Annotated in this window: 56 protein-coding genes and 1 pseudogene (1 of these 57 running past the window's edge); 31 read left to right on the top strand and 26 right to left on the bottom strand. The window is 49.9% G+C overall.

The annotated features are described in order from the left end of the window. Together yqiA and parE are read left to right on the top strand one after the other, a co-directional pair. A protein-coding gene (gene yqiA, locus FEK66_RS15020; protein WP_000105733.1) for an esterase YqiA crosses the window boundary here: on the top strand, positions 1-197 show its 3' portion. It extends 385 nt beyond the left edge of the window; the window shows 197 of its 582 coding nt (coding positions 386-582); its start codon lies beyond the left edge, outside the window; it ends in the stop codon at positions 195-197. Positions 198-225: 28 nt separating this feature from the next. Continuing rightward, positions 226-2118, top strand: a complete 1893-nt coding sequence (parE, locus tag FEK66_RS15015) for a DNA topoisomerase IV subunit B (RefSeq protein WP_135495083.1) — start codon at positions 226-228, stop codon at positions 2116-2118. Between the two features lie 63 nt (positions 2119-2181). On the opposite strand, the gene FEK66_RS15010 is transcribed toward parE, so the two are convergent. Continuing rightward, on the bottom strand, positions 2182-4323 hold the full coding sequence (locus tag FEK66_RS15010; RefSeq protein WP_135495082.1) for a TonB-dependent siderophore receptor: 2142 nt from the start codon (positions 4321-4323) through the stop codon (positions 2182-2184). A gap of 373 nt (positions 4324-4696) precedes the next feature. On the opposite strand from FEK66_RS15010, the gene FEK66_RS15005 reads away from it, so the two are divergent. From FEK66_RS15005 to FEK66_RS14985, 5 genes are read left to right on the top strand one after another with little or no spacing between them, the layout of a single operon-like run. Further along, complete coding sequence (locus FEK66_RS15005) at positions 4697-5506, top strand: ABC transporter ATP-binding protein (protein ID WP_135495081.1); 810 nt, start codon at positions 4697-4699, stop codon at positions 5504-5506. Continuing rightward, a complete protein-coding gene (locus tag FEK66_RS15000; protein ID WP_135495080.1) occupies positions 5503-6486 on the top strand; it encodes an iron ABC transporter permease in 984 nt (327 codons plus the stop codon). The genes FEK66_RS15005 and FEK66_RS15000 overlap by 4 nt, the downstream gene beginning before the upstream one ends. Positions 6487-6494: 8 nt before the next feature. Then, positions 6495-7532, top strand: a complete 1038-nt coding sequence (locus FEK66_RS14995; protein WP_001490512.1) for an iron ABC transporter permease — start codon at positions 6495-6497, stop codon at positions 7530-7532. Positions 7533-7542: 10 nt separating this feature from the next. Beyond that, the gene (locus tag FEK66_RS14990; RefSeq protein ID WP_130261294.1) at positions 7543-8490 is read left to right on the top strand and encodes an iron-siderophore ABC transporter substrate-binding protein; all 948 of its coding nucleotides are present in this window, start codon (positions 7543-7545) and stop codon (positions 8488-8490) included. After that, positions 8487-9374: a MurR/RpiR family transcriptional regulator gene (locus FEK66_RS14985; RefSeq protein ID WP_000614953.1), complete on the top strand. Its 888-nt coding sequence runs from the start codon at positions 8487-8489 to the stop codon at positions 9372-9374. Before FEK66_RS14990 ends, FEK66_RS14985 begins: the two co-directional genes overlap by 4 nt. Positions 9375-9418: 44 nt before the next feature. Here FEK66_RS14985 and FEK66_RS14980 read toward each other — a convergent pair whose 3' ends face one another. Both FEK66_RS14980 and mdaB read right to left on the bottom strand, forming a co-directional pair. After that, positions 9419-9733 carry a putative quinol monooxygenase gene (locus FEK66_RS14980; RefSeq protein WP_135495079.1) on the bottom strand — a complete coding sequence of 105 codons (315 nt, stop codon included), beginning with the start codon at positions 9731-9733 and terminating at the stop codon, positions 9419-9421. Between the two features lie 30 nt (positions 9734-9763). Further along, on the bottom strand, positions 9764-10345 hold the full coding sequence (mdaB, locus tag FEK66_RS14975; protein ID WP_000065430.1) for an NADPH:quinone oxidoreductase MdaB: 582 nt from the start codon (positions 10343-10345) through the stop codon (positions 9764-9766). Positions 10346-10709: 364 nt separating this feature from the next. Between mdaB and FEK66_RS14970 the strand changes: the two genes are divergently transcribed. Continuing rightward, positions 10710-11042 (top strand): DUF2645 family protein, encoded by a 333-nt coding sequence (locus FEK66_RS14970; protein WP_130261292.1) that lies wholly within the window; start codon positions 10710-10712, stop codon positions 11040-11042. A 45-nt stretch (positions 11043-11087) separates the two neighbouring features. On the opposite strand, the gene qseC is transcribed toward FEK66_RS14970, so the two are convergent. Beyond that, positions 11088-12437, bottom strand: coding sequence for a quorum sensing histidine kinase QseC (gene qseC, locus FEK66_RS14965; protein WP_135495078.1), 1350 nt, complete (start codon positions 12435-12437; stop codon positions 11088-11090). Further along, positions 12434-13093 carry a quorum sensing response regulator transcription factor QseB gene (gene qseB / locus FEK66_RS14960; protein WP_130261290.1) on the bottom strand — a complete coding sequence of 220 codons (660 nt, stop codon included), beginning with the start codon at positions 13091-13093 and terminating at the stop codon, positions 12434-12436. The genes qseC and qseB overlap by 4 nt, the downstream gene beginning before the upstream one ends. A gap of 151 nt (positions 13094-13244) precedes the next feature. Between qseB and ygiW the strand changes: the two genes are divergently transcribed. The 6 genes and pseudogenes from ygiW (at position 13245) to ftsP (ending at position 20017) form a co-directional block, all read left to right on the top strand. Next, entirely contained in the window at positions 13245-13637 is a 393-nt protein-coding gene (gene ygiW / locus FEK66_RS14955; protein WP_096251400.1) for an OB fold stress tolerance protein YgiW, read from the top strand. 51 nt (positions 13638-13688) lie between these two features. Next, complete coding sequence (locus tag FEK66_RS14950; RefSeq protein ID WP_131162522.1) at positions 13689-14171, top strand: GyrI-like domain-containing protein; 483 nt, start codon at positions 13689-13691, stop codon at positions 14169-14171. 27 nt (positions 14172-14198) lie between these two features. Further along, positions 14199-15173 (top strand): annotated as a pseudogene (locus FEK66_RS14945) (ABC transporter substrate-binding protein); the annotation flags it as partial. A gap of 137 nt (positions 15174-15310) precedes the next feature. Then, positions 15311-17560, top strand: coding sequence for a DNA topoisomerase IV subunit A (gene parC / locus FEK66_RS14940; RefSeq protein WP_130261289.1), 2250 nt, complete (start codon positions 15311-15313; stop codon positions 17558-17560). A gap of 234 nt (positions 17561-17794) precedes the next feature. After that, positions 17795-18532, top strand: a complete 738-nt coding sequence (gene plsC, locus FEK66_RS14935; RefSeq protein ID WP_000965725.1) for a 1-acylglycerol-3-phosphate O-acyltransferase — start codon at positions 17795-17797, stop codon at positions 18530-18532. Positions 18533-18604: 72 nt separating this feature from the next. Then, the gene (ftsP, locus tag FEK66_RS14930; RefSeq protein ID WP_130210333.1) at positions 18605-20017 is read left to right on the top strand and encodes a cell division protein FtsP; all 1413 of its coding nucleotides are present in this window, start codon (positions 18605-18607) and stop codon (positions 20015-20017) included. A 91-nt stretch (positions 20018-20108) separates the two neighbouring features. Here ftsP and FEK66_RS14925 read toward each other — a convergent pair whose 3' ends face one another. The 7 genes from FEK66_RS14925 to FEK66_RS14895 form a co-directional block, all read right to left on the bottom strand. Next, positions 20109-21413: a TRAP transporter large permease subunit gene (locus FEK66_RS14925; protein WP_130210331.1), complete on the bottom strand. Its 1305-nt coding sequence runs from the start codon at positions 21411-21413 to the stop codon at positions 20109-20111. A 10-nt stretch (positions 21414-21423) separates the two neighbouring features. After that, positions 21424-21906, bottom strand: a complete 483-nt coding sequence (locus tag FEK66_RS14920; protein ID WP_130210329.1) for a TRAP transporter small permease — start codon at positions 21904-21906, stop codon at positions 21424-21426. Between the two features lie 41 nt (positions 21907-21947). Then, entirely contained in the window at positions 21948-22931 is a 984-nt protein-coding gene (locus FEK66_RS14915; RefSeq protein WP_130210327.1) for a TRAP transporter substrate-binding protein, read from the bottom strand. Positions 22932-23003: 72 nt separating this feature from the next. Continuing rightward, positions 23004-24014, bottom strand: coding sequence for an Ldh family oxidoreductase (locus FEK66_RS14910; RefSeq protein WP_130210325.1), 1011 nt, complete (start codon positions 24012-24014; stop codon positions 23004-23006). Between the two features lie 10 nt (positions 24015-24024). Further along, positions 24025-25041 (bottom strand): zinc-binding alcohol dehydrogenase family protein, encoded by a 1017-nt coding sequence (locus tag FEK66_RS14905; protein ID WP_130210323.1) that lies wholly within the window; start codon positions 25039-25041, stop codon positions 24025-24027. Next, complete coding sequence (locus FEK66_RS14900; protein WP_135495077.1) at positions 25038-26510, bottom strand: mannitol dehydrogenase family protein; 1473 nt, start codon at positions 26508-26510, stop codon at positions 25038-25040. The genes FEK66_RS14905 and FEK66_RS14900 overlap by 4 nt, the downstream gene beginning before the upstream one ends. Before the next feature lie 376 nt (positions 26511-26886). Continuing rightward, complete coding sequence (locus tag FEK66_RS14895; RefSeq protein ID WP_130210319.1) at positions 26887-27636, bottom strand: FadR/GntR family transcriptional regulator; 750 nt, start codon at positions 27634-27636, stop codon at positions 26887-26889. Positions 27637-27885: 249 nt separating this feature from the next. On the opposite strand from FEK66_RS14895, the gene FEK66_RS14890 reads away from it, so the two are divergent. Next, a complete protein-coding gene (locus tag FEK66_RS14890) occupies positions 27886-30105 on the top strand; it encodes a YgiQ family radical SAM protein (RefSeq protein WP_000095187.1) in 2220 nt (739 codons plus the stop codon). Between the two features lie 70 nt (positions 30106-30175). Here FEK66_RS14890 and FEK66_RS14885 read toward each other — a convergent pair whose 3' ends face one another. The 8 genes from FEK66_RS14885 to yqhD form a co-directional block, all read right to left on the bottom strand. Then, positions 30176-30523: a hypothetical protein gene (locus FEK66_RS14885; RefSeq protein WP_130210317.1), complete on the bottom strand. Its 348-nt coding sequence runs from the start codon at positions 30521-30523 to the stop codon at positions 30176-30178. Between the two features lie 87 nt (positions 30524-30610). Continuing rightward, positions 30611-31243: a hypothetical protein gene (locus FEK66_RS14880; RefSeq protein ID WP_240780555.1), complete on the bottom strand. Its 633-nt coding sequence runs from the start codon at positions 31241-31243 to the stop codon at positions 30611-30613. Positions 31244-31482: 239 nt separating this feature from the next. Then, positions 31483-32400, bottom strand: coding sequence for a hypothetical protein (locus tag FEK66_RS14875; protein ID WP_135495076.1), 918 nt, complete (start codon positions 32398-32400; stop codon positions 31483-31485). Positions 32401-32479: 79 nt separating this feature from the next. Further along, positions 32480-32737, bottom strand: a complete 258-nt coding sequence (gene yqhH / locus FEK66_RS14870) for a lipoprotein YqhH (RefSeq protein WP_130210313.1) — start codon at positions 32735-32737, stop codon at positions 32480-32482. Positions 32738-32798: 61 nt separating this feature from the next. Continuing rightward, positions 32799-33047 carry an LPP leucine zipper domain-containing protein gene (locus FEK66_RS14865; RefSeq protein WP_130210311.1) on the bottom strand — a complete coding sequence of 83 codons (249 nt, stop codon included), beginning with the start codon at positions 33045-33047 and terminating at the stop codon, positions 32799-32801. Positions 33048-33082: 35 nt separating this feature from the next. Beyond that, on the bottom strand, positions 33083-34009 hold the full coding sequence (locus tag FEK66_RS14860; protein WP_135407875.1) for a YbjP/YqhG family protein: 927 nt from the start codon (positions 34007-34009) through the stop codon (positions 33083-33085). 199 nt (positions 34010-34208) lie between these two features. Then, complete coding sequence (gene dkgA, locus FEK66_RS14855; protein WP_130218154.1) at positions 34209-35036, bottom strand: 2,5-didehydrogluconate reductase DkgA; 828 nt, start codon at positions 35034-35036, stop codon at positions 34209-34211. A gap of 103 nt (positions 35037-35139) precedes the next feature. After that, entirely contained in the window at positions 35140-36303 is a 1164-nt protein-coding gene (gene yqhD, locus FEK66_RS14850) for an alcohol dehydrogenase (RefSeq protein WP_135495075.1), read from the bottom strand. Between the two features lie 193 nt (positions 36304-36496). On the opposite strand from yqhD, the gene yqhC reads away from it, so the two are divergent. After that, the gene (yqhC, locus tag FEK66_RS14845; RefSeq protein WP_138158408.1) at positions 36497-37396 is read left to right on the top strand and encodes a DNA-binding transcriptional regulator YqhC; all 900 of its coding nucleotides are present in this window, start codon (positions 36497-36499) and stop codon (positions 37394-37396) included. 39 nt (positions 37397-37435) lie between these two features. Here the strand turns inward: yqhC and yghB are convergent, their stop codons facing one another. Continuing rightward, on the bottom strand, positions 37436-38095 hold the full coding sequence (yghB, locus tag FEK66_RS14840) for a DedA family general envelope maintenance protein YghB (protein ID WP_064529651.1): 660 nt from the start codon (positions 38093-38095) through the stop codon (positions 37436-37438). Between the two features lie 138 nt (positions 38096-38233). Beyond that, positions 38234-39421: a cystathionine beta-lyase gene (gene metC, locus FEK66_RS14835; protein WP_135495074.1), complete on the bottom strand. Its 1188-nt coding sequence runs from the start codon at positions 39419-39421 to the stop codon at positions 38234-38236. 251 nt (positions 39422-39672) lie between these two features. Between metC and exbB the strand changes: the two genes are divergently transcribed. After that, positions 39673-40407, top strand: coding sequence for a tol-pal system-associated acyl-CoA thioesterase (gene exbB, locus FEK66_RS14830; RefSeq protein WP_130208037.1), 735 nt, complete (start codon positions 39673-39675; stop codon positions 40405-40407). A gap of 6 nt (positions 40408-40413) precedes the next feature. Next, positions 40414-40839, top strand: a complete 426-nt coding sequence (gene exbD, locus FEK66_RS14825) for a TonB system transport protein ExbD (protein WP_130208035.1) — start codon at positions 40414-40416, stop codon at positions 40837-40839. A 278-nt stretch (positions 40840-41117) separates the two neighbouring features. Here the strand turns inward: exbD and yghA are convergent, their stop codons facing one another. After that, positions 41118-42002, bottom strand: coding sequence for an NADP(+)-dependent aldehyde reductase (gene yghA / locus FEK66_RS14820; protein WP_130208033.1), 885 nt, complete (start codon positions 42000-42002; stop codon positions 41118-41120). Positions 42003-42192: 190 nt separating this feature from the next. Here yghA and FEK66_RS14815 point away from each other — a divergent pair, with 190 nt between their 5' ends. Then, positions 42193-42687 (top strand): TIGR00645 family protein, encoded by a 495-nt coding sequence (locus FEK66_RS14815; RefSeq protein WP_000439331.1) that lies wholly within the window; start codon positions 42193-42195, stop codon positions 42685-42687. A gap of 39 nt (positions 42688-42726) precedes the next feature. Here the strand turns inward: FEK66_RS14815 and gpr are convergent, their stop codons facing one another. Then, on the bottom strand, positions 42727-43767 hold the full coding sequence (gene gpr / locus FEK66_RS14810) for an L-glyceraldehyde 3-phosphate reductase (RefSeq protein WP_135495073.1): 1041 nt from the start codon (positions 43765-43767) through the stop codon (positions 42727-42729). Between the two features lie 156 nt (positions 43768-43923). Here gpr and yghX point away from each other — a divergent pair, with 156 nt between their 5' ends. The 10 genes from yghX (at position 43924) to hybG (ending at position 51951) form a co-directional block, all read left to right on the top strand. After that, positions 43924-44811: a YghX family hydrolase gene (gene yghX, locus FEK66_RS14805; protein ID WP_135495072.1), complete on the top strand. Its 888-nt coding sequence runs from the start codon at positions 43924-43926 to the stop codon at positions 44809-44811. 118 nt (positions 44812-44929) lie between these two features. After that, the gene (gene yghW, locus FEK66_RS14800) at positions 44930-45217 is read left to right on the top strand and encodes a DUF2623 family protein YghW (protein ID WP_001059136.1); all 288 of its coding nucleotides are present in this window, start codon (positions 44930-44932) and stop codon (positions 45215-45217) included. Positions 45218-45405: 188 nt separating this feature from the next. Further along, the gene (hybO, locus tag FEK66_RS14795) at positions 45406-46524 is read left to right on the top strand and encodes a hydrogenase 2 small subunit (protein ID WP_130208025.1); all 1119 of its coding nucleotides are present in this window, start codon (positions 45406-45408) and stop codon (positions 46522-46524) included. Between the two features lie 2 nt (positions 46525-46526). Beyond that, a complete protein-coding gene (gene hybA, locus FEK66_RS14790) occupies positions 46527-47513 on the top strand; it encodes a hydrogenase 2 operon protein HybA (RefSeq protein ID WP_001081870.1) in 987 nt (328 codons plus the stop codon). Next, positions 47503-48681 (top strand): Ni/Fe-hydrogenase cytochrome b subunit, encoded by a 1179-nt coding sequence (gene hybB / locus FEK66_RS14785; protein WP_135495071.1) that lies wholly within the window; start codon positions 47503-47505, stop codon positions 48679-48681. The genes hybA and hybB overlap by 11 nt, the downstream gene beginning before the upstream one ends. Then, complete coding sequence (hybC, locus tag FEK66_RS14780) at positions 48678-50381, top strand: hydrogenase 2 large subunit (protein ID WP_000083065.1); 1704 nt, start codon at positions 48678-48680, stop codon at positions 50379-50381. Before hybB ends, hybC begins: the two co-directional genes overlap by 4 nt. Continuing rightward, positions 50381-50875: a HyaD/HybD family hydrogenase maturation endopeptidase gene (locus FEK66_RS14775; RefSeq protein WP_001221940.1), complete on the top strand. Its 495-nt coding sequence runs from the start codon at positions 50381-50383 to the stop codon at positions 50873-50875. Before hybC ends, FEK66_RS14775 begins: the two co-directional genes overlap by 1 nt. After that, complete coding sequence (gene hybE, locus FEK66_RS14770) at positions 50868-51356, top strand: hydrogenase-2 assembly chaperone (protein ID WP_000134014.1); 489 nt, start codon at positions 50868-50870, stop codon at positions 51354-51356. Before FEK66_RS14775 ends, hybE begins: the two co-directional genes overlap by 8 nt. Next, the gene (hypA, locus tag FEK66_RS14765; protein WP_000544953.1) at positions 51349-51690 is read left to right on the top strand and encodes a hydrogenase maturation nickel metallochaperone HypA; all 342 of its coding nucleotides are present in this window, start codon (positions 51349-51351) and stop codon (positions 51688-51690) included. The genes hybE and hypA overlap by 8 nt, the downstream gene beginning before the upstream one ends. Before the next feature lie 12 nt (positions 51691-51702). After that, a complete protein-coding gene (gene hybG / locus FEK66_RS14760) occupies positions 51703-51951 on the top strand; it encodes a hydrogenase maturation factor HybG (protein ID WP_000334896.1) in 249 nt (82 codons plus the stop codon). A 131-nt stretch (positions 51952-52082) separates the two neighbouring features. Here the strand turns inward: hybG and yghU are convergent, their stop codons facing one another. Beyond that, positions 52083-52949 carry a glutathione-dependent disulfide-bond oxidoreductase gene (gene yghU, locus FEK66_RS14755; protein ID WP_131162508.1) on the bottom strand — a complete coding sequence of 289 codons (867 nt, stop codon included), beginning with the start codon at positions 52947-52949 and terminating at the stop codon, positions 52083-52085. Positions 52950-53153: 204 nt separating this feature from the next. Here yghU and gss point away from each other — a divergent pair, with 204 nt between their 5' ends. Then, a complete protein-coding gene (gss, locus tag FEK66_RS14750; protein WP_130208023.1) occupies positions 53154-55013 on the top strand; it encodes a bifunctional glutathionylspermidine amidase/synthase in 1860 nt (619 codons plus the stop codon). A 302-nt stretch (positions 55014-55315) separates the two neighbouring features. Then, a complete protein-coding gene (gene pitB, locus FEK66_RS14745) occupies positions 55316-56815 on the top strand; it encodes an inorganic phosphate transporter PitB (RefSeq protein WP_130223981.1) in 1500 nt (499 codons plus the stop codon). Between the two features lie 47 nt (positions 56816-56862). Here pitB and FEK66_RS14740 read toward each other — a convergent pair whose 3' ends face one another. Next, on the bottom strand, positions 56863-57555 hold the full coding sequence (locus tag FEK66_RS14740; protein ID WP_130208019.1) for a dTMP kinase: 693 nt from the start codon (positions 57553-57555) through the stop codon (positions 56863-56865). Positions 57556-57671: the final 116 nt, after the last annotated feature.

Genomic DNA, 57671 nt, shown 5'->3' with positions numbered 1-57671 from the left:
AGATTGACCCGCTGGAAGCGCCGGATTTGATCTGGCTGCTGCAACAGACGGGAGATGAAGTGCTGGATTACCGCCAGGCGGTGGCGTACTACGCTTCCTGCCGCCAGACTGTTATAGAAGGCGGCAACCACGCATTCACGGGCTTCGAAGATTATTTCAACCCGATCGTCGATTTTCTTGGTCTGCACCATCTCTGACGATCAACTCGAATTACTAACTTAAACCATGACGCAAACTTATAACGCTGATGCCATTGAGGTACTCACCGGGCTTGAGCCGGTTCGCCGCCGTCCGGGGATGTATACCGATACCACTCGCCCTAACCATTTGGGGCAAGAAGTCATTGATAACAGTGTGGATGAAGCACTGGCCGGTCACGCAAAACGCGTGGACGTTATTTTACATGCTGACCAGTCGCTGGAAGTGATTGACGATGGCCGTGGAATGCCGGTGGATATTCACCCGGAAGAAGGTGTTCCGGCGGTAGAACTGATTCTTTGCCGTTTGCACGCGGGCGGTAAATTTTCTAACAAAAACTACCAGTTCTCTGGCGGTCTGCACGGCGTGGGGATTTCGGTGGTTAACGCCCTGTCGAAGCGCGTAGAAGTTAACGTGCGCCGCGATGGTCAGATTTATAACATCGCCTTTGAAAATGGCGAAAAGGTGCAGGATTTGCAGGTTGTTGGTACTTGCGGTAAACGCAACACAGGCACCAGCGTGCACTTCTGGCCGGATGAGACTTTCTTTGACAGCCCGCGCTTCTCTGTTTCCCGTCTTACACATGTGCTGAAAGCCAAAGCGGTACTGTGCCCTGGCGTTGAGATCACTTTTAAAGATGAGATCAACAATACCGAACAACGCTGGTGCTACCAGGACGGTCTGAATGATTACCTGGCGGAAGCGGTAAACGGCCTGCCGACGCTGCCGGAAAAACCGTTTATCGGTAATTTTTCTGGCGATACCGAAGCGGTGGACTGGGCGCTCTTGTGGCTGCCGGAAGGTGGCGAACTGCTGACCGAAAGCTACGTCAACCTGATCCCAACGATGCAGGGCGGTACGCACGTTAACGGTCTGCGTCAGGGGCTGCTGGACGCGATGCGTGAGTTTTGCGAATACCGCAACATTCTGCCGCGCGGCGTGAAGCTGTCGGCGGAAGATATCTGGGATCGCTGTGCTTATGTGCTGTCGGTGAAAATGCAGGATCCGCAGTTTGCCGGGCAGACCAAAGAGCGTCTCTCTTCGCGTCAGTGTGCGGCATTCGTTTCGGGCGTGGTGAAAGATGCCTTCACCTTGTGGCTGAACCAGAACGTTCAGGCGGCTGAACTGCTGGCGGAGATGGCGATTTCCAGCGCCCAGCGCCGTATGCGTGCGGCCAAAAAAGTGGTGCGTAAAAAGCTGACCAGCGGCCCGGCACTGCCTGGCAAACTGGCAGACTGTACCGCGCAGGATCTTAACCGTACCGAACTGTTCCTTGTGGAAGGTGACTCTGCAGGCGGATCTGCCAAGCAGGCGCGCGATCGTGAATATCAGGCGATCATGCCGCTGAAAGGTAAGATCCTTAACACCTGGGAAGTTTCTTCCGACGAAGTGCTGGCCTCACAGGAAGTACACGATATTTCGGTAGCGATCGGTATCGATCCTGACAGCGACGATCTTAGCCAACTGCGTTATGGCAAGATCTGTATCCTGGCGGATGCTGATTCCGATGGTCTGCACATTGCCACGTTGCTCTGCGCCTTGTTTGTAAAACACTTCCGTACGCTGGTGAAACATGGTCACGTATATGTAGCGCTACCACCGCTCTACCGCATTGACCTTGGCAAAGAGGTCTATTACGCCTTGACGGAAGAAGAGAAAGAGGGCGTGCTCGAACAATTAAAACGCAAGAAAGGCAAGCCAAATGTCCAGCGTTTTAAAGGTCTGGGTGAAATGAACCCGCTGCAACTACGTGAAACCACGCTCGACCCGAACACTCGCCGTCTGGTGCAGTTGACCATCGACGATGAAGACGATCAGCTTACCGACGCGATGATGGACATGCTGCTGGCGAAGAAACGCTCGGAAGACCGCCGTAACTGGTTGCAAGAGAAAGGCGACATGGCGGAGATTGAGGTCTGATGATCTTCCCGTCAGGAGAATAAAACATAGCCCGGTATACACGCGTATACCGGGCTTTTTTTATCAAAATTCCATTTTCACTGTGAATTGTACTTCACGCGGATCGCCAATCTGATTACCCAGATTATTTGTGGCGATGGAAGAGGTGTAATACGTTTTATCAAACAGGTTTTTGACGTTTAATTGCAGAGTGACTGGATACTGCAATTTCATTTTGTATGCGGCGAAGGCATCGGCAACAAAATAGCCTGGCAGATAATAGTCAGCCCCATTGGTTGCCGAACGACGGCTTACGCCATGTCCGCCACCGCCAAACGTCAGTGTGTTATTGCCAGGCATGTTATGAATGTCATAGGTCAGGAATAGCGAACCGGTATGACGAGGAACATTCGGCAATGGTTTTCCTGCATAATCAGGATCTTCCAGAACCTTAGCATCGGTATAGCCGTAGCTGGCAATGATATTAATGTTTTCTGTTAATGCTCCTGCAAGGTCGACTTCTACCCCTCTTGAACGAACGCGGCCCGCCGTTTTGGCGATGGTTTCATCACCAATACTTTCGGTATACAACACATTACGTTTATGGATATCAAACAGCGCAATATCTGCGGTTATACCATCGAACAGCTCGAATTTTGCCCCGACTTCGTAAGCATTAGATGATTCCGGTGGAAGATCGCCAATGTAGCTGGCAATTGACGATTGCGGCATAAATGTTTGCGAATAATTGGCAAATAAAGATACCGATGGCGTCAGTTTGTAGACCAACCCCAGTTTGGGCGTCCATTGTTCATCGCGGCTGTCAGTATTGACATTAAAAGGACGGCCTTTACCCGCATATTGCGTGTAATACTGATAGCGGATCCCGGCGACGGCAATCCAGTTATCTGTCAGATAGAGCGCATCCTGTACATAAGCTGAGTAGCTCTCCTGTTTGATCGTCTGATCGCTGTCCGACGCCGAAACCGTTGTGCATTTGCTGGTATTGCCATAAACAGGGTTGTAGATATTGAAATCTTTAGCGTTTTTACAGCGAATCATATCTGTGCGCAGAAGATCATAATATTCATATGACACCCCACCCAGAATCTCATTATAGAATCCAGCAATATCAACATTCCCTTGCAGATCCGCACGAGTAGAATGCATACGCTGGGTAGATCCCTGAGTTGCATCAACACGCCGTGTCAGCGTTCCTGTCGTTGCATCATACGCGGTAACACGAGCCTGATTATCGCTGTATTTATCCTGGCTGTAGCTGTAATCAAAGCGCGCTGTCCACTGGCTATTGAGATGATATTCTGCGTTGAGTTGCGCCAGATCGGACTGACCATCTGTAATATTAAACGGTTCGTCGAAACGTATTTTTCGATCAACGTTGACGGGCTGTTTCGTCGTAAGGTCGAAAATCGTTCCACGATCGAACGGCGTTTTATAATCCCGATGTGAATAGAGCATGGTTACTGTTGCATTATCACCAAACCAGGTGAGTGATGGGGCAATAAATGTGCTGCGCTCTTTACCGAAATTCCGCCAGTAATCTTCATCCTGCACTTCCCCCGTCAGGCGATATGCCAGCTGAGTACCTTCAATGGGGCCTGTGATATCCAGTTGCCCAGTGCCTCCGCCAAAACTGGAGGAAGTGGCTGAGACAGTACCATGGAATGTTTTTTCCGGGCGCTTTGTCACGACGTTAATCAGTCCGCCAGGATCGAGAATGCCATACAGCGTGGAGGCCGGACCTTTTAGCACTTCCACACGTTCAGTTGCAGCGTTGAAGCTACGAGGAAGTACGGTTCGCAGACCATTGGTCATGATGGAGCCATCCCGGTTAGCACCAAACCCACGACGTACAAAGGCGTCCTGAGTTCCGCCTAATGTATTGGTCTGTACCACGTTACTGACGTTATAAAGCGCCTCATCCAGCGTCGTCGCATTCTGATTTTCCAGAACCTGATCGCTAACCGTATTGACCACCTGCGGGATATCCAGCATCGGCATATCGGTTAATGTCGCCGTGGAGGTGCTCAGGGGTTGATAACCATCGGTCGCCTCAGTTGCGGTATTTGCATCCGCTGTAACAGTGATTGTTTCGCCATCTTTGGTCGTTACAGTGTCGGTTGCATGAATCATCGGTGCTGCAAAGAGCAGTGAAAAGAGCGCCCGACCTTTGATTCCTGAGAATGAAGGTGTGAACTTAGCCATTTAGTCTGTTATCCCAAAAACTCACGGATTGTCGCGAGTGAAAATTGTTTCTTGTTGCTCACTAAGCACTATCCGTTTGTTATTTCGCCATCGGATATGTAATTGAGAATCATTCAATCATGCGGTGATGTAGTAGTAAATGAGAAATAACAAAAAATTGCTACATGTATTTTTATGAGAGGTTAATGCAATTAAATTGATATTAACCTGTTAATATTTAATGATTTTATTTTTATTTTTAAAAATATTTCACCTGTTATTTACCTTGTTTTTGTATGGCTTTTAACTTCTTGACTACTACATTTTGTGGCGTCAAACTCTCAAAGGAGAATGAGTTTTATTTTTGTTTGTCTTTGATTAAGTTGGCGTACACGTGGCACATAACGCAAAAGGGCAGGGGCTGATCCTCGACAATGTTTCTGCCGGGTATCACAAGAAAATCATTGTTGATGGTGTTTCTTTCTCCGTTCCCACAGAAAAAATGACCGTTCTGGTTGGGGCAAACGGCTGTGGAAAGTCGACGTTGCTCAGCACCATTGCACGTATCTTGCAACCCATGGGCGGCGCGATATTGCTGGATGGTAAAGCGATTCACGAGCAACCAACGAAAACGTTATCCCGCAGACTTGGGATCTTGCCGCAGTCGCCATTATTGCCGGAGGGCTTAACCGTTTATGAACTGGTGTCGCGTGGGCGTTTTCCCTGGCAAAATTTCATACGTCAATGGAGCGACGCCGATGAGCAGGCGGTAGAAGAGGCTCTGAAATTAACCGGTACGCAGGAGTTTGCACATTTACCGGTTGAAAAACTCTCTGGTGGGCAGCGCCAGCGTTGCTGGATTGCGATGGTGTTGGCGCAAAAGACGCCTTATATCCTGCTGGATGAACCCACAACCTGGCTTGATTTACGTTATCAGGTTGAAATTCTTGAGTTATTACATGATTTAACGCGTCATCACGGGCGTACAGTCGTCGTGGTGTTGCATGATCTGAATTTTGCCGTGAATTATGGCGATACGCTGATATTTTTACGCCAGGGGAAAGTGGTGCGTGTGTTAAATGAGGGGGAACATTGCACGCCTGAGCTGGTAAAAGCGGTTTTTGACGTTGATGTTCACGCATCAATAAATGCTCTGACGGGGAAACCGTTCTTCATGCCGTTTCGTGGTGTAGAAAAAGTATGATGCGCACGGGGCTGGTTACTGTTTTTTTCCTCGCCTTACTGTTGGTGGGATGCGTGGTATATCCAGGGATTGGTGCCCGATTTATTGCACCACAAACGGTGTTGCAGTCATTTCTTCATTTTGAACCGCAAAACTTCGATCACAACGTGATTGTAAGACTCCGTTTGCCGCGTTTGGCGGCAGCATTGCTCACCGGTGCTTCTCTTGGTGTTGCTGGTGCTTTGTTGCAGGCTGTCATTCGTAACCCATTGGGAGAGCCACATATTTTAGGCTTAAATGCCGGAGCCGCCCTCGCTGTCGTTGCCGCCAGCGCGCTTGGACTGGCCTTTCCGGTTGGACGCCCACTGCTGGCATCTGCGGGAGGCGCGTTATTGTTTCTGTTGATATTGCTGCTTTCCTCCGCAGGGCGTTCAGGGTTAACGCCAATGAAAGTCACCTTATGCGGCGTGGCGCTATCGGCGTTCGTGTCCTCAATAACGGCGGCAATCCTGATTCTTGACGAACAAACCTTGCTGGCGATGCGGACATGGCTAGCTGGTGATTTAGCAGGGCAGGATTGGGCGACGCTGGGTACGTCCGCCTGGTTTTCTCTGGGGGGATTTGTGTTAGCCCTTTACCTTGCGCCCTCTCTTAACATGTTGGCTCTGGGCGATCGCATGGCGCAGGGGCTGGGCGTCTCGGTACTCCGCACGCGAACATTCACCCTGCTTGCGATCGCGTTGCTCTGTGGCGCAGCCGTATCGATTGCTGGCCCCATTGGTTTTGTCGGCCTGTTGGTACCGCAGATTGTCCGGCGTCTGGTATCAGCGGATCTGCGCGTTCTGCTCCCTCTTTCAGCCTGTGTCGGTGCCTTACTGCTATTACTGGCAGATATTATTGCCCGGACGCTTTTCACGCCCCATGAGTTAGCGACCGGTGTCATGACTGCGTTAGTTGGTGCGCCCGTTTTTGTCATTATGGCGACGAGGATGTTCAAATGAGTCGGATAATGAACGTCGGGCTACGCCCACTACGTGTTGGTAAGTTTTCGACGCTGGTACGCCCTAAAAATCTGGTGTTGCTTGGTGGGCTGTTTCTGTTTGCGGTTGGAATACTGATATTCGGTCTGATGCATGGCTCTTTCTCTGTCCCGGCATCGGAAGTAGGGCGAGCGTTGTTTGCTCCAGAAAACGTAAGCACAGACGCACGTTATATTGTGCAGGATATTCGCTTGCCGAGAGTCATCATGGCATTGCTATGCGGAGCCATGTTAGGTATGGCGGGGGCAGCGATGCAATCCATTGCGCGTAACGGCCTTGCCGATCCCGGTTTAATCGGCGTCAAAGAAGGATGTAGCGTGGCGGTGCTGTGGCTGATCTTCCAGTTTCCCATGCTGGGAATGTTCTGGCGTCCAGTGGCTGGTCTTGCTGGTGGCTTGTTGGTGGCTTTAATCGTGATTTTTTGTGCGCGCGATATTTCCCGCCCGCGATTTGTTCTGATTGGCATTGGTGTTTCCTGGTTTTTCGCCGCCGGTATCGGTGTATTTATGACCACTGCAGATGTTCGAGATGTACAAACTGCATTGATGTGGTTATCGGGAAGCCTGCATGCAGCTAACTGGATGTTAGTCGGTATTTCAGCCTGTTGGATGTTGCCAGCCGCTCTTTTATTGCTGTTCACCGCCAGGACGGCGGATATCGCTCTGCTTGGTCATCAGGTTGCAACTGGGTTAGGGGTGAATAGTTCTCGTCTGGCGTTGTTACGTGTAGCCGCACCAATAATCCTGACAGCCGTCTGCGTTTCGTGTGTTGGTAACATCGGTTTTGTCGGATTGATAGCACCCCATATATCACGTTTTATTCTACGTGGCGGGCAGACGACATTACTGCTGGGGAGCGCCGTATCGGGGGCGTTGTTAGTCATCCTGGCGGATAGCATTGGTCGTTTGGCTTTTTTGCCTTTGCAACTGCCTGCCGGAATCATTATTTCATTGATTGGTGGACCATTCTTTTTGCTACTGCTCTGGCAGCGCAGGAACAGTTTTTAACGGGAGTTATATGCGTTTATTTTTTTCTCTGCTGATACTGTTGTCATTTTTTGCCCGCGCGACAGAACCTGTTCAGGTGTTTACCGATGATTTAGGGCGCAAAGTCACAGTGCCCGCACATCCAAAGAGAATTGTCTCTTTACACGATCTTGATATCACTATTCCTCTGATTGAGCTTGGTGTACCTCCTGTCGCCAGCCACGGGCGAACACGGCCTGACGGTAGCCATTTCATTCGATCAGGCGCGTTATTGACAGGTGTCGACTTTGATAATTCATCGATCGCTTTTATTGGCACCGCTGATATTGATATTGAAGCGATTGTGGCGGCAAAGCCTGATCTGATCATCACAGAACCGACCCGTAATACGCCCATTGAACAACTGGAAAAAATTGCGCCCACGGTGAGCATTGATCATCTCAAAGGGGGCGCGCCAGAAATCTACCGCAAGCTGGCAGAACTTACAGGAACACAGGCGCAGCTGGCGATACTTGAACGCCGCTATCAGGCACAAATCAATGCGCTGAAGGCGACGCTGGACAGCCAAAAAATAACGGTATCGGTGATTCAGGCAAATCAGGGAAAAATTAATGTGATGCATAGCTATCATTCGCTGGGGCGGGTATTACGCGATGCTGGTTTTCGCTTTCCGCCGCTGATTGAGAGCATTCCTGAAGGTGGGCGAATGGATGTGAGCGCGGAGCGTTTGCCTGAACTGGATGCCGATTTTGTTTTTGCAACCTGGCGCGGTGACACCGGTGGTAAACCTCAGGATGAGCTGGCAGCAATGGAAAAAGTCATGCCGGGGTGGTGTCAGTTTCTGACGGCCTGTCGTTCAGGACGCTATGTGTTGATTTCTCGTGAAGAGGCGATTTCTAACTCCTTTGCATCTCTGGGGCTGATGGCTGCGCAGATACAATCACAAATTGCGGGACGACCTCTACCGGAGGCCAAATGATTCAGAAAGACAAAACGCGGGTTGATATTTATGGTGAGCGTTTTCGCACTCGCGCGAGTCAGTTAACGCCTGGGTTAAGAGCTGTCGCCAGCTACATTAATGAGCATCGTGAAGTGGTACTCGAGCAAACGGCGATGGAAATTGCTGCCACGTTGAACACTTCCGATGCCACAGTTATCAGGGCTATCCAGGCCCTGGGGTTTGCCGGGCTGCGTGATCTGAAACGCACTCTGGAACAGTGGCTTGGTCCAGCCCTTAGTTCCAGCGAAAAGATGTCTACGACGGTGAGTAACTTGACGAGCGATGTTAACACCGCAATCGACTTTGTTCTTGAAGGGCATTTGTATACCTGTAATGTCCTGTCAGAGCCTGAAAACCGCCACGCGCTTGCGCAAGCGGTAGCGTTGTTGGTGCAGGCACGGCAAGTCGCAATTTTTGGCATTGGCGCTTCGGGAATTCTGGCGGACTATACCGCACGACTATTCAACCGCATAGGCTTGCCTGCCACGGCGCTAAACCGTACGGGTATTGGCCTTGCCGAGCAATTGATCGCGCTTCAGCGAGGTGATGTTCTGATCATGATGGCGCAAAAATCTGCGCACCGGGAAGGGCTGACAACGCTGCGTGAAGCGAGACGGCTGGGGATCCCTGTTATTTTGCTGACAAACGCGCTGGATTCACGTTTTAGCAAAGACGCCAGTATCGTGATTCATGTTCCGCGCGGGGATGAAAAGGGGAAAACGCCACTACATGGTACGGTATTGTTGTGTCTGGAAATGATTGTCTGGTCGGTGGCTTCCGCGATGCCGCAGCGTGCGGTTAAAACCATTAAGCGAATTAACGATTTCCATCGGGGTTTGAAAACGGGAAGAAAGAATGGCTAATCTGACCTGAGGCCGGTAGCAACACCGGCCTCTTTTCAGGAAGGTTAAATCCCTAGTTGCAGGATGCGGATATTCATCTCCAGCACATCGCCTTTTACGGCCTCGCTGTACGCTTTCATGTGCGGGGTCTGCAAGTGCGCTTCAAGATGCGCGATGCTTTCCCACTGCTCAATCATCACGATAGAGTCCGGCGCCATAGACTGGAAACTCACGCCAGCAGCGCAATCCACCATCGGCGCATAGCCGTGGCAACCTTCTTCCTTCAGTACGGTTGGAACGATTTTAGCAAACTGATCCAATACCGCCTGACGGTGATGTTGACCAGGACGAGTACGGATTTCTGCGATTACTGTAATCATGGTTAACTCCTTCTAAAGCCAGAGCCCTAGTTAACCAAAAATCTCTACAAGATGCTTGCGATATTCTTCAGTATAGCGGGGAACATCAGGCATTTTTATCACATCATTAGCGATAAATGTCGGCAGCGGTTCCATACCCAGGAATTGGTTTGCTTTATGGAACGGCAGATACACGCCGTCAACGCCAACGCCGTGGAAGAATTGGTCTTTTTCGGTGAAGGCTTCCATTGGTGCGTTCCAGGTCAGGGAAAGCATATATTTTTTGCCCTGTACCAGGCCGCCAGAACCGTATTTTTTCGACGGATCTTTGCGGGTACGACCATCGCTGGCATACAGCGTGCCGTGACCTTCGGTGAACACATCATCGATATATTTCTTCACCGTCCACGGTGCGCCCATCCACCAGCCTGGCATCTGCCAGATCACCACATCAGCCCAGAGAAAGTTTTGTACTTCGGCTTTGACATCGTAGTCGCTGTCGGCGCGAACGATGCGGACATCATGCCCGAGGTCGCGCAGCGTGCCATCCGCGACTTCGGTCAGGGTGTCGTTCAGTTGACCATTGGAGTGGGCGAATTTTTTCGCGCCGTTGATAATCAGGATGTTGCTCATTTTTTATCCTCAAGGTGAGACGTTTGCCGACTATAGTACGTCACAGAGCGGTGCGGTGAAATTAGCAAAATGTGCAAAGTCTTTTGCGAATTTTGCAAAAATTTGATTTTGCTCTGACTCATCGATGCAGGATAAATATTTTCTGAAAATGACAATACTGATAGCAATTTCTCATAATTCCCCTTGGTACAGGATTAACTTACAGGTTTGGTGCAGATTTTCTGCGAGCTGATAATTATGGCGTTGAAGGTCGAATAAGCAAAAATGAAATTATCAGCGTGTGATGCAGATAATTATAAATAGATTTACTGGAGGGTATCGAAAATCAGAGCTCAGATTGGACTTTTTTAGAGAGTGCTAACATATGTTAAAGCAGAAAATTCAAACAATATTCGAAGCTCTGTTATATATTATCCTTTCTTTTTGGTTGGCAAAAAATTTCTTTGCTTTCAATGAGTATGACTGGATGCTTGAGTCGGGAGACAATATTTGCAATATACCTTCCGTATCAGGCGAAGAACGTATATTACAAGCAGTGATAGCCGCGTTTTTTCTTCTGACGCCACTTATTATTATCATCTTAAGAAAACTCTTTGTTCGGGAAATGTTCGAGTTTTGGCTATATGTATTCTCGCTCGTTATTTGTCTGGTTTGTGGTTGGTGGCTTTTTTGGGGACAGCTTATATTTTGCTATTAAGAATATCTATGAGAGCTGTTTAAACGGCTCTCATAGACATATGCACTACCAGCTCACCTTCGCCTCAAATCCACCTTGTGTCGCATTCCCAAACACAACATTCATGCCATGCAATTTGGCGATTCGCTGGACAATCGACAGCCCAAGCCCGCTGCCGGTAGCGGTTTGTCCAGGGGGGCGGTAGAAACGTTCACCAATTCGCGCCAGTGCCTCTGGCGTCACACCGGAGCCGTTGTCTCTTACGGTGAAATTATCTGCATTCAGAGTGACGTCCACCACGCTGCCCTGTGGACTGTAACGTACTGCGTTATCCAGCAGATTTCGGACCAGTAGACTTAGCAATAGCGGTTGCCCGGTGCGTTTGATGCCGTGGGCATTGAGCGTCAGCCGCACGTCAATTTTTGCCTGCTGCGCCGTGTGGTAAATATCCATCACTGACGATTGCAGGAGGTCTTCAAGCGGGATCTCCGCGACGTCCTGAAGGTTATCCAGTGAGTCGAGCCGCGACAGGGTGAGCAACTGATCAACCAAGCGGGTAGCGCGATCGATCCCCGAATGTAATTGCATTAGTGCTTTTTTCCGTGCCTGTGGATCATCATCGGAAAGCTGTGCGACTTCGGTTTGCACTTTCAGCGCCGTTAATGGGCTGCGCAGTTCGTGAGCTGCATCAGAGGTAAAGCGCCGCTCACGGATCATCATCGCATGTGTACGATCGAACAGTTGATTCAGCGACTCGACCAGTGGACGCACTTCGCTGGGTACACCTGCGGTGTTAAGTGGTTTTTCTGAGTCGGGATCGCGCAAACGTAGCGCAAGCGCCAGTTTGTTCAGCGGCGAGAGTTCACGACCCAGCAGTACCATCATGATGATTAACATAATGGGTAACGCAACGAGCCACGGGATCAATTGCCCGGCGACAATCGCCAGCGCCATGTCTTCACGGTATTCCCATTCCTGACCTACAACAATGCGGTATTTACCATCAGACGACGTCATCCAGACAAAACGCCAGGGATCATCTTCATCTACCAGTTGACCGTTAGTAAATCCTTCACGTTGATAGTGATAGGGAATATCCTCCCCGTTGTCGCCATCGTTGAGCACCATTTTTCCATCGTGGGTAAAGATGGCAAAGGTTAGCGCATCATCATCTACATGACCGTGTTTGAATTTCTTCGGCGCTCTTGCCATACGATCTGCCGCGTTGATTTCGTTGAGATCGAGCGTACTTAACCGTTTGGCAAACAGCATTAACTGGGTATCGAACAACTCGTCGACGTTATCCGTTGTTTGCTTCCAGGCGACAAAACTGGAAAGCAGCCAGGTCACCGAGGCCAGAATCAAAAAGATCAGCGTCAGCCTGACTCGCAGACTAAGGCGTTGGGTAAATTTCATTTCTCACCTAATGTGTAGCCTATACCATGAACGGTACGAATAAAGTCACTGCCGAGTTTGCGCCGCAGATGATGCACATGCACTTCGACGGCATTGCTGGTGACCTCTTCGTCCCAGGTATACAGTTTTTCTTCAATCAGTTTGCGCGGCAGTACCCGACCGGCGTTGCGCATCAGGAGTTCCAGCAGGGCAAATTCTTTTGGTTTTAACGTTAAGGGTTCACCTGCCAGGGTGGCGATACGTTTGCCGGGGTCAAGCATTACGTTGCCGTGGTGTAACTCATTACTGACTTGCCCGTTGCTTCGACGCATCAGGGCTTCCAGCCGGGCGGCGACTTCTATCAGCGCAAAAGGTTTGCACAGATAATCGTCGGCCCCCAGGCGCAAACCTTCTACGCGCTCCGCCAGTGCGTCGCGCGCGGTCAGGATCAGTACCGGCTCACGTTGACCTTTTTCTCGCCATTCGCGCAAAATATCGCGGCCATCCATTCCCGGTAAGGTTAAATCCAGAATTACCGCGTCGTAAGGTGCGCTATAGAGCGCTTCTTTTCCCTGACGACCTTCCGTAAACCAGTCGACGCTAAAACCCATCTTACTCAGACCTGTTTTGATGCCATCGCCAATCAGCATGTCATCTTCTATCAGTAAAATTCGCATCTTTTCATCCCTGCGATAACTGTATTTGTTGCAAGTAAACCGTGTTGTAACGTGCTCTGTACAGCCCTAAATTTTCTTTTTTTTCCTTAAGAAGTTGTTAAGGACTATCTTGTTTAATGCTCGGAAACAGACATTAAAGGGAGTAACAAACATGAAAAAATTCGCAGCAGCAATTGCAGTAATGGCCCTGTGCAGTGCACCGGTAATGGCAGCAGAGCAGGGTGGTTTTTCTGGCCCATCGGCAACACAAAGTCAGACCGGAGGATTCCAGGGGCCGAACGGCAGCGTAACTAACGTAGAAAACGCGAAATCTCTGCGTGACGACACCTGGGTAACTCTGCGTGGCAATATCGTTGAGCGCATCTCTGACGATCTGTACCTGTTCAAAGATGCCAGCGGCACCATCAATGTAGATATCGACCATAAACGCTGGAACGGTGTGACGGTAACGCCGAAAGATACGGTTGAGATTCAGGGCGAAGTGGATAAAGACTGGAACTCTGTTGAAATTGACGTTAAACAGATCCGCAAAGTAAACCCGTAATTTTACCGCTCCCGGGACGCGTTCCCGGGAATAATTTCGCAGGGAGGCAAAATGAAAAACCAGACCTTGAAAGTAAGTGTTATCGATTTTCCATCCACCCATGTGGCGATTTTGCCGCATCGCGGTAGTCCTGAGTTGCTCAACTACAGCGTGGCGAAATTTATCATGTGGCGCAAAGAGACGGGGCTTTCCCCTGTTAATCAAAGCCAGACCTTTGGCGTCGCCTGGGACGATCCTGCCACCACCTCACCAGATGCGTTTCGCTTTGATATCTGCGGCAGCGTTAACGAACCGATTCCGGAGAATCGTTATGGCGTGAGTAATGGTGAACTTACTTCGGGACGCTATGCCGTTGCCCGCCATGTTGGCAATCCGGATAACATATCTCATACCATCTGGGCCATCATTCGCCGCTGGCTTCCTGAAAGTGGTGAGAAAATGCGTAAAGCACCGCTCCTGTTTCACTACACCAATCTTGCCGAAGGGATGACAGAGCAGCGACTGGAAACGGATGTTTATGTGCCGTTGGTGTGATGGGGAATCTTGTGAGCCAAATGTGTCTTTGTGCTTGATAAGTGGGTCGTTAACGAAAAGATTACTGCTCGCAAAAATTCTAAGTACCGCGATGCAGAGCATACCGTTTTGCAGCAGGTCGAGTATCTGGCGCTGGATAATTCGGTCACTGGCTATAACCGCTATCGCGCGGGAGAGGTCGATCTGGCCTGGGTTCCGGCGCAGCAAATTCCTGCTATCGAAAAATCGTTGCCAGGCGAGTTGCAGATTATCCCGCGTCTGAACAGCGAATATTACAACTTCAATATGCAGAAACCGCCGTTTGACGATGTTCGTGTCCGGCGGGCGCTATATCTGACGGTCGACAGGCCGTTAATCGCGCAAAAGGTACTCGGGCTGCGAACGCCTGCAACCACGCTGACGCCGCCAGAGGTAGAAGTTTTTAGTGCGACGACGTTCGATGAACTGCAACAGCCAATGAGTGAGCGCGTCGCGATGGCAAAAGCCTTGCTGAAACAGGCGGGATACGACGCCTCTCACCCGCTACGCTTTGAACTGTTCTACAACAAATACGATCTGCATGAGAAAACGGCGATAGCCTTGTCTTCCGAATGGAAAAAATGGCTTGGCGCACAGGTGACGCTGCGCACGATGGAGTGGAAAACGTATCTTGATGCCCGGCGTAGCGGTGATTTCATGTTGTCGCGGCAGTCGTGGGATGCGACGTACAATGATGCTTCCACTTTCCTGAACACGCTTAAAAGCGATAGTGAAGAGAACGTCGGTCACTGGAAAAACACGCAGTATGACGCGATATTGAATCAGGCGGCGCAAACCACTGATGCGGGGAAACGTAACGTGCTGTATCAACAGGCCGAGGCCATTATCAACCAGCAGGCTCCGCTCATTCCCATCTACTATCAACCGCTGATCAAACTGCTTAAACCCTACGTTGGCGGTTTCCCGCTGCATAATCCTCAGGATTATGTTCACAGCAAAGAGTTGTATATCAAGGCACATTGATGCCTTTATCGCCGCCGGAGCACGTCCGGCGGCGCTAATGACGCTGATCTCCTGTGACTCGACGCGGCAGATAATGTAGTATCTCCAGCAATATTGCCCCTTTGAAGGCTGGCGAATAAGTTGAGGAATCAGAATTAATGAGCGATATGGCAGAGCGCCTTGCGCTGCATGAGTTTACGGAGAACGCCTACTTAAACTACTCCATGTACGTGATCATGGACCGTGCGTTGCCGTTTATTGGTGATGGTCTGAAACCCGTTCAACGCCGCATTGTGTATGCGATGTCAGAACTGGGCCTGAATGCTACCGCCAAATTTAAAAAGTCGGCTCGTACTGTCGGTGACGTACTGGGTAAATACCATCCGCATGGCGACAGCGCCTGCTATGAAGCGATGGTGCTGATGGCGCAGCCATTCTCTTACCGTTATCCGCTGGTGGACGGGCAGGGGAACTGGGGGGCGCCGGACGATCCGAAATCGTTCGCAGCAATGCGTTACACCGAATCCCGCCTGTCGAAATATTCCGAGCTTTTATTAAGTGAACTGGGGCAAGGAACGGCGGATTGGGTGCCAAACTTCGACGGCACGTTGCAAGAGCCGAAAATGCTCCCTGCCCGCTTGCCGAATATTTTACTTAACGGCACCACTGGCATTGCCGTCGGCATGGCGACGGATATTCCGCCGCACAACCTGCGTGAAGTCGCGCAGGCGGCAATCGCCTTAATTGAGCAGCCCAATACCACGCTCGACCAGTTACTGGATATCGTGCAGGGACCGGACTACCCGACCGAAGCGGAAATCATTACCTCCCGAGCGGAGATCCGCAAAATCTACGAAAACGGTCGCGGTTCTGTGCGTATGCGCGCGGTGTGGAAGAAAGAAGATGGCGCGGTGGTTATCAGCGCATTACCGCATCAGGTTTCTGGCGCGCGCGTACTGGAACAGATTGCTGCGCAAATGCGCAACAAGAAGCTGCCGATGGTTGACGATCTGCGCGATGAATCTGACCACGAGAACCCGACCCGTCTGGTGATCGTACCGCGTTCCAACCGCGTGGATATGGAGCAGGTGATGAATCACCTCTTCGCCACCACCGATCTGGAAAAGAGCTATCGTATTAACCTCAATATGATCGGTCTGGATGGGCGTCCTGCGGTGAAAAATCTGCGGGAAATCCTCTCCGAGTGGCTGGTGTTCCGTCGTGATACCGTACGCCGCCGTCTGAACTATCGTCTGGAGAAAGTCCTCAAGCGCCTGCATATCCTCGAAGGTTTGCTGGTGGCATTTCTCAACATCGACGAAGTGATTGAGATCATTCGTAATGAAGATGAACCGAAACCGGCGCTGATGTCGCGCTTCGGCATTACGGAAACTCAGGCGGAAGCGATTCTCGAACTGAAACTGCGTCACCTCGCCAAACTGGAAGAGATGAAGATTCGCGGTGAGCAGAACGAGCTGGAAAAAGAGCGCGATCAATTGCAGGGCATTCTGGCTTCCGAGCGCAAAATGAATAACCTGCTGAAAAAAGAGCTACAGGCCGATGCCCAAGCTTATGGCGACGATCGCCGTTCGCCGTTGCAGGAACGCGAAGAAGCGAAAGCGATGAGCGAGCATGACATGCTGCCGTCTGAGCCGGTTACCATTGTGTTGTCGCAGATGGGCTGGGTGCGTAGCGCCAAAGGTCATGATATCGACGCTCCTGGTCTGAATTACAAAGCGGGTGACAGTTTCAAAGCTGCGGTGAAAGGCAAGAGTAACCAGCCTGTGGTGTTTGTAGACTCTACCGGACGCAGCTACGCTATCGACCCCATTACGCTGCCCTCAGCGCGTGGTCAGGGCGAACCGCTCACCGGTAAACTGACGTTGCCGCCAGGTGCTACCGTTGATCACATGCTAATGGAAAGCGACGATCAGAAACTGTTGATGGCTTCCGATGCAGGTTACGGATTCGTCTGTACCTTTAACGATCTGGTGGCGCGTAACCGTGCAGGTAAGGCACTGATTACTCTACCAGAAAACGCGCATGTTATGCCGCCAGTGGTGATTCAGGACCCTTCCGATATGTTGCTGGCGATTACTCTGGCTGGACGTATGCTAATGTTCCCAGTCAGTGAGCTCCCGCAACTGTCGAAGGGTAAAGGCAACAAGATCATTAACATCCCGTCGGCAGAAGCCGCTCGTGGCGAGGATGGCCTTGCACATCTGTATGTCCTGCCCCCACAAAGTACGCTGACGATTCATGTCGGGAAACGCAAAATCAAACTGCGCCCGGAAGAGTTGCTGAAAGTGACCGGTGAGCGTGGCCGTCGCGGCACCTTGATGCGTGGTTTACAGCGTATCGACCGCGTCGAGATTGACTCCCCGCGGCGTGCTGACAGCGAAGAGTAAAATGCAAGAGAGGGCCGTACCTTCTCCTGTCAAAAAGGTGAACCGGATGAAACGTTGAAGTCGTCATCCGGTGCCGCATTTAGTCTGTATAAACAATAAAAATTCCCTTGAAACCGTTGTTTATTCATGCGTTGCGATTAACAATACGTTTTTCCAGAGAGCGGCTTTTAACAATGCCCTAACCTGATTTCAGGTGACGTACAATGCCAGTCTCTCAGATCTTCAGAGGGTGTTATGCTATATATCTTTCGTCTTATTATTACCGTTATTTACAGCATCTTAGTCTGTGTATTCGGCTCTATTTACTGCCTTTTCAGCCCGCGTAATCCGAAGCATGTGGCTACCTTCGGGCATATGTTTGGTCGTCTTGCGCCGCTGTACGGCCTGAAGGTCGAATGTCGCAAACCTGCTGATGCTGAAAGCTACGGCAATGCTATCTATATCGCTAACCACCAGAACAACTATGACATGGTGACGGCATCAAACATCGTGCAGCCGCCGACAGTCACTGTGGGTAAAAAGAGTTTGCTATGGATCCCCTTCTTTGGGCAGTTGTACTGGTTAACCGGCAACTTATTGATCGACAGAAACAATCGCACTAAAGCGCACGGCACGATCGCCGAAGTGGTGAATCATTTCAAAAAACGCCGTATCTCCATCTGGATGTTTCCGGAAGGAACGCGCAGCCGTGGTCGCGGTCTGCTGCCGTTTAAAACAGGGGCATTTCATGCTGCGATTGCCGCAGGCGTTCCGATTATTCCCGTGTGTGTTTCCACGACTTCGAATAAGATTAATCTTAACCGACTGAATAATGGTTTAGTGATCGTAGAAATGCTGCCGCCAATTGATGTCAGTCAATATGGTAAAGATCAGGTTCGCGAGCTGGCGGCCCATTGTCGTTCGATAATGGAACAAAAAATCGCCGAGCTCGATAAAGAAGTCGCAGAGCGCGAAGCCGCCGGAAAAGTTTAAGTCGGCAATCTGTTTTTTGCGGGAACACTTTCCTGCACGGTATTACTTTAGCCAGTTTTACATGGAGCAAATATGTCACTCAGTCGGCGTCAGTTCATTCAGGCATCGGGGATTGCACTCTGTGCAGGTGCTGTCCCCCTGAAGGCCAGCGCAGCCGGTCAACAGCAACCATTGCCCGTTCCGCCGCTGCTTGAATCTCGCCGTGGGCAACCGCTGTTTATGACCGTACAGCGTGCGCACTGGTCATTTACGCCAGGAACGCGCGCGTCGGTTTGGGGTATCAATGGTCGCTATCTTGGGCCGACTATCCGCGTCTGGAAGGGCGATGATGTTAAGCTGATTTACAGCAACCGACTGACAGAAAATGTCTCAATGACGGTGGCCGGGCTACAGGTGCCAGGCCCACTGATGGGCGGTCCGGCACGCATGATGTCGCCAAACGCTGACTGGGCGCCCGTACTCCCCATTCGCCAGAACGCAGCGACCTTGTGGTATCACGCCAATACCCCCAACCGCACGGCACAGCAGGTTTATAACGGCCTTGCCGGAATGTGGCTGGTGGAAGATGAAGTCAGCAAGTCGCTGCCCATTCCTAACCATTATGGCGTGGATGATTTTCCAGTCATTATCCAGGATAAAAGGCTGGATAACTTTGGCACGCCGGAATACAGCGAGCCAGGAAGCGGCGGCTTTGTTGGCGATACGTTATTGGTCAACGGTGTGCAAAGCCCGTACGTTGAAGTCTCGCGTGGTTGGGTGCGCTTGCGACTGCTGAACGCGTCGAACTCTCGTCGCTATCAACTACAGATGAGCGATGGTCGCCCGTTACATGTGATTTCTGGCGATCAGGGATTCCTGCCTGCGCCAGTGTCGGTGAAGCAACTTTCGCTGGCACCGGGCGAGCGCCGCGAGATTCTGGTGGATATGAGCAACGGTGATGAAGTGTCTATCACCTGTGGCGAAGCGGCGAGCATTGTTGATCGTATTCGTGGCTTCTTTGAGCCATCCAGCATTCTGGTTTCCACGCTGGTGCTAACGCTGCGCCCAACCGGTCTTCTGCCGCTGGTCACAGACAGTCTTCCGATGCGCCTGCTGCCAACCGAAATCATGGCCGGTTCGCCGATTCGCAGCCGTGATATCAGTCTGAGTGATGACCCGGGTATCAATGGAAAGCTGTGGGACGTCAACCGTATTGATGTCACCGCGCAGCAAGGAACATGGGAGCGCTGGACCGTACGAGCAGATGAACCGCAAGCGTTCCATATTGAAGGCGTGATGTTCCAGATCCGCAACGTTAACGGCGCAATGCCGTTCCCGGAAGACAGAGGCTGGAAAGATACCGTTTGGGTCGACGGACAAGTGGAGCTGCTTGTCTATTTCGGTCAGCCTTCCTGGGCGCACTTCCCGTTCTACTTTAATAGCCAGACGCTGGAAATGGCCGATCGCGGCTCGATAGGGCAGCTGTTGGTCAATCCGATACCGTAATGGACCAATTAAATCTCCCGGCGATATGCAGTCCTCACAGTGAGTAAAGACGTAAACAGACGGGCCTGAATCATTCAGGCCCGTCTGTTTGTCAGGTTGAAAATAACCCAGGCAGCATCAGACTGAGCTGCGGGAAATAACAAATCATTGCCATCACCACAAACAATGCCAGAAACATCGGCAGCAATGGTTTTATTACCTTGTCGATACTGACCTTGCCAATACTGCAACCAACAAACAGAATGGTACCGACAGGAGGTGTGCAAAGACCGATGGTTAAGTTGAAAACCATAATAATGCCGAAGTGAATCGGATCTATCCCCAGATGTTGGGCGATCGGCAGAAAAATAGGTGTAAATATCAGGATCGCTGGTGTGATATCCATAAAGGTGCCAACGATCAACAGAATGATATTAATGATAAGAAGAATGACCCATTTGTTATCCGAAACGCTGGTAATCAATTCGTTGATTAACTCAGGCACATCAGCATTCGTCATGGCCCATGACATCCCCATCGAACAGCCTACCAGCAACAGAACAATTGAACTGGTTACCACCGAATCTAACAGAATATCATTGAGCTTCTTAAGGGTGATTTCCCGGTAAATCATCGCCAGGGATAAACTATAAATTACTGCTATTGCCGATGCTTCTGTGGGCGTAAATACCCCCGCGATAATACCGCCAATAATGATAAAAATAAGCATCAGGCTGGGTATTGATTCACGGAATATTTGCAAAAACTGACGAAAATTGATGCGTTCTGCCACTGGATAATGGTTACGTCGTGCATAAAGAGCCGCCACAAACATTAAAGCAGCAGCGGTGAGAATGCCTGGCAAGTATCCAGCTAAGAACAACGCTGCAACAGAAGTGCCTCCACTGGCGAGGGAATAAACAATCAACACATTGCTCGGTGGGATCATCAGACCAATGGGGGCAGAGGCAATATTCACTGCCGCAGAGAACGCCGGATCATAGCCCTCTTTTTCCTGCAGTGGTGACATAATCCCACCTACCGCGGCGGCTGACGCAACAGCAGAACCTGAAATAGCACCAAACAGCGTGTTTGCAAGGATATTACAATGAGCCAGTGAGCCAGGCAGACGCCCAACTAATGCTTGCGCCAGGTTAACCAGCCGTCGGGCGATGCCTCCGGTATTCATAATGTTTCCGGCTAACACGAAAAAGGGAATGGCTAATAACGTAAAGCCATCCAGTCCCACTGTCATTTTTTGCGAAATCACAGAAATGGCGGCATCGGGAGGTAAGGCAGTAATAATAGATAACAGTGAAGAAAGGCCAATAGCAAAAGTAATTGGCACACCTATTGCCAGCATGACGGCAAAACTGCCAAATAAAATTAAGACGGGGTAGATATATTCAAAGTCCATACTTCCCTCGTTAATGAGAATTCCGTTTACGATAGTTGTCAATAATATTCATCACTGAATACCAGACCAGAATAAGCCCACTGGCAGGCATAACCCAATAGACCTTATCCATCGGCCATTTTAATACAGGAGAAATTTGTCCAACATGTTGTGCTTTTTCAACAACAATGTTTCCTCCATAGATCATAAAAATAACTGCAAAAACGGTAATAATAATTTGGATAAAACTGTCAAGCGTCAGAACAGATGCCGCAGGAAGTTTCTGAGCCAACAAATCAATCGCCAGATGTTTTTTTAACCCAGCGGTATATACACCGCCAAGTAAAATCATCCACATAAATAAAATCTGGGTAAATTCATCAAGCACGGTGCTGGGAGCGTTAAAAATAAAACGAGCAATAACTTGCCATGTTACGCAGAACACCATAATGGCGAGAATAATACAGCAGCATCCGGCAAGGATCTTATTAAGAATATGAGTGAGTGTGCGCATAAGTCTTCCATGAAAGGGCAGGGATTACCTGCCCATTAGGGTTACATACTTTCTACTTGCTCAAGGTTTTTGGCCGATTGTGCATCTTTTGCTTTAAATTCATCGTATAGCGGTTTTACGCGTTCTTTGAAAGCGGATTTATCAACATCAACCACTGTTGCGTTCATCTCTTTCATTTTGTCGTAGGCTTCTTTTTCAGCGGCAGGCCAGATGACATCTTTCATTTGCATCATTGATTCATCGGCTGCCTTTAATAATGCCGTACGCTCTTTGTCGCCAAGTTTATTCAACACATTGGTGCTGATAATTAACACATCAGGCACCATGGTGTGTTCATCACGTGAATAGACTTTTGCCACCTCGGCGTGACGCATATCAGAATAGACAACGGTATTGTTCTCTCCGCCATCAACAACACCTTGCTGGAGCGCAGTGTAAAGTTCTCCCTGAGCCATCGGTGTGGCGACACCGCCAAGTGCTTTCATCATTGCAATGGCGCTGGGGCTTTGTTGAACCCTAATTTTCATTCCTGCTAAATCTTCAGGTTTTGTAATCGGTTTATTGGAATAAAAACTTCTCGCACCGCCGTCATAATACGTAATACCCACAAAACCTTTGCTTTCTGATGACTTGAGTATTTGTTTACCTAAATCGCTTTGCAGAACGCGATAATAATGCTCACGGTCGCGGAATAAGAAAGGCAGACTGAAAAGACTGTAATCCGGGGCGAAAGATTCCAGTGACGCAGCATTCACTTTCACCATCTGCAATGCGCCAGAGTTCATTAGTTCCAGTGATTCGCGCTCGTTACCCAATGTCGCATTTGGGTAAATACGAATAACTAGTTCACCATTAGAATATTCTTTGGTTTTATCAGCTAAATAGCTTAATGCTTTATGGACAGCATGGCTTTTATCCTGATTATGACTGAGTTTTAATGTTGTTTTTGCCAGTGTGGTATTGGAAATTAATAAACAACTGGTCAACAGCATAAGCGATGCCGTCAGAGGACGAAGTGCTTTCATATCCTGCTCCTGGTTAATATAACAGAAACGATAAATACAGCGCTTTTCTATCGTTAGAATAAAAAGAGATTATTAATTCTCTGTCAGATAATGGAAAATCCCTGCCGGAACGGGAATACCTTCCTGCTGACATTTTTCTTTATAGTGCATTTGTGGATCGTTCGGTGCTAATACTTTTTCAACGCCGGGAACCGGTTTAACGGCATGAAGTTCCGTGACCATTTGCGCCATAGTTTCAGCAAAAACAGGATTGCCGAGCTTTTTCGGATCGATGGCAATAACCAAACTTGCCAGCTTACGCATCTTGTCATAATCGCCATACATGCGAACAATATGGTTACCAAAATTCGCATTCATCAGCACGCCAGTCAGTGCATCTATAGCTAGCGCAATGCCTGAACCTTTGTGCTGACCGAAAGGTAACAGGTTTTCAATTTTATGCGGATCAGTGGTGCCATTACCGTCTTTATCTATCGCCAGTCCTTCACCAATATGTTTTCCGGTTTCCTTTGCATGAAGTATTTTGCCGAAAGCCGTGGCACTGGTCGCCATATCAACAATCATCGGATGGCTGTTTTCCACCGGAAAGCCAAAGGCGATGGGGTTAGTTCCCAAAAAGCGCCCGGCACCGCCATGAGGCGCTACGCAGGTATCGGTTTGCGTCATTACGATAGCAATCAATCCTTGGTTGGTGACCATCTCTGCAAAATAAGATAACGCGCCACAGTGAGAGGCGTTTTTAACGCTAACAAACCCAAGACCTTCTTCCTGTGCCAGTTTGATGGCGTGCTCTGTGGCGCTAATTAATGCTGAATGCCCCATCCCGTCATCAGAGTCGAGAATGGCCACTGACGGTGATATTTGCTCAATACTAAATTGCGCGGTTTTATTTAACCCTCCGGCAGCAAGGCGAGTGCAATAATGTTCGACACGCATAACACCGTGAGAATGCACACCGGTAATATCGGCATGTACTAAAACATCCGTAACTTGTTGTGCGGTGTTAGTATCCAGCCCGGCAGTATATAATTTGTGGTGTACCAGTGATTTTAAATTTGCTTCACCGACATAAACAGTTGTCATCTTTGTTCCCTTAAAAAGTGATCACACCCTTGACCATATTTTTATTTTCTACAACGTTACGTTGGTAATTTTCGCCAACATTAAAGAAATTAAATTCCTGGTTTTTCATTAAGTTTTCGTGAATTTTATTGCTGCGCATCAGTTCAATAACTAACGTGAAATCTTCCCGTGTGGCATTGCGACTACTGAGTAACGTTGTCTCTTTTTTATGGAAAGTCGGATCGTCAATAACGAGTTCACCGATATACAAACCGATGAAAACAATTTTGCCGCCATGACGAATAAGATTGACATCCTGACTCATCGAGGCTTTATTTCCCGTAGCATCAAGTACGACGCAAGCCAGTTCGCCGCCAAACACTTCACTAAGCGCGGCAATAAAACCTTCCTGTGTGGGATCGAAGGCATTAATAGCAAGATTATCCACAACGTGCTGGCGACGTTGACTATCAATATCAGCAACAACAACCTGCGCCCCTTTAGCCCTGGCGATGGCTGCCGTTGCCAGACCGATTGGCCCGGCGCCAATCACCAGTACGTTTTGTGCAGCCTTGATCTCAGCCCGACGAACGGCATGTGCACCAATGGCGAAGCATTCAACCAATGCGCCGGCGCTGTCGCTGACCTCGTCAGGGAGCGGCACAAGGTTGTCTTCACGTACCGCAAGGTACTCACTAAAACCCCCATCCTGATGCACGCCATACAGCGAAACACGTTCACAGCAGTTCGTTTTCTCTTCCCGACAGGCGGCGCACTCGCCACACGGAATGCATGGGATAACGGAATAGCGCTGGCCTGATTGTGCCGTTTGACACTGACTGCCTTGTGAAACTGCTTCGGCGCATATTTCATGACCTAATACACGTGGGTAGCTAAAAAAAGGCTGTCTGCCGGCAAATGCGTGAATATCCGTACCACAGATACCCACGGCTTTAATTTTTAATAGCACTTCGTTATCTGCTGGCACGGGAATATCCTTTTCCACATACTCCATAACGCCAGGCTGCTGACAAATTAATGTTTTCATTTCTGCTCGTCCGATAATAATTGGCTGATTGTGGCCTTGATGCCCTTGTTTTTTATATTTGCAAAGGCAATTTTTATTTCATTTATAAAGGGCTGATGATTACTTAATTCACCAAATATGGCGCTAAGGTGCAGTAATGCGAGCGCCTGTTGCCATGCGTCTTGTTGTTCCTTTATTAGCGCATGAAATTGTTCACTCATTGGATCAGCGACAGACTGGCTTTTCTCAACAGCTTCAATGACATAATGCAACCAACCAGCAACGAGCAGTGACAGAACAGCATTGTTTTGCTTTTGCTGATGCAATTTCAGCCAGGGAGTCAGCGCACGCTGGGGAAGCTTTTGCGAACCGTCCATAGCGATTTGCCCGGTACGATGTGCAACATTACGGTTGCTAAAGCGTTCAATTAACAGGTCGGCGTATTCCTGGACGTCGATATTTAAATCAGGATTAAGTGTTCGGGCTTGTTCATTGATCATCAGATGGCGGGTAATGGAACGAAAATTAGCGTCTTCCATGCATTGCCAGATAAATTCATAGCCTGCCAGTGAGCCGTTATAAGCCAGAAATGAATGGCTACCGTTTAGCATGCGTAACTTCATCTCTTCATAAGGCTGAACATTGCTGACAAACATCGCGCCTGCTTTATCCCATTCCGGTCGCCCATGCACAAAATTATCTTCGATCACCCACTGGCGAAATGATTCGCAGATGATCCCGCAGGGATCGGCATAACCGGTTTTAGTTTCCAGTAAGGCGAATTGCGATTCGGTCATTGCCGGAACAATGCGATCTACCATCGTGCCTGGAAATGAGACATTTTCTTCGATCCACTGAGCCAGGGACTGATCCAGTTGGCGGGCAAAACCGAGAACGGCATTTCGCGTCAGATGCCCATTGTCAGGCAAGTTATCGCAGGAGAGCACACTAAAAGCGGCAAGTCCGGCTGCTTTACGTTGTTGCAAAGCACAGACGATCAAGCCAATAGCCGACTGAGGCGCATCCGGGTTTTGTAGATCGTGTTTGATTAATCCATTGGTGAGATCAAGTGATCGCGTTTGCGAATCGAGGCAATAGCCTTTCTCGGTGATGGTTAATGAAACGATTTTTACCTGAGGTTCAGTCAATTTCTGGATTGCTGCGGCAATACCGTCCACGGGGGTATGGATACCGCCAGTCACCGAGCGTACAAGGCGTGAGGTAGATTGCGATGCAGACGTTTCCACCACCGAAAACAGCCCATTTTGCGCATTTAAGTTTTCGATCAGTTGAGCATCACCAAACAGGTTGATCTCAAAGATCCCCCAGCGGGTGTTCGAAAGCTGATTAGTAAGATCAGTATAGACAGCCTGGTGTCCGCGATGAAAAGCGCCAAAACCAATATGGACAATATCAGCCTGTAACCCGTCTCGAGGCCAGGTGGTGACCTGATCATGGTGGGCGACAGTGATGCTCTCGTTCCCTGACATTATGTGCTTACTCCTGGTAGTTGGTGTGTATAGACCAATTTACATAATTCATTAGACCAAAAACAGAGAGATGCATCACGCTTGCAGAGAAAGGTAAAAGTACGGAACAGAACAAGAGGAAGTGATTTGAGATGGATGACAAACGTAAAACTGCCTGATGCGCTACGCTGATCAGGCTGGCGATGATTGTGTAATGTATTTAATTTTAATTTGTTATGCCAGATTAGGTATTCACGCTGCATTCGGCACGAGCAAAGCGCGCTTTATCATCAGTCTGTTGGTAATTCATTAGACCAATTAACAAGATAGAGTGTACCAGATGAGAGGGGATGCAGAGCCAGCGTCATTTTTCACGTCAGCTCTGGATAAATGAAGGTTAACGAGCGAAGAAAAAGTCATCAAAGTCGCTAATGGAAGCGTCTTGTTTGAAGATTTTGATCAGTTCATTTTTGCTGTTTTCCAGATGGTTCCAGGACGCTTCTCTGGCAAGCTCTGAATCTTTCTGTTGCAGCGCAAGGACAATAGCCCGGTGATCTTCCAGCCATTGCAGACGCAAAGGCTTTTCGTGCAAATACTTGTAGTTCAGCTTCTTCCAGCGGGGGTTTTCTGTGCGCACTGCCCGCCATAATTCGGCGGCTTGTTTGATCAGCACACGATTTTGCGTTGCTTCGGCAATAAGGCTATGAAATCGGTGATCCAGCTCTTCAAATTTATCACTTTCCGCTGCGATCGCCTTTTCCTGCAAGCTAATGATTTTCTTTAATTCTTGTAATTCGTTAAAGCTGATCTGGCTGGCTGCAAAACCGGTAATATTGCTCTCGATCACCTGGCGTGCCTGCAACAGTTCGAACGGGCCAATTTCTGAATAAGGCATTAATGATTTCTGATTGAGCTTATCGGTGGAATCGACAAAGAAGATCCCTGACCCTTGCTTCACATTCAGTACGCCTTTCAGTTCCAGCATAATGATGGCTTCACGAATGGTAGTCCGGCTGGTATTAAACCGCTCGCTCAGTTCACGTTCTGAAGGTAAGCGCTCTCCGGCTTTGAATACGCCTGAATACAGCAACTCTTCAATCTGTAGACCAATATCGTAATAGCGGCGCTTTGTAATAACCTGTTCCATAACTTGCCTTACTGTGGGTGTCCTCGGATAGCCGATCGTCGTGCAACATGACCTGAACGTTGCTGATCGGCATAAATAGTAGCGGCAGTTGCCACGATACCGCTAGCCTTAAATGTGTTTGCCCCGATCGGCAGTGAAAACTTCACCAGGGTATTTCGTCACCGTTTATCAACATCACTTCATTTCCGCGCGTGATACAGCGTATAATCCCCGGCCTTTGATTATTTTTTTACCATTTCTGGAAGCAAAATGAGCTCTATCTCCCTGATCCAACCGGATCGCGACCTGTTCTCCTGGCCGCAGTACTGGGCCGCCTGTTTTGGACCGGCACCGTTTTTGCCGATGTCTCGTGAAGAGATGGATCAACTTGGCTGGGATAGCTGCGACATCATTTTGGTTACTGGCGACGCGTATGTCGATCACCCAAGCTTCGGGATGGCGATTTGCGGTCGTATGCTGGAAGCGCAGGGCTTTCGCGTTGGGATCATCGCCCAGCCGGACTGGAGCAGCAAAGACGATTTCATGCGTCTGGGTAAACCGAATCTGTTTTTCGGCGTTACCGCAGGCAATATGGACTCGATGATCAACCGTTACACTGCCGATCGCCGTTTACGTCATGACGACGCTTACACGCCGGATAACGTCGCAGGTAAGCGTCCGGATCGCGCCACACTGGTTTATACCCAGCGTTGTAAAGAGGCGTGGAAAGATGTGCCGGTGATCCTCGGCGGTATTGAAGCCAGTCTGCGTCGTACCGCGCATTATGATTATTGGTCTGACACCGTGCGCCGCTCGGTGCTGGTGGATTCTAAAGCCGACATGCTGATGTTCGGTAACGGTGAGCGTCCGCTGGTGGAAGTGGCGCACCGTCTGGCAATGGGCGAGCCGATTAGCGAAATCCGCGATGTGCGTAATACCGCGATTATCGTGAAAGAGGCGCTGCCAGGCTGGAGCGGCGTGGATTCCACCCGTCTCGATACCCCGGGCAAAATCGACCCGATCCCGCATCCGTATGGCGAAGATTTGCCGTGCGCGGATAACAAACCGGTGGCGCCGAAAAAACAAGAAGCCAAAGCCGTTACCGTGCAGCCACCGCGCCCGAAACCGTGGGAAAAAACCTACGTGTTGCTGCCTTCTTTCGAGAAAGTGAAGGGCGATAAAGTCCTGTACGCCCATGCTTCGCGTATTCTGCATCACGAAACTAACCCAGGCTGCGCCCGGGCATTGATGCAAAAACATGGCGACCGCTATGTGTGGATCAACCCGCCTGCTATTCCTCTTTCTACCGAAGAGATGGACAGCGTCTTTGCGCTGCCGTATAAGCGCGTGCCACATCCGGCTTATGGTAACGCCCGTATTCCGGCTTACGAAATGATTCGTTTCTCGGTCAATATTATGCGCGGCTGCTTTGGCGGCTGCTCTTTCTGCTCTATTACCGAGCATGAAGGGCGCATTATTCAGAGCCGTTCGGAAGATTCGATCATTAATGAGATTGAAGCGATCCGCGACACTGTTCCAGGCTTTACTGGCGTGATTTCCGATCTCGGTGGGCCAACTGCCAACATGTATATGTTGCGCTGCAAATCGCCGCGCGCCGAGCAAACTTGTCGCCGTTTGTCGTGCGTTTACCCGGATATTTGTCCGCATATGGACACTAACCACGAACCGACCATCAATCTCTATCGCCGTGCTCGCGATCTCAAAGGTATCAAGAAGATCCTGATCGCTTCCGGCGTGCGTTACGACATTGCCGTGGAAGACCCGCGCTATATCAAAGAGCTGGCGACCCATCACGTAGGTGGTTATCTGAAGATTGCCCCGGAACATACCGAAGAAGGGCCGTTATCGAAGATGATGAAGCCGGGCATGGGCAGTTATGACCGCTTTAAAGAGCTGTTCGATACCTACTCGAAACAGGCAGGTAAAGAGCAGTATCTGATCCCCTATTTCATCTCCGCGCACCCGGGTACGCGTGATGAAGATATGGTGAACCTGGCGCTGTGGCTGAAAAAGCATCGCTTCCGCCTCGACCAGGTACAGAACTTCTATCCGTCACCGCTGGCTAATTCGACCACCATGTATTACACCGGGAAAAACCCGCTGGCGAAGATTGGTTATAAGAGTGAAGACGTCTTCGTACCGAAGGGCGACAAACAGCGTCGTTTGCATAAAGCGTTGTTGCGTTACCACGATCCGGCAAACTGGCCGTTAATCCGCCAGGCGCTGGAAGCGATGGGTAAAAAGCATCTGATTGGCAGCCGTCGCGATTGCTTAGTGCCTGCGCCAACCATTGAAGAGATGCGTGAAGCTCGTCGCCAGAACCGCAATACCCGTCCGGCGTTGACCAAACATACGCCGATGGCGACCCAGCGTCAGACGCCTGCTACGGCAAAAAAAGCGTCGTCTACGCAATCTCGTCCGGTGAATGCTGGCGCGAAGAAACGCCCTAAAGCAGCGGTCGGACGTTAAATTCGCTGTTCCCGGTAGCAGAATTGCTACCGGGGATATTACTTCAGAATCTATCTCATTAGGCATTTATTTATATGCCGAAATGTATCATGTGTTTATTTTCTCTGATGGCTTTTTGTATTACTTCTGATAAAGAAAGAAGTAAAGGATCGTGCTGGAATTTTGGATCTGATATTACAATATGAAGAAACTGATTTAATGAATCTGGTGGGATAATGGTAACTCCGTAGCGAGCAAGCGCATAACCTGGACGATTTAAACTATGATAGAAGGTTTTTATTGTCTGGAGTTGTTCCCACCATTCATCAATGTAAATGTCATCATCAATATAAACGCAATTATATTTTTCAGGTTCATAGTGACTATAATTTTTATCGGCATCAATTTCATCAATAATACCAAATTCGGTTTTAATCATAATAACTATGCCTTTTAATTGTTATGCATAAAATATGCCAGAAAAAATTATTTATATTGAATTTTTTTTGGGTGATTTGTAATTTTCTCAAGAAAAATAGAGTTCATACTTATTATCTTGTTGTTGCGCCCATCTCTGGAGTTCAGGTGAAAAATGTTTGTTAAATAAGTACAGCCATATTTCTTCGCTAAGTTTATTTTCAATACAATCTACTGAACTCTCGATGAATTGCCACCATAAAAAATCGAGGTTCTCTTCACTTGATGCCATCAGACTTATTAATGTTTTGGCATCCCTATCGGATGGGTTTTGTATCTTGAGCATTTTATCGATATTTCGAGATATTTCGTCTAAGGTTTTGGTACATGAAGGCTGGCACCAGTAATCAAGTGCTATTTTTTTACACGTATTCACCTCTGAACGGGTGAGTGGGAAGAGATCTGTATCATCAAGATGGTCAATGCAATCGCTAACAAAAGACAATCGCCGCAGATGCCATTCTTTTTCTTTGCGGGTTGCCAGTTGTGACTCTCCTGCAGCATCAACAATCATTACAGCGACATAAAGAGCCGAAAGACGAGGACTGGTGCATGTTCCCCAACTTTCTTTCCAGTAATTACTGGTGTGATAATGCCAGGCTTTCAATCGATTATAACAAGTCTGACAAACGCCATGAGGCAAGGCAACAGGATGGCTAAAGCAAACAGGACATTTCAGCATTTTATTTACTCACTTGCTTTGATTTTAGCGAAACTAGAGTTTCATTTTCTTAACATTGATTATTCAGATTAAGGTTGTTTATTATTTTTATCAGGCAACTGTGTTGGTTATAAAAGGAAGAACGTAATCTTGCTTGTCATATAGATGAGCCATCCCACGAGGTTGTGCAACATTTAATGAGGGAGACTGGGCCAGAAGAATGCCGGGGATTAATATAGAAATGATTAACAATAGTGGCTTCATTTTGTCGTCGTTTCCATATTATTTTTAGCAGATTCCGCCTGTAATTTTTTGATTTCTTGTTCTCTGTGGCGCGCAAACTCTTTACGGGTCGTGACGCGCTCATACAAAGTAATATCGGTAATACCCCCACTCCACATGCCAAAATGACCTCGTATATCCATATCAAATGTTCCAGCTATCCGGACATAATCGCCATTTAGCTGACGAGCACGAGCTAAGGTCACGACTGGGTTTGGGAAATCAAAATCCAACCACACGCTATCACTTTGAACAAAATTTTCCCAGGATTCTTTATTTAAATATAAGGCGTTGCCTTCAAACTCAATATTGCCAACACCTTCGACAACCACCTTTTGCAAATGGTATTTTTCTGGCTGCGCAAGTAGTGCCGTCATTGATATCGAATGAGAAAAATGATCGCTCGAGGGGGTATTAATTACAGCTCTGCGTTTCATTCGCGTATCTTCGCGTATTTCTGCCCGTAGACTGTTGGGGATTTCAGTACCGTCATCGATGCCTTCTATTAGCCAACGATGATTATCATTTTCACGAACCAGCATCAGCCCCAGTAACCGGTGGACATCGGTGCGATTTTGTTTGATAACCAGCTGCAACAGTACATGCGTTCGGCCGCCATTTAGGTGTGTGCTTTGGATTATTTCTGCAGAAACGAAAGCGTCATCGACACAGCGACACAAAAGATTATTATTCAGCCAGGGTGTCATTTTGCCGGGAGTAGCGCTCATATTACTTCGCAAATCGAGACTGAATTCATCAGTTATTGGTATATCGTCATTACTGATCAATGGTTGGTACAAACGTTCTATCGCTTCATTAATCGATTCTTTGCACAACACGTTTCCGCTGAAGCCACAGAACAGCAGAATACAAAAACAGGTGTGCCAGCGTCGCATAATCATGTCCTTATGTTTGGCTTTTTCTTAGCAAACAGCCTCTAACCCGGCAACTGACACGCTGCCGGGGATTTTTTTATCATTCCGCATACATACGCAAGCAGCGCAGGCAATCGAAATAGTCCTGCGCATCAAGACGCGTATTGGCTCTGTTAGCTTCAGATTTTGCCGCATAGATTTGTGGGCGTAATGCTTTCATATCCTGCTCAAGTCGGGTGATTTTGGCATTTAATGTTTGCACATTGCTCGCCAGTTGATTGACCTTTTGCTCATTGACGCACCCATTTAATAAGCCAGTTACCAGAATTAGTGTTCCCACGCTGAAAGTCTTTTTCATTATTTATTTCTCCCTGTTTTTTATTGTTATGATTAATGGTTGATTGATGTTTAGTGGAGTATTACCACCGTGGCGGGTGCGCCCAAATTCCGTCTGGCCATCTTCCGGCATCATCCAGCCGTGTGTTAACTTTTTCTGCCGCTTCTTTCGCTACCTGAATTTCCTGACGTAAAGCGTTGATATCCTGTTGGAGTTGATCGACTTTTATATTTATCAGATGAATATCATTTTCTACATGACTGATTTTTTCATTACTGACGCAGCCTGTGAGTATGAACATTAGAAAAAAGAGTAACAGTTGATTATTCATTTCCAGTTTCCTTTATCTGGTATTAATTATTCCGCTCACCGCTGTAATCTGGCGGCAGTCTTCGCTTCAATCTGTTTAAGTAAACTTCCGCCGCCTGGGCGGATAAAATCGGCAATTTCCCACTTACCTTCACGCCGCTGTAAAACAAATTCTTGCTCTTCGCTGTTGCCATTGGTCAATGCAAAACGAACATAAATACGAGCGGAGTCGGCAGTTTTCTCCAGCACACGAATTTCATCAACGCGTGAAAATAACGACTCTTCGCCAAAACAGATTGGGTTGTCGTAGATAAATTGCCGCTCTAATTGCATATCTTCATCGGAGTTACTGTCAGTCTTGAAGGTAGTTTTATAGAAGGCATTAACAGCCTGGCGATAGGTGTTGGAAACAACCCACGTCCAGGGCCAGCTATAATGAGTGATATGGTCAAACAACTCGGCGACAAAGGCTTCAGGTTGCTCTTTTTGCAGCGATGCCAGTAGCGCCAATATTTTTTCATTCTCACCATTAACCGACTGCCAGACGCTGCCATGATTGCTGACAATATCATCAATCACCCAACGACCATTTTCTGCCACCATTTTCAGTGTTTGCGTGGTCTTTTCTTTATCGTCTTTATAGGGACGAAAGCGCACAAGGGCATCTACGTGATCGGCATCCGTTTGAGTAACCGCGACACTTTCTAACACCAGATCGCCGTAATCCTGACAATCGCAAACCGGATCGTAATCCAGCCAGCCAATATTACCCGGCAGTGTGAGATTGTCATTCAAGGTTAGTGCCTTTTGCATTCGCGTTGATGTTATTGCTTGCTCACTGTTATCAGCGAAATAAGGAACACTAGCCCCACCGGTATAGTGTTGATAAATCTGCCTGACTGTTTGTTCAGCGGTTAGCGAGGGGGATTGCGCCTGGAGGGTAAAACTTAAAAAGGCTGCCAAAAACAGAACCATTATTTTCATCTGTTTTTCACCTCTCCATTGCGTTTATCCCTGGTGTAGATGAGTTGTTCCTTTAAGAGCTTCCAGCTCCGCATGATGATGTCCTTATATCTGGTGTTCCTGAACAGGGGAGAGTAACAACGGGCGGGAGGCTAGGGGAATAAATGATTTCTGAAAAGTCCGGTAGCGGAACATTACCGCTACCGGGAGAATTTGTGCGTTAGCCGCTGAACTGGTCGGGATCGGGGCCGAGGCGTTTACCCTGGTCGAGTTTTGCAATGTCACCAAGTTCGTCTTTGTCGAGACGGAAATCCCAGACATCGAAGTTTTCGGCAATTCGTGAAGGGGTGACCGATTTCGGGATTACGACCAGACCGTTATCCAGATGCCAGCGGATAACAATCTGCGCCGGGGTTTTGCCATACTTATCTGCCAGATCGCGAATGATTTTCTGATCGAATACGCCTTTCCCGCCCTGGGCTAATGGGCTCCAGGATTCGGTCTGGATTTTGTGTGTGGCGTTCCAGGCATGCAACTGACGTTGCTGCATCAGCGGGTGAAGTTCTATCTGGTTAATAACAGGCGCCACGCCAGTTTCATCAATCAGGCGCTGAAGATGGTGGATCTGGAAATTACAGACGCCGATACTTTTGATTAATCCCTCTTTTTGCAGCTCAATCATTCCTTTCCATGCTTCGACATAATGGTCGATTGCGGGAACGGGCCAGTGCATTAAGTAGAGGTCGATATAATCAAGCTGGAGTTTTTTCAGACTGTCGAGTAGGGCTTCGCGAGGGCGCTTGTGGTTGTCGTTCCACAGTTTAGTGGTGATGAACAGATCTTCTCTGTTAAGTGCGGAATTTTTCAGGGCTTTGCCGACACCTTCTTCGTTCTTGTAGGCTGCGGCGGTATCAATCGAACGATAACCAACTTCTAACGCTTTTTGAATAGCGGTGATAACTTCCTCATTACTTGCTTGCCAGACGCCCAGTCCCAGCTGGGGCATGACATTGCCGTCCTGTAGCTTAATAACGGTTGGATTAGCCATACGTTCCTCCTTATATGAACTCACCGGAGCAGGCTCCGGTGAGATGTTGTGAACTTAAGTCTGGACGAAATGCCCGAAAACGAAAGTTTGAGGCGTAAAAAGCTTAACGGGCGGCTTCGTAGATGCGGCGGCTGACTTCCAGTGTAATGTCATGATTTTCGCCCAGTTGGGTCATGCCGTGTTCTTCCAGTTTTTTCAGCAATGCCGGGATAGAGCTGCCGTCCAGACCGTAGTCGGAAAGATGCGTCGGCACGCCTAATTGCTCGAAGAAGTTACGGGTAGCGGCAATCGCGGCGTCAATGCGCTCGTCGTCGGAACCTTCGGTGATGTTCCAGACGCGTTCAGCGTATTGCAGCAGTTTCGCACGCTTGGTGTCGCGTTTTTCATTCCACAGAGCAGGCAGGACGATAGCCAGAGTTTGTGCGTGATCCAGACCGTGCATAGCGGTCAGTTCGTGGCCCAGCATATGCGTTGCCCAGTCCTGAGGTACGCCAGCGCCGATCAAACCGTTCAGCGCTTGGGTCGCCGCCCACATAACGTTGGCGCGCACATCGTAGTTTTCTGGTTCATTCAGGGCCTTCGGACCATCTTCGATCAGCGTCAGCAAAATACCTTCTGCGAAGCGATCCTGGATTTTGGCATCAACCGGTTTGGTCACATACTGTTCTACGGTGTGCACAAAGGCGTCCACTACGCCGTTAGCCACCTGGCGCGGCGGCAGGGTGTAGGTATAAACCGGATCGAGTACGGCAAATACCGGCTGAACATGGGCAGAATGGAACGCCTGTTTGTCGCCAGTGGTTTTACGGGAGATAACCGCGCCCGCGTTAGATTCTGAACCGGTCGCTGGCAGCGTCAGCACACAGCCCATCGGGATAGCGCTTTTAATCTCTTTACCGCCCGTTTGCAGAATGTGCCACGGATCAATATTTTCCGGATAGTTAGCCGCTGCGGCGATAAATTTGGTGCCATCCAGCACGGACCCGCCGCCAACCGCCAACAGGAAAGTCACTTTCTGTTCGCGAACCAGTTTTACGGCGTTCATCAGCGTTTCATAAGACGGGTTTGGTTCGATACCGCCAAACTCCAGCACGTCCATACCTTTCAGTGCATCCAGAACTTGATCGAGGACGCCGGTTTTTTTCACACTACCACCGCCGTAGGTAATCAATACGCGGGCGCCATGAGGAATTTGCTCGCGTAAACCAGCGATTGCGCCTTTACCAAACAGAATGCGGGTTGGGGTGTGCAGATTAAAGTTGTTCATTACTTGCTCCCTTTGCTGGGTCAATATGAGGGCAGAGATCGGTCTGCCTGATGTTTTTCATTGTGGTCGCCTGCGTCGTGGCTCTCAATGCTCATTTCTGCCAATGTCTTGCCTATTTCTCCAGAGTGCTGGAGAAATGGTACAAAATTGCGCACAATCAAATTGCCGCATTATTCCTAAGAAATTACGCGATATGAAACGTGAAGAGATATGCCGCCTACTGACGGATAAAATTAATAGACTGAAAGATAAAGAAAATAGTTTGTCAGATATGTTGCCTGATGTGCGCTTATTGTATGGCGAGAACCCCGGTGCGCGTACGCCAGTGATGTATGAACCTGGCATCATAATTCTCTTTTCCGGGCATAAAATCGGTTATATCAATGAACGCGTGTTTCGCTATGACGCCAATGAATACCTGCTGCTGACGGTGCCGTTGCCGTTTGAGTGCGAAACCTATGCCACGCCAGAGGTGCCGCTGGCGGGGGTGCGTCTCAATGTCGATATTTTGCAGTTACAAGAGCTGTTGATGGACATTGGCGAAGATGAACATTTCCAGCCGTCGATGGCTGCCAGCGGTATAAATTCCGCTACATTGTCCGAAGAGATTTTATGCGCGGCGGAGCGGTTACTGGATGTGATGGAACGACCGCTGGATGCGCGCATTCTCGGTAAACAGATTATCCGCGAAATTCTTTACTATGTGCTGACGGGGCCTTGCGGCGGCGCGTTACTGGCACTGGTCAGTCGCCAGACGCATTTCAGCCTGATTAGCCGCGTGCTGAAACGAATTGAGAATAAATACACCGAAAACCTGAGCGTTGAGCAACTGGCAGCAGAAGCCAATATGAGCGTTTCGGCGTTCCACCATAATTTTAAGTCTGTCACCAGTACCTCGCCGTTGCAGTATCTGAAGAATTACCGTCTGCATAAGGCGCGAATGATGATAATCCACGACGGCATGAAGGCCAGCGCGGCGGCGATGCGCGTCGGCTATGAAAGCGCGTCGCAATTTAGCCGTGAGTTTAAGCGTTATTTCGGTGTGACACCGGGAGAAGATGCCGCCAGAATGCGGGCGATGCAGGGGAGTTAAATGCGTTCCCGGCATGGCCACCGGGAACGGAGGAAATCGTCAGGCACTAGAGTACTTTTTTTTAATCACCACGAACAGCGTGCCTAACAAGCCAGCGGTTAGCAAGGCAATCGGCAGGATCATCAGGAACGTCATCACCTGATCTTCATGGCGTTTTACAAACGGGATCATGCTTAAGGCATAGCCAAAACTGGTTACCACGCTGACCCATAACAACCCGCTTAACCAGTTGAAAAACTGGAAGCGGCGGTTTGGAAGTCCGGAAATCCCCGCCATGGTTGGCAGCAGCGTGCGGACAAAGGCGAGAAAACGTCCAGCAAGCAGCGCCAGCAGACCGTGGCGGTCAAACATACAGGTGGCGCGCTGGTGATATTTGGCCGGAAGCTGTGCCAGCCAGCCTTTCACCGTTTTGGTATTACCCAGCCAGCGCCCCTGAATGTAACTCAACCAACAACCCAGGCTGGCTGCGGCAGTCAGAATCGTGATTGTTGGCAGAAAATCCATAACCCCCTGGGCAATCAATGCGCCAGCCAGAATCAACAAGCTGTCGCCAGGCAAAAATGAGGCGGGCAGCAGGCCGTTTTCTAAAAACAGCGTGGCAAACATGACAAAGTAAACAACGCTAACAATGTGAGGGTCCGCCAGCGCGGCAAAGTCATGTTGCCAGAGCGCAGCGATAATATCTTGAATAACAGCCATGGACTTTCCTGTGGAACAGCGTTTAAGCCTTAATTTGACTATTGTACTCCTGAATCGTCCGGGACGCCTTGATCCCGGACGCAACAATTTAAGACTATTCACAATTAAATGTCTGCAAAATTGTCCAAATTGGCAACGTTACACAATTCGCGCGAAGCCGGCGTCCAGATCGGCAATCAGATCGTCGACGTTTTCCAGACCAATATGCAGGCGAATCAAGGTGCCGCTAAAATCGATCATACCTTGCGGGCGGATGGCGGCGAGATGTTCTGGCTGGTTCGCGAGGATCAAGGATTCATACCCGCCCCATGAGAAGGCCATGCTGAATAAACTGAAGTTATCCAGATAGTTCGCCAGTTCTTCATCATTAAGTTTTTTCTTCAGGACAAAGGAAAATAGTCCGCTGCTACCTGTAAAGTCTCGTTTCCAGAACTCATGGCCTTTACTGCCTGGCAGAGCAGGGTGGTTAACTCGCTCAACCTGCGGATGTGCGGCCAGCCATTCTGCCACTTTCAGGCTGCTTTCATGATGTTGGCGCAGACGCACGCCCAGTGTACGCAGGCCACGACTGGTCATATAGGCGGTATCGGCGTCGACCATCTGCCCCATCAGATAGGCATTTTCCCGCAGTTGCTCCCAGCAACGGGCATTGCACACGGCAGTGCCAATCATCGCATCTGAATGCCCTACCAGATATTTGGTGGCGGCCTGAATAGAAACATCAATACCAAAATCAAGAGCTTTGAACAGCACTCCGGCAGCCCAGGTGTTATCGATCATAATGATGGCGTCCGGCACCACACTGCGTACGGCGGCAACAATCGCCGGAACGTCGTGGACTTCCATGGTGATGGAGCCTGGCGATTCCAGAAACACGATTTTAGTGTTTGGCTGCAGATGTTTAACGATATCGGCACCAATCAGCGGATCAAACCATGATGTCGTTACGCCCAACTTGCTGAGGATTTTGCTACAGAAATCCTGACTCGGCTCGTAGGCGGTATTGGTCATCAACACATGATCGCCCTGTTCAACAAAAGCAAGAATGGAATTTGCAACCGCAGCCGCCCCGCAAGGAAACAGCGCGCAACCTGCGCCACCTTCCAGTTCGCACATCGCTTCTTGTAATGAGAAGTGTGTTAACGTTCCGCGCCGTCCATAGAACAACTCGCCATTGGCGCGATTGCGCGTCGCATGTTTTTTGGCTTCCACACTGTCAAAGACCAGCGAAGAGGCGCGCTGAATCACGCTATTTACCGCGCCGAGAGTGTATTTTTTGCTGCGTCCTGCATTGACCAGTTGAGTATCAAGTTGTTTGTCTGCCATGTTGGGATTCCTGTTTTTATACGTCTGGATGTCTAAACTAGCACGAATGAGGTCATGCGCATCCTGAAGAATTGGCATAAAGCAGAAAAATTTCGCAAAAGGTGTACTGGTGACTTTTTTACTGCGTAAACGCAAAGAAAAGAAAGCAAAGGTACGGCAGTATGCAAATAGTAATGAGAACGACTATCAATTCGACGTCGTTTTGATATTATTGTGCGCAGATTTTGTGACTTGCGTCCTGGAGATACACAGTGGGTAATAATTTAATGCAGACGGACCTTTCCGTCTGGGGTATGTATCAGCACGCCGATATTGTCGTTAAGTGCGTGATGATTGGGCTGATTCTGGCCTCCGTAGTCACCTGGGCAATCTTTTTCAGTAAGAGCGTAGAGTTCTTCAACCAGAAGCGTCGCCTGAAGCGCGAGCAGCAACTGCTGGCTGAAGCACGCTCTTTAAACCAGGCCAGCGATATCGCCGCTGATTTTGGTAGCAAAAGCTTAAGCCTGCATTTGCTCAATGAAGCGCAGAACGAGCTGGAACTGTCAGAAGGCAGCGACGATAACGAAGGTATTAAAGAGCGTACCAGTTTCCGCCTTGAGCGTCGGGTCGCCGCAGTAGGTCGTCAAATGGGCCGCGGGAACGGTTATCTTGCTACCATCGGCGCAATTTCGCCGTTCGTTGGTCTGTTTGGTACGGTCTGGGGCATCATGAACAGCTTTATTGGTATCGCGCAAACGCAAACTACCAACCTGGCAGTGGTTGCACCGGGTATTGCAGAAGCGTTGCTGGCAACGGCAATCGGTCTGGTGGCAGCGATTCCGGCGGTCGTTATCTATAACGTATTTGCACGCCAGATTGGCGGCTTTAAAGCGATGCTTGGCGATGTCGCAGCGCAGGTATTGTTGCTGCAAAGCCGTGACCTGGATCTGGAAGCCAGCGCCGCTGCGCATCCGGTTCGTGTTGCACAAAAATTACGCGCAGGATAATGTCCGATGGCAATGCATCTTAACGAAAACCTCGACGATAACGGCGAAATGCATGATATCAACGTGACGCCGTTTATCGACGTGATGTTGGTTCTGCTGATTATCTTTATGGTGGCGGCACCGTTAGCGACGGTAGATGTGAAGGTGAACTTGCCTGCTTCTACCAGCACGCCGCAGCCGCGCCCGGAAAAACCGGTTTATCTGTCGGTGAAGGCGGACAACTCAATGTTTATCGGTAACGATCCGGTCACCGATGAAACGATGGTTACGGCGCTGAATGCGTTAACCGAAGGTAAGAAAGATACTACCATCTTCTTCCGTGCAGATAAGACCGTCGACTACGAGATGTTGATGAAGGTAATGGATAAGCTGCATCAGGCAGGTTACCTGAAGATTGGTCTGGTCGGCGAAGAAACTGCCAAAGCGAAGTAAAGAGAATTGCCTGATGCGCTACGCTTATCAGGCCTACAAAATCTATCGCAACGTGTTGAATTTGCACGAGCTGGTAGGCCAGATAAGGCGTTTACGCCGCATCCGACATTCGGTGCTCAATGCCTGATGCGACGCTGGCGCGTCTTATCAGGCCTACAAAATTTATCGCAACGTGTTGAGTTTTCATGAGTTTGTAGGTCGGATAAGGCGTTTACGCCGCATCCGGCAAGGTTAAAAGCACAATGATGCCCGGTTGCTATCACACAACCGGGTATTTTTTAGCCTAAATGTTCGCCGCCACACACGCCGTGCACTTCTGCGGTGACATAGCTCGACTCCTGACTTGCCAGATAAACATATACAGGGGCCAGCTCCGCCGGTTGCCCCGCACGTTTCATCGGTGTTTTCTGACCAAACTGCGGGATCTTATCCTGCGTCTGTCCGCCGGAAATTTGCAGTGCTGTCCAGATAGGGCCTGGCGCGACAATATTCACCCGAATACCTTTCTCCGCGACTTGTTTTGCCAGGCCACGGCTGTAGTTCAGAATCGCCGCCTTCGTAGCCGCATAGTCCAGCAAATGCGGGCTTGGCTGGTAGGCCTGGATTGACGAAGTGGTGATGATACTGGCGCCTTTCGGTAGCAGGGGGATCGCTTCCTGGGTTAGCCAGAACAGCGCGAAAACGTTAATGGCAAAGGTCTTTTGAAACTGTTCGCTGGTGAGGTCTGCAATATCAGGAATGGCAACCTGTTTCCCGGCGACCAGCGCCATAATATCCAGCCCGCCTAATGCCTTATGCGCGTCGTGAACCAGCGAACGGGCAAATTTCTCATCGCTTAAATCGCCCGGCAGCAGAATGGCTTTGCGTCCGCATTCTTCAATGATCTTTTTCACATCCTGAGCATCTTCTTCTTCCACGGGAAGATAACTGATCGCCACGTCAGCCCCTTCACGGGCGTAAGCGATGGCGGCAGCGCGACCGATTCCGGAATCGCCCCCTGTCACCAGTGCTTTACGATCTTTCAGGCGACCGCTACCGACATAGGTTTTCTCGCCGCAATCTGGCACGGGCGTCATCTTCGTCTGAATGCCGGGCGCTGGTTGTTTCTGTTTGGGATATTCACCAGTGTAATACTGTGTGGTCGGGTCTTTTAAATGAGACATCGCTTTTCTCCCTTCAGGTTCAACGTCCTTTAAGGGTAGACGCACGCGCCACGGTAATCAGGGAACCAGGAAGATCCCTAAACCTCGGATTTATGCGATAACGGGTTAACGTATATGTTGATTTGCTGTTGCGTGCTGTTAACTCAATTGCGATATACTGTTGCCCGTTTTAACTACACGACAGGAATGTATGGAACGTTTTCTTGAAAATGCAATGTATGCTTCTCGCTGGCTGCTTGCCCCCGTGTACTTTGGCCTTTCGCTGGCGCTGGTTGCCCTGGCGCTGAAGTTCTTTCAGGAGATTATTCACGTCCTGCCGAATATCTTCTCAATGGCAGAATCAGATTTGATCCTCGTGTTGCTGTCGCTGGTGGATATGACGCTGGTTGGCGGTTTGCTGGTGATGGTGATGTTTTCCGGTTATGAGAATTTCGTCTCGCAGCTGGATATCTCCGAGAACAAAGAGAAACTGAACTGGCTGGGGAAAATGGACGCAACGTCGCTAAAAAACAAAGTGGCAGCGTCGATTGTGGCAATCTCTTCCATTCACTTACTGCGCGTCTTTATGGATGCGAAAAATGTCCCGGATAACAAACTGATGTGGTACGTCATTATCCATCTGACGTTTGTGCTTTCTGCATTTGTGATGGGCTATCTTGACCGACTAACTCGTCATAATCACTGATCTTATGCGGGCGCGGTTCTCGCGCCCGGTATGAACTTGTTATTTATCGGAAGATGCTTGCCACAGGTTTAGCTCGCCATCGGCAATATGCTGGTCAATCTGCGCCAGTTCTTCGGTGCTAAACGTCAGATTATTCAGCGCCTCCACGTTCTCTTCCAGTTGCTCCGCACGGCTGGCACCAATCAATACCGACGTCACTCGCTCATCTTTCAGCAACCAGCTTAACGCCATTTGCGCCATAGACTGACCGCGCTGCTGTGCCATTTCATTCAATAACCGCAGGCTGTTGAGGTTAGCGTCGGTGAGCATTTTCGGTGTCAGGCCGCGCACTTTATGACCTTCGCGATGCATCCGCGAATCTTCAGGAATGCCGTTGAGATATTTTCCGGTCAGCAATCCCTGGGCCAGTGGGGTGAAGGCAATGCAGCCCACGCCGTTATTTTGCAGAGTATCCAGCAGGCCGCTTTTATCCACCCAGCGGTTCAGTAAATTGTATGAAGGCTGATGAATTAACAGCGGAATTTTCCATTCGCGCAGCAACTCGACCATTTTTTGTGTCCGCTCTGGCGAGTATGAAGAGATCCCAACATACAGCGCCTTACCACTTTGCACCGCATGGGCCAGCGCAGAGGCGGTTTCTTCCATCGGCGTATTTTCATCGACACGGTGCGAGTAAAAGATATCGACATACTCAAGCCCCATACGCTTCAGGCTTTGGTCGAGACTGGCAAGTAGGTATTTACGCGATCCGCCAGAGCCGTACGGGCCGGGCCACATATCGTATCCGGCTTTGGTAGAGATAATCAGTTCATCGCGATAAGCGGCAAAATCCTCCCGCAGCAGGCGACCAAAGTTCTCTTCTGCGCTTCCTGGCGGTGGCCCGTAATTGTTGGCTAAATCAAAGTGCGTAATGCCTAAATCAAACGCTTTACGCAGGATCGCACGCTGTGATTCCAGCGCGTTAACGTGACCGAAATTGTGCCATAAACCGAGCGATAACGCGGGCAGGCGTAATCCGCTTTTTCCGCAATAGCGGTACTGCATTTGCCCGTAACGTTCGGGATTCGCTAACCAGATCATGACATCTCCTTTCCACCATTCAATTTCGAAACAATGTTTCTAGTCTAGCGATTTACCTGGACGTATCCCGTAGCATCGCTCACAGAGTGACGAAAAACTGGGCAAAAACACACGCTTATGCTTTGCTTAAAAAAACAACAGTTGAGGAGTAAAACGATGCCGCGTTTGACCGCCAAAGATTTTCCGCAAGAGTTGCTGGATTACTACGACTATTACGCTCACGGGAAAATATCGAAACGTGAGTTCCTCAACCTGGCAGCGAAGTACGCGGTGGGCGGGATGACGGCGTTAACGTTGTTTGATTTGCTCAAGCCAAATTACGCGTGGGCGACCCAGGTGGAGTTTACCGACCCGGAGATTGTCGCTGAGTACATCACGTATCCTTCGCCAAATGGTCACGGCGAGGTTCGTGGTTATCTGGTGAAGCCTGCGAAGATGGGCGACAAAACACCCGCTGTGGTGGTCGTGCATGAAAATCGTGGGCTGAATCCGTATATCGAAGATGTAGCACGGCGGGTGGCTAAAGCGGGATATATCGCTCTGGCACCCGACGGTTTAAGTTCCGTTGGTGGTTACCCGGGAAATGATGATAAAGGCCGCGAACTGCAACAGCAGGTAGATCCAACCAAACTGATGAATGATTTCTTTGCCGCAATTGAGTTTATGCAACGCTATCCCCAAGCCTCGAGCAAAGTTGGCATAACCGGATTTTGCTATGGCGGCGGCGTCTCGAACGCGGCTGCCGTGGCGTATCCAGAACTGGCCTGTGCGGTGCCTTTTTATGGTCGCCAGGCACCTACTGCCGATGTGGCGAAGATCGAAGCGCCTTTACTGCTCCACTATGCTGAACTGGACACCCGAATCAATGAGGGCTGGCCCGCTTACGAGGCGGCGTTGAAGGCTAATAACAAAGTCTATGAAGCGTATATTTATCCGGGGGTTAACCATGGATTCCATAATGATTCCACGCCACGTTATGACAAATCAGCCGCCGATCTTGCCTGGCAAAGGACGCTGACATGGTTCGATAAATATCTTTCCTGAAGTGTTTATCCCTTAAAGGATAACGTCCTACATGTGCAGGAAAAAATAGCGTGCGTAAAAGTCGGAGTTTGCCTAAAATATCGCTATATATACTGATATATAACGTTTGAGGTAAACGATGAATAACCATTTCGGTAAAGGCTTAATGGCGGGATTAAAAGCAACGCATGCCGACAGTGCAGTTAATGTGACTAAATTTTGCGCCGATTATAAACGTGGTTTTGTATTAGGCTACTCGCACCGGATGTATGAAAAGACCGGCGATCGCCAGCTCAGCGCCTGGGAAGCGGGTATTCTGACGCGCCGTTATGGGCTGGATAAAGAGATGGTAATGGATTTCTTTCGTGAGAATAATTCCTGTTCTACGTTGCGCTTTTTTATGGCGGGTTATCGCCTCGAAAATTGATCAAACATACGTATTATCTTGCTTTAATTAATTACACTAATGCTTATTCCCTTCGTTTTAGCGCCCCGCCGCAGTATCATTGTAATGATAACCATAATAAATGTGTGGTAAATGGCGCATCGATCGCATTATTGATTTTGCGGTTGAGGCAAAATATATGCCAGGTCTTCGCAACGGAATAACTATAAATGACTGGAGATAACACCCTCATCCATTCTCACGGCATTAATCGTCGTGATTTCATGAAGCTTTGTGCAGCATTAGCCGCCACCATGGGGTTAAGTAGCAAAGCCGCCGCAGAGATGGCCGAATCGGTCACTAACCCGCAGCGCCCGCCGGTTATCTGGATTGGCGCGCAGGAATGCACCGGTTGTACGGAATCTCTGCTTCGTGCGACGCATCCAACGGTAGAAAACCTCGTGCTGGAGACTATCTCTCTGGAGTATCACGAAGTGCTTTCTGCCGCCTTCGGCCATCAGGTTGAAGAGAACAAACACAACGCGCTCGAGAAATACAAAGGGCAGTATGTGTTGGTTGTGGATGGTTCCATCCCATTAAAAGATAACGGTATTTATTGCATGGTTGCCGGTGAGCCGATTGTGGACCACATCCGCAAAGCGGCAGAAGGCGCAGCAGCCATTATCGCTATCGGTTCCTGCTCCGCGTGGGGCGGCGTCGCCGCTGCCGGGGTTAACCCGACTGGCGCGGTCAGCCTGCAAGAAGTTCTGCCAGGCAAAACCGTTATTAACATTCCAGGCTGCCCGCCGAACCCGCACAACTTCCTCGCGACCGTTGCGCACATCATCACTTACGGTAAACCGCCGAAGCTGGATAACAAAAACCGCCCGACCTTCGCTTATGGTCGTCTGATTCACGAACATTGCGAACGTCGTCCGCACTTCGATGCTGGTCGTTTTGCCAAAGAGTTCGGCGATGAAGGCCACCGCGAAGGCTGGTGCCTGTACCACCTCGGCTGTAAAGGGCCAGAAACTTACGGCAACTGCTCAACGCTGCAATTCTGCGACGTTGGCGGCGTGTGGCCGGTGGCAATTGGTCACCCATGCTATGGCTGTAACGAAGAAGGTGTCGGCTTCCATAAAGGCATCCATCAGCTTGCCAACGTCGAAAACCAGACGCCGCGTTCACAAAAACCGGATGTCAACGCTAAAGAAGGCGGCAACGTCTCTGCGGGCGCTATCGGTTTGCTCGGCGGTGTGGTTGGGCTGGTTGCCGGTGTCAGCGTGATGGCGGTGCGTGAACTGGGTCGTCAGCAAAAGAAAGATAACGCTGACTCACGGGGAGAATAACCGTGAACAGACGTAATTTTATTAAAGCAGCCTCCTGCGGGGCATTGCTGACGGGCGCACTGCCGTCTGTCAGTCATGCGGCTGCTGAAAACCGCCCGCCAATTCCGGGATCGCTGGGTATGTTGTACGACTCGACCTTGTGCGTAGGCTGTCAGGCTTGCGTCACCAAGTGTCAGGATATCAACTTCCCTGAACGTAACCCGCAAGGGGAACAGACCTGGTCGAACAACGACAAACTGTCGCCGTATACCAATAACATCATTCAGGTGTGGACCAGCGGCACGGGCGTCAACAAAGACCAGGAAGAGAACGGCTACGCGTACATTAAGAAACAGTGTATGCATTGCGTCGATCCGAACTGTGTCTCCGTGTGTCCGGTTTCTGCACTGAAAAAAGATCCGAAAACCGGCATTGTCCATTACGACAAAGATGTGTGCACCGGCTGCCGTTACTGCATGGTTGCCTGTCCGTACAACGTGCCGAAGTACGACTACAACAACCCGTTTGGTGCGCTGCATAAATGTGAGCTGTGCAACCAGAAAGGTGTGGAACGTCTCGATAAAGGCGGTCTGCCTGGCTGCGTAGAAGTATGCCCGGCGGGGGCGGTGATTTTTGGTACGCGTGAAGAGCTGATGGCGGAGGCGAAAAAACGTCTGGCGCTGAAGCCTGGCAGCGAATACCACTATCCGCGTCAGACGCTGAAATCTGGCGACACTTACCTGCATACGGTGCCGAAATATTATCCGCATCTGTACGGCGAGAAAGAGGGCGGCGGTACTCAGGTTCTGGTACTGACGGGCGTTCCTTATGAAAATCTCGACCTGCCGAAACTGGACGATCTTTCTACCGGTGCGCGTTCCGAAAATATTCAACACACCCTGTATAAAGGCATGATGCTACCACTGGCTGTGCTGGCGGGCTTAACCGTGCTGGTTCGTCGCAACACCAAAAACGACCATCACGACGGAGGAGACGATCATGAGTCATGATCCACAACCGCTGGGCGGCAAAATCATCAGTAAACCGGTCATGATTTTTGGACCGTTAATCGTCATCTGTATGCTCCTGATTGTGAAGCGTCTGGTGTTCGGTCTGGGCTCTGTCTCCGACCTGAACGGCGGCTTCCCGTGGGGCGTGTGGATCGCGTTTGACCTGTTGATCGGCACCGGCTTTGCCTGTGGCGGCTGGGCGCTGGCGTGGGCGGTATACGTCTTTAACCGTGGGAAATACCATCCGCTGGTGCGTCCGGCGCTGTTGGCAAGTCTGTTCGGTTATTCACTGGGCGGCTTGTCGATCACTATCGACGTGGGTCGCTACTGGAACCTGCCGTACTTCTACATTCCGGGTCACTTCAACGTGAACTCGGTACTGTTCGAGACGGCGGTCTGTATGACCATCTACATCGGCGTGATGGCACTGGAGTTTGCTCCGGCACTGTTTGAACGTCTGGGCTGGAAGGTTTCTCTCAAGCGTCTGAACAAGGTGATGTTCTTCATCATTGCACTTGGCGCGCTGTTGCCGACCATGCACCAGTCTTCAATGGGGTCGCTGATGATCTCGGCGGGCTACAAAGTGCATCCGCTGTGGCAAAGCTATGAAATGTTGCCGCTGTTCTCGCTGCTGACGGCGTTCATCATGGGCTTCTCGATTGTCATCTTTGAAGGTTCGTTGGTGCAGGCGGGTCTGCGTGGCAATGGTCCAGATGAAAAGAGCCTGTTCGTCAAGCTGACCAACACCATCAGTGTGTTGCTGGCGATTTTCATCGTGCTGCGCTTTGGCGAGCTTATCTATCGCGACAAGCTGTCGTTAGCGTTTGCCGGTGACTTCTACTCCGTGATGTTCTGGATTGAAGTCCTGCTGATGCTCTTCCCGCTGGTGGTTCTGCGTGTGGCGAAGCTGCGTAATGATTCCCGCATGTTGTTCTTGTCGGCACTGAGCGCGCTGTTAGGTTGTGCAACCTGGCGTCTGACCTATTCGCTGGTGGCATTCAACCCGGGCGGCGGTTACGCCTACTTCCCGACCTGGGAAGAACTGTTGATTTCTATTGGTTTTGTGGCTATTGAGATTTGCGCTTACATCGTACTCATTCGTCTACTGCCGATACTTCCTCCTTTAAAACAAAACGATCATAATCGTCATGAGGCGAGCAAAGCATGAGCCAGAGAATTACTATTGATCCGGTAACCCGAATTGAAGGGCATTTACGCATCGATTGCGAAATCGAAAATGGCGTCGTTTCGAAAGCATGGGCTTCCGGTACCATGTGGCGCGGCATGGAAGAGATCGTGAAAAACCGCGATCCGCGCGATGCATGGATGATTGTGCAACGTATCTGTGGCGTATGTACTACTACTCACGCACTGTCTTCCGTTCGTGCGGCAGAAAGTGCGCTGAATATCGACGTTCCGGTTAACGCGCAATACATCCGTAATATCATTCTGGCTGCGCACACTACGCATGACCATATCGTTCATTTCTATCAGCTTTCGGCGCTGGACTGGGTGGACATCACTTCTGCACTGCAAGCTGATCCAACCAAAGCCTCCGAAATGCTGAAAGGCGTTTCGACCTGGCATCTGAACAGCCCGGAAGAGTTCACCAAAGTTCAGAACAAGATCAAAGATCTGGTTGCCAGCGGTCAGTTGGGTATTTTCGCCAATGGCTACTGGGGTCACCCGGCGATGAAACTGCCGCCGGAAGTGAACCTGATTGCGGTAGCGCACTACCTGCAAGCGTTGGAGTGCCAGCGTGACGCTAACCGCGTCGTGGCGCTGCTGGGCGGTAAAACGCCGCACATTCAGAACCTGGCGGTAGGTGGTGTCGCGAACCCGATCAACCTCGACGGTTTGGGCGTGCTGAACCTTGAGCGCCTGATGTACATCAAGTCTTTCATCGACAAGCTGAGCGACTTTGTTGAACAGGTTTATAAGGTTGATACCGCAGTTATCGCCGCGTTCTACCCGGAATGGCTGACGCGCGGTAAAGGTGCGGTGAACTACCTGAGCGTGCCGGAATTCCCGACCGACAGCAAAAACGGCAGCTTCCTGTTCCCGGGTGGCTACATTGAGAATGCGGATCTGTCCTCGTATCGTCCGATCACTTCCCATTCCGATGAATACCTGATCAAAGGGATTCAGGAAAGCGCGAAGCACTCCTGGTATAAAGACGAAGCGCCGCAGGCACCGTGGGAAGGCACCACCATTCCGGCTTACGACGGTTGGTCTGACGACGGTAAATACTCCTGGGTGAAATCGCCGACTTTCTACGGCAAAACGGTAGAAGTGGGTCCGCTGGCTAACATGCTGGTGAAACTGGCGGCAGGTCGCGAGTCTACCCAGAACAAACTGAATGAAATCGTTGCGATTTATCAGAAACTGACTGGCAACACGCTGGAAGTGGCGCAGCTGCACTCCACGCTGGGCCGTATTATTGGTCGTACCGTTCACTGCTGCGAATTGCAGGATATCCTGCAAAACCAGTACAGTGCACTGATCACCAATATCGGCAAAGGCGATCACACCACCTTTGTGAAACCGAACATTCCGGCAACGGGTGAGTTTAAAGGCGTTGGCTTCCTCGAAGCGCCGCGCGGTATGCTCTCTCACTGGATGGTGATCAAAGACGGTATCATCAGCAACTACCAGGCGGTTGTTCCATCAACCTGGAACTCCGGTCCGCGTAACTTCAATGATGACGTCGGTCCTTACGAGCAGTCGCTGGTGGGTACACCGGTTGCCGATCCGAATAAACCGCTGGAAGTGGTGCGTACCATTCACTCCTTCGACCCGTGCATGGCCTGTGCGGTACACGTAGTGGATGCCGACGGCAACGAAGTGGTTTCAGTGAAGGTTCTGTAATGCGTATTTTAGTCTTAGGGGTCGGCAATATTTTGCTGACCGATGAAGCCATCGGTGTGCGGATTGTTGAAGCGTTAGAGCAACGATACATTCTGCCGGATTATGTTGAGATCCTCGATGGCGGCACGGCGGGAATGGAGCTGCTTGGCGACATGGCAAATCGCGATCATCTGATTATCGCCGATGCCATTGTCTCGAAAAAGAACGCGCCGGGAACGATGATGATCCTGCGGGATGAAGAAGTTCCGGCGTTGTTTACCAACAAAATCTCTCCGCATCAGCTTGGCCTGGCCGACGTCTTGTCGGCCCTGCGCTTCACCGGTGAGTTTCCGAAAAAGCTGACCCTGGTCGGCGTGATCCCGGAATCGCTGGAGCCGCACATCGGCTTAACGCCGACGGTTGAAGCAATGATTGAACCTGCGCTTGAGCAGGTTCTGGCTGCGCTGCGCGAATCAGGCGTGGAAGCTATCCCACGGGAGGCAACTCATGACTGAAGAGATAGCAGGTTTCCAGACCTCCCCGAAGGCGCAAGTACAGGCAGCATTTGAAGAAATTGCCCGGCGTTCGATGCACGATCTCTCTTTTCTGCATCCTTCAATGCCGGTGTATGTTTCCGACTTTACGCTGTTCGAAGGTCAGTGGACGGGGTGTGTGATCACCCCGTGGATGCTGAGTGCAGTTATCTTCCCCGGCCCGGATCAACTTTGGCCGCTGCGCAAAGTGAGTGAAAAAATCGGTCTGCAACTGCCGTATGGCACTATGACCTTTACCGTTGGCGAACTGGACGGTGTGTCGCAATACCTCTCCTGCTCGCTGATGTCGCCGCTTTCGCACAGCATGTCGATTGAAGAGGGCCAACGCCTGACGGATGACTGCGCGCGAATGATCCTTTCGCTGCCAGTCACTAATCCGGATGTACCACATGCAGGGCGTCGCGCCCTGCTGTTTGGTCGCAGGAGTGGCGAAAATGCATGAGTTGTCGCTTTGCCAGAGCGCCGTTGAGATTATCCAACGGCAGGCGGAGCAGCACGATGTTAAGCGCGTCACCGCCGTGTGGCTGGAAATTGGCGCGCTCTCCTGCGTTGAGGAGAGCGCCGTCCGTTTTAGTTTTGAAATTGTCTGCCACGGAACGGTGGCGCAAGGGTGCGATTTACATATCGTCTATAAACCCGCCCAGGCCTGGTGCTGGGATTGCAGCCAGGTGGTGGAGATTCATCAGCACGATGCGCAGTGTCCGCTCTGTCACGGCGAGCGGTTGCGTGTCGATACCGGCGATTCGCTGATCGTCAAAAGTATTGAAGTTGAATAACCGGAGTTAACAATGTGTATTGGCGTTCCAGGCCAGGTGCTGGCTGTCGGTGAAGATATTCACCAGCTTGCGCAGGTTGAAGTATGTGGTATCAAGCGCGACGTGAATATCGCCCTGATTTGCGAAGGTAACCCTGCCGATCTGCTGGGCCAGTGGGTACTGGTGCACGTCGGATTTGCCATGAGCATCATCGACGAAGACGAAGCCAAAGCCACATTAGACGCACTGCGCCAAATGGATTACGACATTACCAGCGCGTGATGATTAAAACCGGATGCTTTCGTAGGCCTGATAAGACGCGCGAGCGTCGCATCAGGCATTGTGCTTGATTGCCGGATGCGGCGTGAACGCCTTGTCCGGCCTACATGGCTTGCTGCGATATGCACCAACCATTACCCCTGACGCTTATCTTCCGTATTTGTCTCGAAATCACTGGCGTCATGGCGCTCATGCAACTGCTCGTTCAGCGGCCCGTTGGTGCGGTTAACAATACGCCCACGTTTCACTGCCGGACGTTCGCCCACTTCTTTCGCCCAGCGTTGCACATGCTTATAACTGCCCGCATCAAGAAACTCTGCGGCATCATACACGCCACCTAACACCACGTTGCCAAACCACGGCCAAATCGCCATATCCGCAATGGTGTACTCGTCTCCCGCAACAAACTTGTGCTGCGCCAGCTGCTTATCCAGCACGTCGAGAAGACGCTTGGCTTCCATGGTAAAGCGGTTAATGGCGTACTCAATTTTCACTGGCGCGTAATGATAAAAGTGACCAAAACCACCGCCGAGGAACGGCGCAGCGCCCTGTAACCAGAACAGCCAGTTCAGCGTTTCGGTACGCTTTGCCAGATCCTGCGGCAGGAAGTAGCCAAATTTCTCGGCCAGATAAAGCAGAATCGATCCTGACTCAAACACGCGGATTGGCGGGTTATGCGTATGATCGCGCAGAGCGGGAATTTTCGAGTTCGGGTTCACTTCGACAAAACCGCTGGAGAATTGATCGCCATCGCCAATGCGAATCAGCCACGCGTCGTACTCTGCGCCGGTGACGCCCAGCGCCAGCAGCTCCTCAAGCATAATCGTTACTTTCTGACCGTTCGGCGTTCCCAGCGAATAGAGTTGCAATGGGTGTTTGCCAACGGGCAGCGTTTTTTCATGTGTCGGACCAGAAACCGGGCGATTGATATTGGCGAACGCGCCGCCAGCGGATTTATCCCACGTCCAGACTTTCGCGGGCTGATAAGTATTGTCTGCCATAGTGAGTTGCCTTCTGAGTGGTAGTGTTGAAGCAGTGTAGCAGGTCACTTGCTGTACAGAATGTGAATTTTTTAACCCTTTGCGCCAGCCGCTGCGTTGAGGTGTATGATAAGTCTAACCTCTGTCCGGTTAATGTCGCTGAGCAGGTAATCAGAGCACAACAATTACGCCAACTGCTTAGGTTGTATTGTTAAAGGTAAAGTGATGAGCAAAGGAACGACCAGCCAGGATGCCCCGTTCGGGACGTTATTGGGCTACGCCCCCGGTGGTGTAGCAATCTACTCTTCAGATTACAGTTCTCTCGATCCGCAGGAATACGAAGATGATGCCGTATTCCGTAGCTATATCGACGACGAATATATGGGCCACAAATGGCAATGCGTTGAGTTTGCTCGCCGTTTTCTCTTTCTGAACTACGGTGTGGTCTTCACTGACGTGGGTATGGCGTGGGAGATTTTCTCGCTGCGCTTCCTGCGTGAAGTGGTTAATGACAACATTCTGCCATTGCAGGCATTTCCTAACGGTTCGCCACGTGCGCCGGTCGCGGGCGCGCTTCTTATCTGGGATAAAGGCGGTGAATTTAAAGATACCGGCCATGTCGCCATCATTACGCAATTACATGGCAACAAAGTCCGTATTGCCGAACAGAACGTGATTCATTCCCCGTTGCCGCAAGGGCAACAGTGGACGCGCGAGCTGGAGATGGTGGTAGAAAACGGCTGCTATACCCTCAAAGACACCTTTGATGACACCACTATTCTGGGCTGGATGATTCAGACGGAAGATACCGAATACAGCTTGCCACAGCCGGAAATTGCAGGCGATTTGTTGAAGATCAGCGGAGCGCGCCTGGAAGACAAAGGCCAGTTTGACGGTAAATGGCTGGATGAAAAAGATCCGCTGCAAAACGCCTACGTGCAGGCGAACGGTCAGGTGATCAATCAGGATCCGTATCATTACTACACCATTACGGAGAGCGCCGAACAGGAGCTGGTTAAAGCCACCAACGAGCTGCACCTGATGTATCTTCACGCCACCGATAAAGTGCTGAAAGATGACAACCTGCTGGCACTGTTCGATATTCCGAAAATCCTCTGGCCGCGTTTGCGCCTCTCCTGGCAGCGTCGTCGTCACCATATGATCACCGGTCGTATGGATTTTTGTATGGATGAGCGTGGCCTGAAGGTCTATGAATACAACGCCGACTCCGCCTCCTGTCATACTGAAGCGGGCTTGATCCTCGAACGTTGGGCGGAGCAGGGCTATAAAGGCAACGGCTTCAATCCGGCGGAAGGTCTGATTACCGAACTGGCTGGCGCGTGGAAACACAGTCGCGCGCGTCCGTTTGTCCATATCATGCAGGACAAAGATATTGAAGAGAACTATCACGCTCAGTTTATGGAGCAGGCGCTGCAACAGGCGGGCTTTGAAACGCGTATCTTGCGCGGGCTAGATGAACTGGGCTGGGATGCTGCCGGACAACTGATTGATGGGGAAGGGCGACTGGTTAACTGCGTATGGAAGACCTGGGCGTGGGAAACGGCGTTTGATCAGATTCGCGAAGTCAGCGACCGTGAATTTGCTGCGGTCCCGATTCGCACTGGTCATCCGCAAAATGAAGTGCGCCTGATTGACGTTCTGCTACGCCCGGAAGTGCTGGTTTTTGAACCGCTTTGGACGGTGATCCCTGGCAACAAAGCGATTCTGCCAATTCTCTGGTCGCTGTTCCCGCATCATCGTTATCTGCTGGATACCGATTTCACTGTTAATGATGAACTGGTGAAAACCGGTTACGCCGTGAAACCGATTGCCGGTCGCTGTGGTAGCAATATCGACCTGGTCAGCCATCATGAAGAGGTGCTCGACCAAACCAGCGGTAAATTTGCCGAGCAGAAAAATATCTACCAGCAACTGTGGTGTCTGCCAAAAGTGGACGGTAAATACATTCAGGTATGTACTTTCACCGTGGGCGGCAACTACGGTGGGACGTGTTTGCGCGGCGATGAATCTCTGGTCATCAAAAAAGAGAGTGATATTGAGCCGTTAATTGTGCTGAAAGAGTAATAGACTTTTTCGCAAACCCGTGCTGATTATCAAAAATAGTCAGCACGGAAAATCGTTCATGGAATGCTCAAAATATTGAATATTGAAATACATTAAGTTAATAAATTCACTATATGAATGTATTAATGATTGAAATGATTCGCCATTAATTATTTCTTAAAATTTTGAATGGCAACTTATTATCTGATACTAAAGAAATAACACTCTTTTTATCGTTAAAAAATGATATTTCACTTTGCCCGCGCCGTTAAAGTCACTGATAATGCGTCCGTTCGTAAATTCAAAATGGCGTAATCTAATATATGCTAAATTTATTTGTTGGCCTTGATATATACACAGGGCTTTTGTTATTACTTGCTCTGGCATTTGTGTTGTTCTACGAAGCAATCAATGGTTTTCATGACACGGCGAATGCGGTGGCAACCGTTATTTATACTCGTGCCATGCAGCCACAACTTGCCGTGGTGATGGCGGCATTTTTTAACTTTTTTGGCGTATTGCTTGGCGGACTTAGCGTCGCCTATGCCATCGTCCATATGTTGCCAACTGATTTGTTGCTGAATATGGGGTCAACCCACGGTCTGGCGATGGTCTTTTCCATGCTGCTGGCGGCGATTATCTGGAACCTGGGAACGTGGTTCTTTGGTTTACCGGCCTCCAGTTCGCACACATTGATTGGCGCGATTATCGGCATCGGCTTAACCAACGCGCTATTGACCGGCTCGTCGGTGATGGATGCGTTAAACCTGCGTGAAGTGACCAAGATTTTCTCCTCGTTAATTGTCTCCCCCATCGTCGGCCTGGTCATTGCGGGTGGGCTGATTTTCCTGCTGCGCCGTTTCTGGAGCGGGACGAAAAAGCGTGACCGTATTCACCGCATTCCTGAAGATCGCAAAAAGAAAAAGGGCAAACGTAAGCCGCCATTCTGGACGCGTATTGCGCTGATTGTTTCCGCTGCGGGCGTGGCGTTTTCGCACGGCGCGAACGACGGGCAGAAAGGGATCGGCCTGGTGATGCTGGTGCTGGTGGGGATAGCGCCCGCTGGTTTCGTCGTCAATATGAATGCGTCCGGCTATGAAATTACCCGTACTCGCGATGCCGTCACCAACTTTGAACACTATCTGCAACAGCATCCAGAACTGCCGCAGAAGTTAATTGCGATGGAACCTCCATTGCCTGCGGCATCGACTGATGGCACGCAAGTGACGGAGTTCCATTGTCATCCGGCAAATACCTTTGATGCGATTGCGCGCGTTAAAACGATGCTGCCGGGCAATATGGAAAGCTACGAGCCGTTAAACGTAAGTCAACGCAGTCAGCTGCGCCGTATTATGCTTTGTATCTCTGATACCTCTGCGAAGCTGGCGAAACTGCCAGGCGTTAGCAAAGAAGACCAGAGCCTGCTGAAAAAACTGCGCAGCGATATGTTAAGCACCATTGAATATGCTCCAGTGTGGATAATCATGGCGGTGGCTTTAGCACTCGGTATTGGCACCATGATTGGCTGGCGCCGTGTAGCGATGACCATCGGTGAGAAAATTGGTAAGCGCGGCATGACTTATGCGCAAGGGATGGCGGCGCAGATGACGGCGGCGGTATCTATCGGTCTTGCCAGCTATATTGGGATGCCTGTTTCCACAACTCACGTACTCTCTTCTGCGGTGGCGGGGACGATGGTGGTAGATGGCGGTGGGTTACAGCGTAAAACGGTAACCAGTATCCTGATGGCGTGGGTGTTTACCTTACCGGCGGCAATTTTTCTGTCTGGTAGTCTGTACTGGATTGCATTGCAGCTTATCTAACCTTCCTGTTAATGCCCGGTCCTGCGATCGGGCATTATCACTTCTGACTAGCGATAACCTCGCGCTGTCATAAAATCCATTATCGCTTTTTCCGCATCAACCAGCACTTGTTCCAGCGGTTGATTGGCATCGATATCAACCAGTTGCGCGCCTCCAAAGGTTAACTTTGGCGTTATGGCAATTTTCTTCGCCAGAGATTCTCGTTTGTGGTCAGGCTTACGTGCGCAGGCCACGTCCAGGGAGACATTGAGTTTGATGACCAGATCGGGCTTATGGCTCGCCATCCAGTGAAATGCTTTACGTTCCTGACTTGCCAACCATGACACAAACCGGCCACCTTCAACGTTAGGCGGGAACACCGTACCATCGTAAGCGCCAGGAATCTGGTCCTGTGGATAACGGTCGGTCAAAACAATTAACCCGCGACGACGACAGGCAAGCATATGACGAAAGCGCAGTAAGCGGCGGGCGACAAACGCTGTAATTACCAGCGCCGGAACTGGCCCAGGCAATTTTTTCGCTGTTTTCACTTTATTGCGTTCAATTGATTTATTAAGCGATTTTCCCATTAAGGGCAGTTTTACCACTGCACGACCGACATTTCCGGCTTGCTTTCCTAAATGAACTCTTTCTGCGGCACCATATTTTTCGACAACGGTAATGAGATGTTCACAAACCGTTGACTTGCCTGAACCATCACTACCAATAACGGCTATTAATGGAGGTGTTATAGACTGCATGAATATATCCTTAAATTTAAATATCCATCCCAAATATTTATCTGGTTAATATGTTTTAATGAAAGCGTAATTCAGGTCAATGTCACAATTAACCATTGTCACAATAAGGTTGAACG

Source organism: Escherichia sp. E1130 (assembly GCF_005781065.1).
Taxonomy (GTDB): Bacteria; Pseudomonadota; Gammaproteobacteria; order Enterobacterales; family Enterobacteriaceae; genus Escherichia.
Note: the sequence above shows the minus strand (reverse complement) of the source record. Positions and strands in the feature narration are given on the sequence as shown.

Coding starts and splice junctions, on each gene's coding strand:
- parE (WP_135495083.1), top strand. CDS start 226: ATGACGCAAACTTATAACGCTGATGCCATTGAGGTACTCACCGGGCTT.
- FEK66_RS15010 (WP_135495082.1), bottom strand. CDS start 4,323: ATGGCTAAGTTCACACCTTCATTCTCAGGAATCAAAGGTCGGGCGCTC.
- FEK66_RS15000 (WP_135495080.1), top strand. CDS start 5,503: ATGATGCGCACGGGGCTGGTTACTGTTTTTTTCCTCGCCTTACTGTTG.
- FEK66_RS14995 (WP_001490512.1), top strand. CDS start 6,495: ATGAACGTCGGGCTACGCCCACTACGTGTTGGTAAGTTTTCGACGCTG.
- FEK66_RS14990 (WP_130261294.1), top strand. CDS start 7,543: ATGCGTTTATTTTTTTCTCTGCTGATACTGTTGTCATTTTTTGCCCGC.
- FEK66_RS14985 (WP_000614953.1), top strand. CDS start 8,487: ATGATTCAGAAAGACAAAACGCGGGTTGATATTTATGGTGAGCGTTTT.
- FEK66_RS14980 (WP_135495079.1), bottom strand. CDS start 9,733: ATGATTACAGTAATCGCAGAAATCCGTACTCGTCCTGGTCAACATCAC.
- mdaB (WP_000065430.1), bottom strand. CDS start 10,345: ATGAGCAACATCCTGATTATCAACGGCGCGAAAAAATTCGCCCACTCC.
- FEK66_RS14970 (WP_130261292.1), top strand. CDS start 10,710: ATGTTAAAGCAGAAAATTCAAACAATATTCGAAGCTCTGTTATATATT.
- qseC (WP_135495078.1), bottom strand. CDS start 12,437: ATGAAATTTACCCAACGCCTTAGTCTGCGAGTCAGGCTGACGCTGATC.
- qseB (WP_130261290.1), bottom strand. CDS start 13,093: ATGCGAATTTTACTGATAGAAGATGACATGCTGATTGGCGATGGCATC.
- ygiW (WP_096251400.1), top strand. CDS start 13,245: ATGAAAAAATTCGCAGCAGCAATTGCAGTAATGGCCCTGTGCAGTGCA.
- FEK66_RS14950 (WP_131162522.1), top strand. CDS start 13,689: ATGAAAAACCAGACCTTGAAAGTAAGTGTTATCGATTTTCCATCCACC.
- parC (WP_130261289.1), top strand. CDS start 15,311: ATGAGCGATATGGCAGAGCGCCTTGCGCTGCATGAGTTTACGGAGAAC.
- plsC (WP_000965725.1), top strand. CDS start 17,795: ATGCTATATATCTTTCGTCTTATTATTACCGTTATTTACAGCATCTTA.
- ftsP (WP_130210333.1), top strand. CDS start 18,605: ATGTCACTCAGTCGGCGTCAGTTCATTCAGGCATCGGGGATTGCACTC.
- FEK66_RS14925 (WP_130210331.1), bottom strand. CDS start 21,413: ATGGACTTTGAATATATCTACCCCGTCTTAATTTTATTTGGCAGTTTT.
- FEK66_RS14920 (WP_130210329.1), bottom strand. CDS start 21,906: ATGCGCACACTCACTCATATTCTTAATAAGATCCTTGCCGGATGCTGC.
- FEK66_RS14915 (WP_130210327.1), bottom strand. CDS start 22,931: ATGAAAGCACTTCGTCCTCTGACGGCATCGCTTATGCTGTTGACCAGT.
- FEK66_RS14910 (WP_130210325.1), bottom strand. CDS start 24,014: ATGACAACTGTTTATGTCGGTGAAGCAAATTTAAAATCACTGGTACAC.
- FEK66_RS14905 (WP_130210323.1), bottom strand. CDS start 25,041: ATGAAAACATTAATTTGTCAGCAGCCTGGCGTTATGGAGTATGTGGAA.
- FEK66_RS14900 (WP_135495077.1), bottom strand. CDS start 26,510: ATGTCAGGGAACGAGAGCATCACTGTCGCCCACCATGATCAGGTCACC.
- FEK66_RS14895 (WP_130210319.1), bottom strand. CDS start 27,636: ATGGAACAGGTTATTACAAAGCGCCGCTATTACGATATTGGTCTACAG.
- FEK66_RS14890 (WP_000095187.1), top strand. CDS start 27,886: ATGAGCTCTATCTCCCTGATCCAACCGGATCGCGACCTGTTCTCCTGG.
- FEK66_RS14885 (WP_130210317.1), bottom strand. CDS start 30,523: ATGATTAAAACCGAATTTGGTATTATTGATGAAATTGATGCCGATAAA.
- FEK66_RS14880 (WP_240780555.1), bottom strand. CDS start 31,243: ATGCTGAAATGTCCTGTTTGCTTTAGCCATCCTGTTGCCTTGCCTCAT.
- FEK66_RS14875 (WP_135495076.1), bottom strand. CDS start 32,400: ATGCGACGCTGGCACACCTGTTTTTGTATTCTGCTGTTCTGTGGCTTC.
- yqhH (WP_130210313.1), bottom strand. CDS start 32,737: ATGAAAAAGACTTTCAGCGTGGGAACACTAATTCTGGTAACTGGCTTA.
- FEK66_RS14865 (WP_130210311.1), bottom strand. CDS start 33,047: ATGAATAATCAACTGTTACTCTTTTTTCTAATGTTCATACTCACAGGC.
- FEK66_RS14860 (WP_135407875.1), bottom strand. CDS start 34,009: ATGAAAATAATGGTTCTGTTTTTGGCAGCCTTTTTAAGTTTTACCCTC.
- dkgA (WP_130218154.1), bottom strand. CDS start 35,036: ATGGCTAATCCAACCGTTATTAAGCTACAGGACGGCAATGTCATGCCC.
- yqhD (WP_135495075.1), bottom strand. CDS start 36,303: ATGAACAACTTTAATCTGCACACCCCAACCCGCATTCTGTTTGGTAAA.
- yqhC (WP_138158408.1), top strand. CDS start 36,497: ATGAAACGTGAAGAGATATGCCGCCTACTGACGGATAAAATTAATAGA.
- yghB (WP_064529651.1), bottom strand. CDS start 38,095: ATGGCTGTTATTCAAGATATTATCGCTGCGCTCTGGCAACATGACTTT.
- metC (WP_135495074.1), bottom strand. CDS start 39,421: ATGGCAGACAAACAACTTGATACTCAACTGGTCAATGCAGGACGCAGC.
- exbD (WP_130208035.1), top strand. CDS start 40,414: ATGGCAATGCATCTTAACGAAAACCTCGACGATAACGGCGAAATGCAT.
- yghA (WP_130208033.1), bottom strand. CDS start 42,002: ATGTCTCATTTAAAAGACCCGACCACACAGTATTACACTGGTGAATAT.
- FEK66_RS14815 (WP_000439331.1), top strand. CDS start 42,193: ATGGAACGTTTTCTTGAAAATGCAATGTATGCTTCTCGCTGGCTGCTT.
- gpr (WP_135495073.1), bottom strand. CDS start 43,767: ATGATCTGGTTAGCGAATCCCGAACGTTACGGGCAAATGCAGTACCGC.
- yghX (WP_135495072.1), top strand. CDS start 43,924: ATGCCGCGTTTGACCGCCAAAGATTTTCCGCAAGAGTTGCTGGATTAC.
- yghW (WP_001059136.1), top strand. CDS start 44,930: ATGAATAACCATTTCGGTAAAGGCTTAATGGCGGGATTAAAAGCAACG.
- hybO (WP_130208025.1), top strand. CDS start 45,406: ATGACTGGAGATAACACCCTCATCCATTCTCACGGCATTAATCGTCGT.
- hybB (WP_135495071.1), top strand. CDS start 47,503: ATGAGTCATGATCCACAACCGCTGGGCGGCAAAATCATCAGTAAACCG.
- hybC (WP_000083065.1), top strand. CDS start 48,678: ATGAGCCAGAGAATTACTATTGATCCGGTAACCCGAATTGAAGGGCAT.
- FEK66_RS14775 (WP_001221940.1), top strand. CDS start 50,381: ATGCGTATTTTAGTCTTAGGGGTCGGCAATATTTTGCTGACCGATGAA.
- hybE (WP_000134014.1), top strand. CDS start 50,868: ATGACTGAAGAGATAGCAGGTTTCCAGACCTCCCCGAAGGCGCAAGTA.
- hypA (WP_000544953.1), top strand. CDS start 51,349: ATGCATGAGTTGTCGCTTTGCCAGAGCGCCGTTGAGATTATCCAACGG.
- hybG (WP_000334896.1), top strand. CDS start 51,703: ATGTGTATTGGCGTTCCAGGCCAGGTGCTGGCTGTCGGTGAAGATATT.
- yghU (WP_131162508.1), bottom strand. CDS start 52,949: ATGGCAGACAATACTTATCAGCCCGCGAAAGTCTGGACGTGGGATAAA.
- gss (WP_130208023.1), top strand. CDS start 53,154: ATGAGCAAAGGAACGACCAGCCAGGATGCCCCGTTCGGGACGTTATTG.
- pitB (WP_130223981.1), top strand. CDS start 55,316: ATGCTAAATTTATTTGTTGGCCTTGATATATACACAGGGCTTTTGTTA.
- FEK66_RS14740 (WP_130208019.1), bottom strand. CDS start 57,555: ATGCAGTCTATAACACCTCCATTAATAGCCGTTATTGGTAGTGATGGT.